This is a genomic window from Clostridium algifaecis (assembly GCF_017874415.1).
Classification (GTDB): Bacteria; Bacillota; Clostridia; order Clostridiales; family Clostridiaceae; genus Clostridium_B; species Clostridium_B algifaecis.
This window is the reverse complement of the sequence record NZ_JAGGLM010000008.1, coordinates 1-57,671: the sequence shown is the minus strand read 5'-3', so window position 1 is coordinate 57,671 and position 57,671 is coordinate 1. Positions and strand designations below refer to the sequence as shown.

Below are 57,671 nucleotides of genomic sequence, written 5' to 3'. Positions count from 1 at the left end.
GATGCCCTTCTGTAACTGATTCTGATGTAAACAGTTTACCCATTGCATTTACCCCCCAACCTAATTTAGAATATATTCAGTTTTCTAAATATCAAGCTTTAGCAAGAGCCTGATCAAGGTCTGCTATAAGGTCGTCTGCGCCTTCAATTCCAATTGAAAGTCTTATTAGATCTGGAGTGATTCCAGCTGCTTTCTGTTCTTCCTCATTTAACTCTGCATGAGTTGTGCTTGATGGATGTATTACAAGTGACTTTGCATCTGCTACATTTGCAAGCAATGAGAATAATTTAACATTATTTATAAATCTCTTTCCAGCTTCAAGTCCTCCCTTTATTCCAAATGTAAATATGGAACCTGCTCCCTTTGGAAGGTACTTCTTAGCCAAATCATGATATGGGCTGCTTTCAAGTTCAGGATAGTTTATCCATGAAACCTTTGGATGGTTGCTTAAAAATTTAACTATCTTTCTTGTATTCTCAACATGTCTTTCTACTCTAAGTGAAAGTGATTCAAGTCCCTGAAGGAAGTAAAATGCACTCTGTGGACTTAGTGTTGCTCCTGTATTTCTAAGAAGCTGTACTCTTGCCTTTGATGCAAATGCAACATTTCCAAGATCTGCATATACAAGTCCATTGTAGCTCTTATCTGGTGTTGTAAAATCAGGGAATTTTCCGTTTGCCCAGTTGAATTTACCACCATCTACTATAACTCCTCCTATTGTAGTTCCATGACCTCCTATGAATTTTGTTGCCGAGTGTACAACTACATCTGCACCATATTCTATTGGTCTTACAAGATATGGAGTTCCAAAGGTATTATCTATTATAAGTGGTATATTGTTTTCATGTGCAATGTTTGCTACTGCCTCTATATCAAGAACATTTATCTTTGGATTTCCAAGAGTTTCAGCATATACTGCCTTAGTTTTGTCTGTAATTGCTTTTCTTATATTTTCAGGATCATCCGGATCAACAAATTTAACATTTATTCCTAGTTTCTTTAAGGTTACTCCAAATAATTCATAAGTTCCACCATATAGTGTACTTGCTGAAACTATTTCATCTCCTGCACTTGCCACATTTAGTATTGCATAGAAGATTGCTGCAAGTCCTGATGATGTTGCAAGCCCTGCTGTTCCACCTTCAAGAGCTGCTATTCTCTTTTCAAAAACATCAGTAGTTGGATTCATTATTCTTGCATATACATTTCCTGGCTTTTTAAGCTGGAAAAAATCTGCTGCTTCATCTGCATCTTTAAATACAAAAGATGTTGTCTGATATATTGGAACTGCTCTTGCTCCTGTAGTTGGGTCAGGAACCTGACCTCCATGTACCTGTAATGTTTCAAATGATAATTTTCTCTCTTCGCTCATTTATATCTCTCCCTTTATTTTAATTTTCTTAATTTTTTTTATATTTATTTTCTGCTAAAATCATTGAAATTATTAACTATCTGCACATGCATCTGCAAATTTTGCATATCTTTTTCACAATAATCACATCCAATCTATATTAAATTTACTGTTTAGATACTTCCCCGAAATATTTATAAACTAAAAAACTTCCTGCAGAGAAACTGTAGGAAGTTATATCCTTAGGGTTTCTCATCTTTCAGGTTTTACCTGCTGGAATTAGCACCGTTGGAAATATTTATCCAGGTTGCCGGGCATCATAGGGCCAGTCCCTCTGCCTCTCTTGATAAGAAATTGATTTTTAATTTTTTGTTTTATTTTTAATTTATACTTACTATACAATGTTTTAATTTACTTGTCAATACAAATTTTAAAATTTTTATCTATTTATGGTTTAATATAGTTTGATTGAGTATTAATCTATACCAATCTAACTTTTTCACTTTTTTCTATTTGTACAACTTTTCCATCCTGAATAACCAAAGTTACTGAACCATATCTTATTATCTTAAGCATATCAAGTAATTTATTTAAATCCTGCTGTGAAATACTATTAACATATAGTCCTTTTTTATTCACTTCTATCCCTCCCCATAAATAAATAAATAAATAAAATTTTAAATATAAAAAGCCCTCTTGCAAGATGAATGCAAGAAGGGCTTGAAAATTCTTCTTTTTCTCATCTTTCAGGTTTTACCTGCTGGAATTAGCACCGTTGGAAATATTCATCCAGGTTGCCGGGCATCATAGGGCCAGTCCCTCTGCCTCTCTTGATAAGAAATTAATATTTAATTTTTGTTTTTATTTTTAATTTATAACTACTATACATTCTTTTTTTTTATTTGTCAATAAAGAATTTTTTATATTTCTTTTATTCGTTCCTTCAACTTTAGATTTTCGCTATAATCAACCCTACAATCTATTACACAAGGTACTTTTTGCTTAAAAGCATCTTCTAGAGTTGGAATTAATTCATCAGATTTATTAATAGTATATCCCTTAAGCCCCATACTTTCAGCAAAAGCTTTGAAGTTTGGATTAGTAAAATTAATATAAGCGGATTTTCCAAATCTCTCTTCCTGTTTCCACTTTATAAGTCCATAATTGCTGTCATTAAAAATAAGTGTAACAAAAGGTGTTCCTATTCTGAGTGCTGTTTCAAGCTCCTGGCAATTCATCATAAAACCACCATCTCCAGTTACGGCTAAAACTTTTTTATCAGGGTTAACAAGCTTTGCAGCAACTGCTCCTGGAATAGCTATACCCATAGATGCAAATCCATTTGATATTATACATGTATTAGGCTTATAACAGTGATAATTTCTTGCAACCCACATTTTATGTGCTCCTACATCCGAAATTACAATATCATCCTCACCCATAAACTTTCTAACATCATACAATATTTTCTGTGGTTTCATTGGAAATGATTTATCTTCTGCAAATAATTCATAATCCTTTTTCATGTTTTCTCTTATTTCGCATGCATAATCAGGTTTATACTGTCTGTCAGAACGCCTTACAATTTCATATATGGAATCTGATATATCCCCTACTACTTCTACCATTGGTTGGTAATTTTTATTGATTTCCGCTTTTTCTGTTCCAACATGTATAATCTTTATATCACCATTTGGATTCCACTTGTTAGGTGAATACTCTATTAAATCATATCCTACTGCTATAACCAAATCAGTTTTTTCAAATATCTTGTTTATATAATCTTTTTGAAATAAACCTATACTCCAGAGTGAATATTTGCTGGTAAAAGGTATAATTCCTTTTCCCATAAATGTATTAGCTACTGGAATATTAAGCCTATTTGACATTTCATTTATAGAATTGCTAGCCTTTGCACGTATTGCAGCATTACCTGCTAATATTATTGGATTCTTTGCTCTTGATATAGCAACAGCTGCTCTTTCTATGCTGCTGTAACTTGCGAAACTCTTCTGAGGTTCTGGTTTTCTAAGTGGTTCACCAACTACAGGCATAGCTGCAATATTTTCCGGTAAATCAATATGAACAGCTCCAGGTTTTTCACTGACAGCTCTTTGAAAAGCTTTTCTAACTATTTCGGGTGCAGTATCAGGTCTTACAATCTGCTTATTCCATTTTGTAACAGGTTTGAACATGGAAACTAAATCAAGATACTGATGTGAAGTTATGTGCATCCTATTAGTTCCAACCTGTCCTGTAATTGCAACCAATGGTGCCCCATCAAGATTTGCATCTGCAACCCCTGTCATAAGATTAGTTGCTCCTGGCCCCAAAGTTGAAAGGCAAACTCCTGGTTTTCCTGTAAGTCTTCCATAAACATCTGCCATAAAAGCAGCTCCCTGTTCATGTCTTGTTGTAATAAATTTTATAGAAGAATTATATATAGCATTTATAACATCAAGATTTTCTTCTCCAGGTATCCCAAAAATGTACTCCACCCCTTCAGCTTCAAGACATTTAACTAAAAGCTTTGCCGTAGTTAAATCAGCTTTATCACTGCTTATTTCTTTATTGTTCTCCAATTCAGCTGACACAATAAAACATCCTCCATTCAAATTTTTAATATTATCACAATATAGTTTGAATAAAATAATTCAATAAAGTCCCTATATCTGTACTGTAAGCAATAATTTTATTCACATTCCATTTTTGACATTTTGAATAATTTATCCCCTTAAAATGCAGTATTACTCTATCTTGCTTGTCCTATTATATCATATATTTTATTTTTTTCCATATCTATTTTGACAGAAAAATTTCAAAATAATAAGCACTGATTAAATATATTTATTTTTGATTTTCACCTGCAACTTTAAACTCGTTTCCTTTAATAAAAATTTTAAATACTCTTCTGGTAAGTCTTATAATTTCTGAAAATACTATTACTGAAAACGTATATGCTATAATTTTAATCCATATATCAAGAGATAATGGTGATGTTTTAAAAACTTCTCCTCCAAATTGAGTTATAACTATTTGAATCAAGAATGTAATCAATATGATAATTACCATTGGTTTATTTTTCTTAAAATTTAAAAATACACTTTCATTTCCAAGCTCCCTAGCATTAAATGAATTAAATAGTTGAAATAACACAAAAGTTGTAAATACAATACTAGTCTGTTGTGCCTCTGTTCCTCCTAAAATTTGATTATTTACAAGCATTATAATCATGAAAACTATATATAATCCATTTAATATAATATTGAATAACATATTTTTTGTTATTATACTTGCATTTCTCTCTATTGGCTTTCTTTCCATCAAGTAATCCCTAAGCGATTCAAGTCCAAGAGAAAGTGCAGGTGGACCATCCATAATTAAATTTACCCACAAAAGCTGTATTGTCGTAAATGGAGCTGAAAATCCAAGAATTTCGCATAAAAATACAGTAAGCACCGCAACCAGATTAACTGTGAGCTGAAATTGTATAAATCTTTGAAAATTCTCATAAATACCTCTTCCCCACTTTACAGCTTTCAATATAGTTGAAAAAGAGTCATCTAAAAGTACAATGTCTGCAGCTTCCTTAGAAACTTCTGTACCAGTTATACCCATAGCAATACCTACATCCGCATTTCTAAGTGCTGGAGCATCATTTATTCCATCACCTGTAACTGCAACTACATTTCCCTGTTTTTTAAGAAGTTTTACAACTCTCATCTTAGTCTCAGGATTACTTCTTGCAATTACTACTACCTTATCAAGTATATTTAATAATTCTCCGTCAGACATATTATCAATCTTTGAAGCGTCTAAAATCAAGCTGTCGCCCTCTACTATATCAAGCTGTCTTGCGATAGATTCAGCTGTTATATTATTATCTCCCGTTAATATTTTTAAACCTATCCCAGATTCTCTACTTTTTTTAACTGCTTCGTATACATCTTCTCTAAGTGGATCAGCAATAGATACAAATCCATCAAAAATCATATCCTTCTCTACTGTTTCTTGAACGCTCTGCCAATCTTTATTATCTGCCTCCATATCCTTATGAGAAAACGCAAGTATTCTCTTTCCCTGAGATTCTAAAGACATTACCCTTCTGTTTATTTCATCCTTTAATTCTTTTGTAAATTCTTTAACTTTCCCTTCAACTATAATTTTACTTGAAAAAAATACAATCTTCTCAAAACTGCCTTTTGTGTACGCCCTGTAGGAGTTATCTTCTGAAACAATAGTAGTCATAGACTTCTTTTCAGAGCTAAATGGATACTGATATACTGTATTAGAGTTATTTCTTATATACCTATAGCTTATATTCTTTTTACCATTGTCCATATATTTTTCACATTTTTTCCTACATATAAAACTATCATCTCCAAAATGTATACATTTTTCAGGATTTATGGAACAAATAGTATCTGAAAAAGCTCTTAACATAGAACATTCCGTGGGATTTCCTATAAACTTTACCCTTCCATTTTCAATACTTATATCAGCTGTACTATTAAGTATAAAATTTTCTGTTATAAACATATCATTAAGATTTTTGGCATTCATTAACTTTCCATTGCTCCAAAAATCTATAACTGTCATCTGATTTTTTGTGAGTGTCCCTGTTTTATCAGAACATATTACATTTACACATCCAACAGTTTCACAAGCAATCAACTTCCTAACAAGAGCATTACTTTTTGACATTTTTATTATATTAATAGCCAGAGTCATTGCAACTACAGTTGGAAGTCCTTCCGGAACAGATGCAACTATAAGTGCCACGCTTGTCATAAATGCATTCTGTATTGAATCAAAAGAAATCTCATTGAATCTGTATATTTCAAAAATTTCATAACAGAAAATTAAAGCTGCAGCAGCTATACCAATCGCAGTAATTGATTTTGCAAGCTTTTCGAGTTTTTCCTGGAGAGGTGTTGACTTATCCTGTATATTCTTTAAATTAGCAGCAATTTTTCCCATTTCAGTTTCATCACCAATAGAAGTTACAACTGCCTCTCCTCTTCCATAAGTCACAAAAGTTCCGGCAAAAACCATATTCATTTTATCTTGAAGCTGACTTTTTCCGTTATTTATTATTTCCTTGAAATTCTTGCCAACTGAAGTACTCTCACCTGTAAGCATGGATTCATCTATTTTAAGTTCCATTGAATATATCAACCTACAGTCTGCTGGAATTTTATCACCTGCTTCAATTTTTATAATGTCTCCTAAAGTCAATTCCTTTTTATGTATATACTGAATTTTTCCATCTCTCAAAACTTTTACTTTAGCATCTTCATTTATATCGTTTAAGGATTCAAATGCTTTTTCAGACCTGCCTTCCATAACAATCCCGATCGCAACAGATAGCATTATTGCAATCAATATTCCAAAGCTTTCTGTAAATGATGCATGAGTTCCTTGAAAATATCTGCAGACATTTATAACAATTGTTATAAGTGCCGCTACAAGAAGTATGAATATCATTGGTTCCTTTAAAGATTCTATTACCTTTTTAAAAAGAGATATTTTCTCCTTTGGTGAAAATTCATTTTTTCCATATAACTTTTGATTTTGTATAATTTGATTATTACTTAGACCTTTATTTCTATCTACTTTTAATTTCTTTAATGTTTCTTCAGCAGACTTTTGAAAAAATTCCATAATACTTCCTCCCGTTTGTTTGCAATTTAGTTTTTAATCATAAAATAAAAGACCTTTAACGCAATGAAATGTAGTACATTCCATTGTGTTAAAAGTCTTACTGTGGCAAAGCCATGATAAAGCCAGGTTTTTTTATCAAAAACCAGTATGTTGACCTTATCTCCCAATTTATGGGTAGTTACTCCCTTTTAACCTAAACACATATATCAATTAGTAAAAGTATAATAAAAAATAGTCATCATGTCAACAACATAGTTAATAATTAATAGTGTATAATTAATTCTTAACTATCTAAGTGCTTCTTTAATATCTTCTATTATGTCCTCTACATCTTCTATACCTACAGACAATCTGAGTAGATCATCATAAACACCCATTTGCCTTTTCTCATCTTCAGTATTATTAGCACATATAGTAGAAGAAGGATGAATTATTATAGATTTAGTATCGCCTATATTTGTAAGGTTCAATATAAGCTTTAAGTTGTCTAAAAATTTAAAAGCCTTTTCCTTGTTTCCAAGTCTGAAAGTCAAAATTCCACCATATCCATTTTTATAGTACTTTTTCGCCAGGTTATGATATTTAGAACTAACAAGTCCAGGATAGTTTACACTAGTTATCTTTTCACTGCTCTCTAAAAATTTGGCAACTGCAAGAGCATTTTTGCAATGCTCCTTCATTCTAAGTGACAAAGTTTCAACACCTGTAAGATTTAGAAATGCATTGGCTGGAGATAATGCAGGTCCGATATCTCTTCCTATGGTATCTTTTAATTTAGCTGTAAATGCCATTTTCCCAAATTTTTTAGTATATGGTTTAAAGTTTTCGTATTTCTCATCTGCATACTTGCTGCTGCCGCCATCTACAATAACTCCTCCTATTGCATTAGAGGTACCATTTATATATTTAGATGTAGAATGTATTACAATATCGGCACCATATTCAAATGGTTTTACAAGATATGGAGTAGTCATAGTAGAATCTATAATAAATATGATATTATTATCCCTGCAAACTTTTGATACCTCTTCTATATCAAGAACATCCAGTCTTGGATTTCCAATAGTTTCTGCGAAAACCAACTTGGTTTTCGCATTTATTGCAGTATTTAATGTAACTTCATTTATATCTTCAAGAAAATTAACCTTTATGCCAAAAGATTTCAAGTTTCTCATTAAAGTGTATGTACCACCATAGAGACCACTTGAGGCTATTATTTCATCTCCACTTTGAACTACATTCATTACAGCAAGATATATGGCACTCATTCCAGATGCTGCAGATGTAGCTACGAGGCCATTTTCTATACTTGCAATTCTTCTTTCAAAAGCAGTAACTGTAGGGTTAGATATTCTAGTATATGCATAACCCATATCCTTACCCTGAAATATATTTTCAAGCTTTTCTGCACTTGTATGTGCATAGGCATTTGAAAGGTATATAGGGGTATTTGTTGCTCCAGTTCCATCCAATTTCGAATTTCCATGTATAAGCTTAGTATTAAATTTCATAATTTCACCCCAATTAATTACAAATATTATTTTTTTTCTATAATTATAAGATTATAGCCATCATAATTTGAATCTATAGAAATTATTTTATGCCCTTCTCTTTTTACACTTTGTGGAACATTCTTTATTGGATCACCATCATCTAAATAAAATCCTCTTTTTTCTCCTGATTTTATTTTAGAAAGTTCTATCTTTACTTTGACAAAGTTTATTGGGCATTTTACTCCTCTAAAGTCAACAACCTTGTATTCACCTGAGTTCTCTGATTTTTCAACATCTTCATTCTGCTTTAAAACTTCTTTTTCCTTTGGAAGTGTTATTTCAAGCTTTCCATTTAATGATTCATACATAGCTTTTACTTTATTATATAGATATTCTATATCAGCCAATTTATCTGAAATATCCTCTATATCTCCAAGTTTATAGTCAAGAAGATTTTCAAACAGATTCTTTATTGAAGCTTTCACATATCCAGTATCTATAAAATTCTTTTCAAACTCTTTGAATATTTCTCTGTGTTTATTTGAGTCTACCCCTCTTAAAACCAGAAGTGTCCTTGCAGATGACAACGCTGATAAATATAAATCATTATCATTCTTTAATTCTTTGTACTTGTCAAGAGAAGCTTTAGCATTTGATAAATCAAGTTTTATAACATCAAGTACTCCACTGCTGCATTCTCCAGGTCCACGTCCCTTTAATGAGAATTTTTCACAAGCTTCAAAATCATAATAAATATCTTCATCATCTACAAATTTCTCTATATTTGTATATTCGGCTGCTAAACCCCTTATCTGCTGCTCATTATTATTTATGAATTCATAAAAATCTTCGTATCCCGAACTTAACTTCAACTCTGCTAATTTATGAAGAAATTCAAGTATCTTTTTAGCTGGAATATCACCGTATTCCTCGCCCATTATTGCACTGCTTCCAACTCTTCCTCCAAATGACACTGAATACATGGGTATTAATCCATTTTGAGTCCTCTTGGCTCTTCCATGAAGTCCAAGTGGGGCTTTTTCATGTTGTGCACATGAATTTGGACACCCTGATATATAAAGCCTTGGAAGTTGATCCTTCAAATCATCTGATAATGGCTCAAATTCTTTCTTTATTGCAGTCAAAAGATTTTGTGACAGACAAAGTCCAAGCTGACATGTTGAAGCACCAACACAGGTCAATGAGTTAAAAAGATTATATTTAGAAGAAAAGCTAGATATTATACCTGCTAACTTGCCTGCATCTTTCTCTTTCAAATCTCTTATAAAAAACCCCTGGGTATTTGTAGTCCTTATAGACACTTCATAATCTAAATCTTTAACAAAATTAAGTACCTTATCTAAATTATCCACCTGTAAATGTCCACTTTGCGGATGAATATAAACTGAATAATATCCTGCTTGTTTCTGAGGGAATATTACATTTTCAAGTCCTTTTGACAACTTAACTTCTTTTACAATATTTGATTTCTTGTGCAACATAAATTCATCTTTATTTACACTTATATCAAGTTTGCCCTCTGACTTTAATTTATCTACTTCATCATTAAATCTTGCCACAAATTTTTCTTTTCCAAGCCTCTTCAATATAAATCTTATTCTTGCCTTGTTTTTATTAGTTCTATCGCCCTCAGCTTCAAAAAGATTTTTCATCGCTTGAATATAGTATAAAATGTTCTTGTCCTCTATAAAATCTCTAAGTTTTATAGCTACTCTTGGACTTCCGCCAAAGCCGCCGGCACCGTATAATTCAAATCCTCTCTTGCCATCTACTATTTTAGCTATAAATCCAAGATCAGATATTGCTGCATTTCCAGTATCTGCAGGACTATTTGAAAAAGCTATCTTGTATTTTCTTGGCATATTCATAGTAGTTGGATCTTTTATTAGATAATTAGTTGCTGCCTTCATATAAGGTGTTACATCAAATACATCATCTAACGAAACTCCTGATAAAGGTGAACATTCTATATTTCTTACAGTATTTCCACCCGTACCTTTTGTAATTATCCCTACCTCAATAAGTGATTTCATTATTGGATATGCAGATTTTAAATCAACACTTTGAAACTGTATATCCTGTCTTGAAGTAAATCTAATTTTCCCATCTGCATATTTTCTTCCAAGTTCACTTATGCACTGAAATTGCTTTAAATTTATAACTCCACCCGGCACCCTTGTCCTTACCATATAGGTTTCCTTTTTTCTCTGTTCATAAAATCCCATGGAAACTCTGAATGCCTTAAATCTGACTGGATCTATAGTTCCATTTGCATACTGATCCGATTTTTCTTTAATATCTTCTATAGCCTTGTAATTACCTTCGTTAATATCTATCATAAAACATTCACCCCTTTATTTTAAACAAGTTTATATTTAAGTTTTTCTACATTTTTTTCTTTATCTACCTTAAAAATATTAAATACCGGCTCTTTGTCTTGAAGTGATAAAATTCCATACAATATTGTTGGGTCAAAAGCCAATCTTTTATCCTCTTCAGACGGCCTGGATGGAGATTCTGGATGAGAATGATAATTTCCAACCATGCTTAAATCTTCACTTCTCATACTTTTTATACAATCAAATTGTTCTTTTGGATCCATAGAAAAGTGTTCATTACTGTGATCTATATTAGTAAGAGGATATATTTTCTTTATAGATATATCTTCTCCATTTTTAACTCCACCTAAATATCCACAGCATTCATCAGGAAATTCTGCCTTTGCTTGTTTAACAATCTTTTTATATTCCAATTCATCTAAATAAATCATATTAATCACCCTTTTAATTTTCCTGTTTTAAGATCACAAGCCGCCTGCTCATAATCTATAAGATTTGTTATAGTAGGATGGTCACTGCATATTCCACAGTTTTTATTTTTAGATACCTTTATCTTTCTAAACTGCATTGTGAGTGCATTATAAGTTAAAAGATATCCAGCAAGGTTGTCTCCTATGTTCAAAATATATTTAAGAGCTTCTGAAGCTTGAAGTGAACCTATTACACCACCCATAACTCCTAAAACACCTGCTTCCCTGCAAGTTGGCACTACACCAGCTGGTGGTGGTGATTGGAATATACATCTATAGCATGGTGTTCCATTATCCGGTATGTAAGTTGTGAGCTGTCCCTGAAATCTTATTATTCCTCCGTGGGAAAATGGCTTCTTTGCAAGCACACAAGCATCATTTATCAAAAACTTAGCTGGAAAATTGTCGGTTCCATCTATTATAAAATCATAGTCCTTATCTTTTATAATGTCTAATATGTTGCTTGAATCTGCGATTTCATTGTAAGTAACTACATCTACATCTGGATTTAATTCATTTATAGTCTCTTTTCCTGATTGAACCTTTGGTTTTCCTACATCTTTAGTTTGATGTATTATCTGCCTTTGAAGATTTGAAAGATCAACTACATCTCCATCCACAAGTCCTATAGTTCCAATACCTGCGGCTGCAAGATACATTGCAGCAGGTGCTCCAAGTCCGCCAGTTCCAATTACAAGGACCTTTGAGTTTAAAAGTTTTTCCTGCCCTTCCACTCCAACTTCTGAAAGTATTATATGTCTTGAATATCTCTCAATCTGCTCCTCATTAAAGTCCAAAAGATCCGCCTCCCATGAAATATAAAAAGTCTATCTTATCATTCTGCTTTAAAATTGTAGCATCAAATTTGTCTCTATCTATAAATTCATCATTTAATTGAACTGAAACCATATCTGGCATTTCAACATTTTCGATCTTTAAAATTTCAGTTACATTTACACCATCTTTTATTTCCTTGTCTTCCCCATTTACTTTTATAATCATAATTTTCCTCCTCTTTGTATACAACAATATAAAGTAATTTATTCAAAAGTTATTATCCAGGTATTTCTCAACAACCACCGCTGCTGCCCCTGCTGAAATTGCATCTTTATTGAAAAATCCACCTGATTTAAAAATAACTTTATTTTTTTCATTAATATTTGATTTTTCTATTACAGTTTTAATGCAAGTATCATAAAATAGCTTTGAATTTTCAATCAACGAGCCGCTTAATATTACAGCCCTCAAGTCAAGCATCGTTATATAATTTGCAAGACCTAATCCCAAAATATAAGCTGCTTCTTTTATTACATTTTGCGCAATTTCATCACCACTACTGGCTGCAGTACAGACATCTTTATATCTAACTTCACTCGAATAATTATTTTTTGATGCAAATTTTTTTGTTATTGCCTTTTCTGAGCAGCAATCCTGTATAGTGCCATAATCTTTTAAAATCATGTGTCCAAGAGCATCTTCTATATCGTTTCTTGCTCCCAAAATTTTGCCATTCAAAATTATACCTGTCCTTATATTAGATCCACAATTAAAATAGCCGACATTTTTAAATTCATTCTTAAATCCATAATAACATTCTGCAACTGCTGCAGCAGTTGCACCATATTGAATAACAACCGGGCATTCCAAAACTTTTTCCATAGCAATCTTTACTTCATCATTACTCCATCCATTACAATAAAAATTTTCAAAATTTCCAGGTATGGATACCCCTATTCCAAACAACCCTACGGAACAAATCATTAGCTTTTCTACAGCTTTATTTATAATCTCCAATATTTTAAATGCTGTTTTATAAGGAGTAAATGAACTGTCCATTTTAAATTTTTCTTTATATATTATCTGAATCCTAAAATTAGTAAGTACTACTTCTGTATATTCTCTAGATATTTCAATGCCTATTATATAAAAATTACAGAGACTCACATCATACAGTACCGGTTTTCTTCCGCCACTTGATTTTCCTATAGAATACTTGATTATAATTTTATTCTCCTCAAGAGGATCCATCAAACGGTTTAATGATGTCAATTTCATTTTAAGCTTGCACAAAATATCATTTTTAGTCATGGAACCATTCTTTTGAAGTAAGTTTAATATATCTTTTTCTTCATGCCGCATACTATTAAATAAATCATAACTGCAATTCATAATTATTCTCTCAGCAACCTTTACTAATCTTTTAACTTTTTTGGTGATAAGTTTATAAATTAAATTTATTAAATCGGGATACATAAAAAGCTTCCCTAGTTATGAGTAACAAGAAAGCTTTTCTTCAAGTTTCTCATCTTTCAGGCATCTACCTGCTGGAATTGGCACCGTTGAATTAATCAGGTTGCCGGGCATCACAGGGCCAGTCCCTCCGCCTCTCTAGATAAGAATATCCATATTTAATTATTGTTATAGTATCATATTTAAATTAAACTTGTCAATAATTATGTGAAAAATTTTATGTTGACTTACTAAGATGAATATTTTAGTATCTATATAGATAAACTTTTAAAAATTATTTTTAATATTGGCATAGGAGATATTTTTTATGAATACAGAATTGTTATTGATAAGACATGGTGAAACTGAATGGAATAAACTAGGTAAATTCCAAGGTTGTTCAGATATAGCTTTAAGTGAAAATGGTATAATGCAGGCTGAAAAATTATCCAAACATCTGAATGGTAATTTTGATTATATTTATGTAAGTCCTCTAAAAAGAGCTAGAAAAACTGCAGAAATAATTGCTAAAAATACAGATAAAACTCCTGTAGTAGTTGATAATTTACGTGAAATCAATTTTGGAGAATGGGAGGGACTCACTTTATCTGAAATAAAAAGTAACTTTAAAGAAGAATATATAAAATGGGAAACCGATGATAAGGAAGGCCCTATATGTGGTGGAGATTTAAGTCTTAAAAGAGCCTGCATTAGAGCTAAGGATGCCATGCTATCTATAGTAAAAAAACATCCTCATAAAAAAACTATAATAGTAGCTCATGGTGGAATAATCAAAGCTGGTTTAACAGGTTTATTTGATTGGAAACTAACCATGTATCATAAAATTTTACTTTCAAATACTTCTATATGCAGACTTATTTTTGATGATGATTTAAACCCTATTATATTAACAATAAATGATACATCCCATTTGAACAATCAATAAAATTTTGAAGCTATTCCAAGCGCAATTTTGCCGGATATTATGCCTAAAATAATTCCTGCTAAAACATCTGTTGGATAATGTACACATAGATACATTCTTGAAAAAGCTATCAAAAAAGCCAGAATAAAAAATTCAATAGAATATTTTTTAAAATATCTGGACAATACAACTACCGCTGCAAATGCTGCAGTTGTATGCCCTGACGGGAATGAAAAAGATTTTGGTTTTGGGATCAAAAGCTTTATAGTATTCATCTCTAAAAATGGTCTTGGTCTTTGGACTATATGTTTTATTATTACCTCTCCCAACATAGCTCCAATAAATAAAGCAAGCAAAGTTACAAAACCTGCTTTTTTATGTTTTTTTGATATAATTATCAATAATATTGATATAAATATCCATATTAAGCCATTGTTTCCCAATTTAGTGGCAAAAATCATCAACTTGTCGAGAACAGGTGTATGCATATTGTTTTGTATAAATTGCAATATATAAATATCAAATTCATTTATTAATAGAAACATATTTTCTCATCCTCAAAGTAATTTAGTATAAATACTTTAACATTATAACATATATTATTTACTATAATATCACTTATTACTTCAAAGATTTTTCAATTATTTCACAAGTTTCATCAAAAGATAATCTCCTTGGATCCATGTCAAAAAGTTCTCCCATAGTATCATAAGCTGATTTGGCATACTGACCTATTTTTTCACTTTCAACTCCATAATCAGATAGTCGGATATTTGCTGTTCCACAAGAAAGTTGTAGTTTTTTAAGTGCAGAAATAAATGCATACTGCTTTTTATCATCGCTATACTCTTCTATGTCTTCACCCATAGCTTTTGCCATAATAATGTATTTGTCTTTTGAAATATCCAAAAACTTTTCATAATATGCTATACATATTGCTATAAGCCCTGCACCATGCGGCAAATCCGGATGAAATCCACTTAGTGCATGCTCAATTGAATGTTCACTCGTACAATTGGATATACTCTCTACAATTCCACTTATTGTACTTGCCACAGCCATATTACTTCTAGCTTCTCTGTCATTGCCGTCAGCCGCTGCCCTTGGAAGATATTTTGCAATAAGTTCAATAGCTTTTATAGCTAATGCATCACTTATAGGATTAGCTGCTGCTGCAATAAATCCTTCTGTAGAATGAAACAAAGCATCAAACCCTTGATATACACTCAACTTTTTTGGTACTGTCATCATTAGCTCAGGATCTACGATAGAAATACAGGGAAATGTTTTATCATTACCAAAGTCAATTTTTTCTTTGGTTCTTTCATTTGTAGTCACTGCCCATGGATCAGCTTCAGTACCTGTACCGGAAGTTGTAGGTATTGCAATTATAGGAAGCGGATTATTCTGCAACATTTTATTTTTGCCAGTTCCTGACTCAATGTAATCCCATAAGTCACCCGGGTTAACAGCCATGGCAGCTATACACTTTGCAGTATCTATAGCACTTCCTCCGCCCAGACCTATTATAATATCGCAATTATTCTCTCGAGCTATTTTTGCCCCTTCCATCACACCTTTACTTGTTGGATTTGCATTTGCTTTGTCGTATACAATAGTTTTCACTCCCTGAATTTCCAAAAAAGCCTGAACTCTATTTAAATATCCATACTTTTTTACAGATTTTCCCGAAGTTGTTACAATCAACCCCTTACTTCCCGGAATATCTATTTCACTTAATTTTTTTAAACTGCCTTCCCCGATATATAAATGTGATGGCATATAAAAACTAAACATAAACGAGCTCCCTCTTAATAAATTTAAAATATTCTTAAATTCTACCCTGTCTTTTCTCAGAATTTCTTTCAATAATTTTGTAAGTGATCATAATCAATATAGTAGCTAAAATCATAACAGTTGACAGCGCATTAACATCAGGCGATACTCCTTTTCTAACCATTCCAAAAATTTTAATTGGCAATGTCATATCATCAGGTCCTGATGTAAAAAAGCTAACTATTACATCATCAAGTGATATTGTAAGTGCAAGCATGGCACCAGATGCCACCCCAGGTGCAATAATAGGCAAAGTAACCCTCCTAAAAGTCCTCCATTGATTAGCCCCCAAATCCATGCTGGCTTCCTCAATGGACATATCATATCCAGAAAGTCTTGCACGCACTGTAATTACAACAAAAGGTACACAAAATGTGACATGTGCTATAATAAGTGTCAATAAACCCATTGGCATATTTATAGCTGTAAAAAATGCTAGAAGAGCTATACCTAACACAATTTCAGGTATAACTATAGGAATATAAAGCAGTGAATCTATAACTGATTTCCCCTTAAATTTAAATTTGAACATTCCAAAAGCAGAAATTGTTCCAATAAATACTGATAAAGCAGTACTTGCAGCTGCAACAATTACAGTTGTCTTAAATGCATTCATTAAATCTGTATTATCAAGCATTTTAACATACCATGATAGCGTAAATCCTTCAAATTTAACATTCATTTCAGAAGTATTAAAAGAGAATATTATAACTACCAATATAGGCAGATATAAAAAAGCATATATAAGGCAAGCATAAATTAGTGATACCGCATTTAATCCTTTTTTTTCTTTTTTCTTTTTCATATACTTACCCTCCTATACCATATCTTCTACTTTGCCTATCTTACCATACAGCTTCATTAAAACTATTGTAAGTAAAATAAGCAATATAGACAGTGACGCACCAAGCGGCCAGTTTCTCGCAGATAAAAATTGATTCTTTATAAGATTACCTATAAGTATGGATTTTCCACCGCCCATCATATCTGATATAAAGAAATATCCTAAAGTAGGAATAAAAACCTGTATGGAGCCTGCAAATATCCCCGGCATGGTAAGCGGTAAAATCACTCTAAAAAATGTGTGAATACGACTCGCTCCAAGATCATTTGAAGCCTCAATTAATGATTTATCCAATTTTTCTATAGAAGTATATAGAGGAAGAATCATAAATGGGAAAAGTGTGTACACCATACCAAGCAGTACAGCACCATTCGTATATAACATTGTTAAAGGATGATTTATAAGCCCAATCTTCAACAATATAGTGTTTATAACACCTTCTGTTCTAAGCAGGGTATTCCATCCATATGTCCTTATAAGCGAATTAATCCAAAATGGAAGCATTATAAGAGTTACAAGCGTGGCCTTCATACCTTTACTTGAATTACATATAATGTACGCAAAAGGGTAGCCAAGTATCAGACATATAACAGTTGTAAGGACAGCTATATAAATCGAAGTTACATAAATGTTTATATAAAGTGGATTCAGCAAATCGCTGTAATTTTTAAGTGTAAGTTTAGCCACTATGCCACCATATGTTCCTTTTTCCAAAAAGCTCATTACAAAAATGTACAGCATTGGAATAAGAATAAACAATGACATCCATAATATTATAGGTCCGATTGTAATAGTTGCCGGTAAAATGTTATTTCTTTTTTTCATAATCCCACCTCCTTAATTTGTGGGACATTTTCTATTATATTGTATATTTTTTCTTCTTTAGTACGCATGATGACTGCATCATTTTTGTTCCAATAAACATATACTAATTGATCAATGTCAAGAAGTTTTGTACCGGACATGGAATTCATTTTTAGCCTATATCCATTTGGCAATTCAATAACAGTTTTTATAATAGAACCTACATATATATGTTCTTTGACATAACCTTTTAGGGTAAATCCGTCTACAGGAGTAATAGAACATTTAAGCTTTTCAGGCCTTACAGATATATACACCATCTCTTCAATAGCCATATTTTTTCCATAAACTGTAATTGTCCCTGATTCTACAATTGCTGTTAGCTTGTCCCTGTCAATCTTCTCAATGTTTGCCTCAAGAATGTTTGATTCACCAATAAAGCTGGCAACAAATTTAGATTTAGGGTGCTCATATATTTCATCCGGTTTTCCAACCTGTTCAATATTTCCATTATTCATAATTACTATTCTGTCACTCATGGTAAGAGCTTCTTCCTGGTCGTGAGTAACATATATAAACGTAATCCCCAATTTTCTTTGCAAATGTTTCAATTCTACTTGCATCTGTTTTCTTAATTTTAAATCCAACGCACCTAATGGTTCATCAAGGAGTAATACTTTTGGACGATTAATTAAAGCACGAGCAATAGCTACACGCTGTTTTTGACCACCCGACATCTGGGAAGGCATTCTTTTTTCAAATCCGCTAAGTTGTACTAAAGTAAGCATTTCATTGACTCTCTCTTTAATTTCTGATTTCTTAACTTTTTTCTCTACAAGTCCAAAAGCAATATTATCATATACATTCATATGTGGAAATAATGCATAATTTTGAAAAACTGTATTTACATTTCTCTGATATGGTTTCATATTTTCTACATTTTCCCCAGCAATTAAAATAGTTCCTCTTGTAACATTTTCAAAACCTGCAATCATTCTAAGTGTAGTAGTTTTTCCACAGCCAGACGGACCTAGAAAAGTTAAAAATTCCCCTTCTCTAACATTAAGATTAATCTTTTTAATTACTGCATTATCTCCAAATATTTTTTCTACATCTTTGATTTCAATTACATTGTTCATTGAATCGTCCAAAATAAACCACTCCTTTTAGTTAGCATTTTTAATTTACAGAATTGATTCTCCTCTTTCGCCTGTACGAATTCTCATTACATCGCTAATATCAGATATAAAAACTTTTCCGTCTCCAACAGTACCTGTAGATAAAGTTTCCTTTATATCTCTTAAAATTTCTTCAACATCCTCATCTAAAACAACAGTCATGATCTGTACTTTTGGAAGCAGGTTGATTTCAAAATCCATACCTTTGAATTCAGGAATAACTCCTTTTTGGTGGCCGCAGCCCATAACTGCAGTCACCGTCATACCTATATACTCATTTTTTGCTAATACTTTTTTTACATCATTTAACTTTTCTGTACGGGTAATTATCTCTATCTTTTTCATTACAATACTCCCCCTAATTTTTAAACTTAGTCCAAACGCTATCGTAATATTTAACTGAAGTTCCTATATCTTGAAGGAATTCTCCTTTCTTTATCTCACTTTCTGGTAAATTACTTGCAGGATTATTTATATAATCTTTGCCAAGCAAAGATTTAGCTGCCTTATTAGGATTTGCATATGGATACACATCTGAAATCATTTTGCTTATCTTAGGCTGTAATACAAAATTTATAAATAACTCTGCTTCCTTTTTATGTTTTGAACCGGCTGGTATAACAAAACTATCAAGAGACATAGATGAAGGCTCTTTAGGAAATATAACCTGTATATCTTTATTTTGCTTCATAGCAAGAGCTGCTTCAGCATTCCATACAAGACCAACAGATACTTCATTTGAAATAAGTAATGTTTTAGGACTATCACTATCATATGCTTTAATGTTTGGCTTCAATTTATTAAGCCACTGCATTGCTTGATCAATCTTAGCTTGATCTGTTTCATTTTCTGTATACCCTAGTGCTTTAAGAGCTATACCTATACATTCACGCTGATCATCTGGAAGTACAATACTTTCTTTTAATTTAGGGTTTAACAAATCATTGTAACTATTAATTGTAATGCCAAGCTGACTTAACTTTTTCTTATTTACTGCAAGTACAGACATACTCATCATATATGGAACTGTATACTTATTTCCCTTGTCAAAACTTTGATTTAAAAAATCTCCATTAATATTTGAAAGATTTTTGATACTGCTTTTATCAATTGGCTGTATTAGTTTTTTGTCATTTAAAGCTTTTATAATATAGTTACTTGGAACAGCAACATCATACTGTGATGTACCACCTGCTATAAGTTTTGCCATCATTTCTTCATTTGATGAATAGGTTGATTGAATTACTTTTATGCCATATTCTTTTTCAAATTCTTTAAAAACTGAGTCTGGCATATATTCTGTCCAGTTATACAAATGTATTTCTTTAGCATATCCATTTTTAGTTGCCTTGTCTTGACTTCCACAACCTGTGAAAGCAGTTAAAAGTAATGTTATTATAGAAGAAAATATTATCATATTTCTAATTTTTTTCATTCTAATACCTCCAATTCAAATTATTATAGTAAATGCATGTCAAACACAACATTTTTATAGTTATTCAATAGCAGCAGCAGCAAAATCAGCTAATTTAAATTCTATTTCAGTTTCCTGAAGTACTCCTTTAAGAGTGTTTAAAAGAATGCCGATTGATTCATATGAAATACAAGCAGGCGGTTCTATACGAATTACCTTTGCATTAATTTCAGTTCCTGCAGTCAATATCTTATTTTCAAATAATTTTTTAGCAACATAGTATCCTATTTTACTATCATCAAATTCCATAGCTATAAGAAGACCTGCTCCTCGAACATCTTTTAAAACCTTTGGAAAATCTAGTTTTAATTTTTTAAGTTCCTTCAATATAGTTTCTCCTTTTTTCTTGCACATACCCGGTATATCATTTTCAAGTGTATACTTTATAGTTGCAAGTGCTGCTGAACATGCAACAGGATTTCCTCCAAATGTAGGAGATCCAAGCAAATTAGGATTTTCAATCAAAGGTTGAGTCCATAATTTCGGTTTTGCCACAATACCTGTCATAGGAATTATGCCTCCACCTATTGCCTTACCAAAGGCCAGTATATCTGGAACAACCCCTTCAGCTTCACATCTCCATAAAGTACCTGTACGTCCCATTCCAGTTTGTATTTCATCAAATATAAGTAATGCACCATATTCATCACATATTTCACGAAGTTCTTTCAAATATCCTTTAGGTGGTATTATAACTCCACCTTCACCCTGTATAGGTTCTACAATCACTGCAGCTACTTCTTCTCCTACATGTGTCAAATTTCTAATAGCAGTACGTGTCTCTTCTGCATTTCCATATTCAACATGAAATGTTTGCTGTACCATTGGTAAAAATGCTTTTCTTGTAAATCCCTTACCTGTAGCAGAAAGAGCTCCATTTGATTTTCCGTGAAATGCATTTAAAGTTGATATATACCACTTTTTGCCTGTATATAATCTTGCAAGTTTAAGCGACATTTCAATAGCCTCTGCACCACCATTTGTAAAAAACGCATATTGTAAATCTCCAGGTGTTATTAATTCAAACGTCTTAGCAAGATATGCCCTCAGTGGTTCAAGCAATTCTTGAGAATGTAACCCAAGACGCGATAACTGCAATTTTACATACTTCGTAATTTCCGGATTTCTATGCCCTGGAGTAAATACTCCATATCCACCCAGACAGTCAATATATCTTTCACCATTTAAGTCATAAAAATATTCTCCGCCATCACTCCATTCAATTACAGGTTCTGCTTCTTCTCTACCGTCTTCAGAATCTGTTGACTTTCTAATATCAATCCATCCTTTATTTAAATAATTTCTGATATTATCTACAGTTTCTGATGTAATAAGTTCTCTATCTTTCTTGTCCAACTCACCGGTACTTTCAATATAACCTATAATTCTATCTAAATCTTTGATAATTTCTGTTTTATTATACATAATTTCATCCTTTCTAAATTTTATACGATATAGCTCACGATTTCAATTATTAATATAAATTAAATTTATCAACAGCTAAAGAAAATACTTCGTCTAAAGTTTTTCCTAATTTATCTATAGATTCATAACTTACAACAGCTGGAGGTTCAATACGAATGACTTTAGAATTATTTAAAGTACCCGCTGTAAGAAAGTGCCTGTCAAAAAGATTCTTTGCAATAAAATATCCTATCTCTGTTTCAGGAAATTCCATAGATATCAAAAGTCCTGCGCCTCTTACCTCTTTAAGTAATTTAGGATACTTTTCCTGCAATAATTTCAAAATTCCAATAATTTTTTCTCCTTTTTTCTTGCACATTCCTGGTATATCATTTTTAATAATATATCTTATAGTTGCTAATGCCGCTGCACTGGACAATGGATTTCCTCCAAATGTAGGTGATCCCAATAAATTAGGATCTTCCACTAATTCATCAATCCATAATTTTGGTCTGGCTATAATACCTGTCGCTGGAACAAGTCCTCCTCCAAAAGATTTTCCAAAAGTCATAATATCAGGTACTATTTCCTCTGCATCACAACGCCACATAGTTCCTGTACGTCCAAGTCCTGTCTGTATCTCATCTATTATAAGAAATACATCATATTCATCACATATGGATCTAACTTCTTTAAGATATCCTTTAGGAGGAAGTACCACTCCAGCCTCACCCTGAATTGGTTCAAGTATAACTGCTGCCACGCTCTCACCAACAGCTTGTAAATTTTTTATAGCTTTTCTTATATCTTCTGCCACACCATACTCAACATGCTGCACATCCGGCAATAATGGCAGGTATGGCTTTCTAAATATATTTTTACCTGTAACAGAAAGTGCTCCAAATGACTTACCATGAAATGCATTTACAGCAGATATAAACCATTTTTTGCCTGATGAAATTCTAGCAAGTTTAAGTGCCATTTCTACCGCTTCTGCACCACCACTTGTAAAGAAACAATGGTTCAGATCACCAGGAGTAATTTCTGCCATGATCTTTGCAAGGTATCCTCTAAGCGGTTCCAAAAGTTCCTGGCTGTTCATAGGTTGTCTATCTATTTGCGCAAGTACTGATTTCAAAATTTCCGGATTTCTGTGTCCCGGCGTAAATATTCCGTAGCCACCTAAGAAATCAGCATATGCATTACCATTTAAATCATAGAAAAATTCCCCTCCATCTGACCATTCTACGATTGTATAATCATCTGAGACAGACTTTCTATAACTAAGCCACCCCGGATTAAGGTTATCTCGTGTATACTCTACAGTTTCTTTAGTTATCCTATCCTTATCCTCCTCAGTTAAATTTTTCCCTTTTTCTATATAACCAAGTACTCTTTTAAGATCTTCCACTACTGTGTCTTTTATCAAAAACATCATTCCTCTCTTTAATTATTATTTTTTAATCATACATAAAAGCTTATAAATATATTGCTTAATATTGCCTATCATCAAGATTCTACAAATTAAAGCATATATATTTAAAATTTATCAAAATATTGCATAAATTAAATTTAAATTTAGTTATTAGTTTATAATCAGAAAATTTCAGAAAATTATATTTAACATAAAGGAAAATTAGATAACATAATGAACTATGTTTTAGATTTTGATGTGATCTATAAATGATCAAAAAATTACTATAAATAAATCTACTAAATATTCATTTATAAAATTGTTTGTACATAGTTTATAGATCGGTTTTCACCCCTTCCACTCTTTGTGAAAAAAATTTATTTGACTTATAGATTTGAATAACATTAATCAACTTTAATGTTATATTTATTATAATCAATTTATCATTAAATGTCAATAAAATTTAACTATTTAATTCTAAAATCAGTATATTATTGATATATTGTTAATAATCTAATCAAACCATCCTGTTGGTTTAATATCAAGATTAATATTTATTTGTTTAACTTCTGTATACTCTTCATATCCAAATGTTCCAAGTTCTCTTCCTATTCCGCTTTGCTTATATCCACCCCATGGTGCTTCATTGTATGTTGGATTATAAGTATTTATCCATGTTATACCTGCCCTTAACTTTCTTATAACTCTATGAGCCTTAGCGATATCATTTGTGAATACTCCTCCTGCAAGTCCATAGCATGTATCATTTGCAAGTGCTATAGCCTCTTTTTCATCTTTAAACTTCTGTACTGCCAGAACAGGTCCAAATATCTCTTCCTTTACAATTCTCATGTCAGGAGTAGTGTCTGCAAAGATAGTTGGCTCTACAAAATATCCATTTTTAAGTTTTTCCGTAGTTATTCTATGTCCTCCACAGACCAATTTTGCACCTTCAGTTTTTCCTATTTCAATATACTTTAATACTTTATTCATATGATTCTCTGAAATCAAAGGCCCCATTTCTATTTCATCATCTGTTCCATACCCAACACGTATCTTATTTGCTTTTTCTACTAATTTTTCAATGAATTTATCGTATATGCTGTCCTGAAGTAAAAGTCTTGAACCAGCTGAACAAACTTGTCCTTGGTTGCAGAATATGCCAAATAATGCATAGTCTACTGCTGTATCAAAATCAGCATCTTCGAAAACAATATTTGGAGATTTTCCACCTAGTTCCAAAGATATATTTTTTATGTTAGAAGTAGCAGCCTGCATAATTGATCTTCCTGTGACTGTCCCCCCCGTAAATGCAATTTTATCTACATCTTTATTTTTAGCTAATTCATCTCCTACAACAGGTCCTGCTCCAAGTACAAGATTTATAACTCCTTTTGGGAAACCTATTTCATCAATAATTTCAAATAATTTTATTGCAGTTAATGGTGTAACCTCAGAAGGCTTAAATACTACAGTGTTTCCAGCTGCTATTGCAGGTGCAATCTTCCAAATAGCCATAAGAAGTGGATAGTTCCATGGAATTATCATTCCGCAAACGCCAATAGGCTCTCTGACTACCATGGATTGCATATTGTCAGGCACATCATAAGTCATACCATGAGGTTTTGTAGTAAGTCCTGCATAATATCTCAAGCAAGCTACTGCATCACTTACATCTACTATTGTCTCTCTAATAGGCTTACCATTATCTAAAGTTTCCAGTTTGTAAAATTCTTCTGATCTCTCCTCTAAAATATCTGCAAGTTTAAATAAAAGTCTAGATCTTTCAAGTCCATTAACATCCATCCATCCGTCTTCATAAAAAGCTCTTTTTGCAGCTGCAATTGCACATACTACATCTTCTCTTGACCCTTCAGTAACTGTTGCTATAACCTCTCCATTTGCAGGATTTAAGGAATCCCTCGTATCACCACTTTTAGACAATTTCCATTCACCATCAATATACATTTTTAAAACTTCACTCATGCTATTCCTCCTCACTAATATATAATTGTAACATCTGATTAATTAAATGTTATTATAATTATATTAATATGTCAATGCGTAAATTAATAATTTAATATAAAAATATTGATTTTTTTATCAAACTATTATAAACATAATATTTCAAATGCACATTAAAAACTTTCTAATTTTAAAAGCTAAATTTAAATTAAACAGTATATCTAAATTTTTAAGATCACAATTCAATATATTTTCCATTCTTTTAATTCTATATTTCAATGTGTTTTTGTGTATAAATAATGTATCTGAAGCTTGTACTAAATTACAATTCTTATCTATATAAATTTCTAAAGTTTGAACTAATTTTGTAGAATTTTTATTATCATAATCAATTAAAGCTCCCAAAATATGTGTATAAATCTTTTTCATTTTATCCTTTTTGTCTATTTCAAATAATAGTTTATATATTCCTATTTGTTCATAGTTGCAAAATTTATTTTTATTTTCATCAATACTGATAATTTTTATTGCCTTTCTTGCCTCTTCCACACTATTTTTAAAGTTTTCTATTTTATTCCATTTGCTTCCAATGCCAATGCTTATTTCAATTTTCTTTATTTTAATTTGAACCTTATTATATATTTCTTCAGCAATTAAATTAATTTCATTTGTACCCTCTTTTTGCTCCATTGGAACCATAAGTATAATAAAGTTGCTTTCCATTATGCTGATAATTTTCTTATTATACTTATGCATTACATCAACTATAACCTGCTGAAGTTTCTGCTTTAATCTAAATTCTATATCCTCATCCCATATTTCATTGTGTTTAACAAGTTTCACAAAATTATCAATAGATATAACTATAGAATAATAGTCACTATCAGGATTATATCCATAAAACATAGCTCTATTTATTATTTCATCGTCGTAATTTATTTCTCCAGAAATAAGATTTTTCATGAAACTGTTCATGGACTCCTGTTCTATTTTGCTCATAAAAATTGCTTTACATATACTTTGAGTTATATCAATTAATCTAACTTCAAACGGCAATTCAAATATAGGAAATGCAACGGAATCCGCAAACTTTATAGCTTCATCTGGTGTTTTATCAATATATGGTCCTACATTTATAACTATGCCAGCTGCATTTTTTGAATTTAAATCTCTAATTAACTTTAAAAGAGATTTTGTATCATCTTTTATTAGGACACCTGTTATAAAGATCAGTTCTCCTCCCTTTAACCAATCTATATATTCTGGATTTTCCATAAGATGTGCCCACTTTATAAGTCTGTCTATTCCACTTTTGCCAGCTACAATCTTTAATTTATCTCCATATGGTAAAGTTTTTAAGTTCTCACAATTAATTATCATATATAACACCCCCGAATATTATTAATAATCTTGACTAAATTTATATACACATTCATAAAAATGTTTATATAATAGAAAGCCGAATACCTCTAAGTATCCAGCCTTTTACACAACATTTATAAATATCTCTAATTTATCAAAAGTTCATTGTTTTAGTAAATAGTATTATAAATTAATCATTATGTCAATTAATTATTAATAATATAATACAATATTTGTTCTATATTTATTATATTATCAGTAATTATTTCATAAAGCCAGTCATTTACTTTTTGAGAATATAAAAAAGTTGTTACAAAACTTTTATTTTGCAACAACTTCTATATTTAAGCTATTTATTTATGTTTTATGCTTATAAATTTAGTTAAAAATCATTTAATAGAGATTCCCTATATGATTTTCATCTTAATTACTCCCATTGGTTAAAGAATTTACAATAGTATCTGCTTTTGATTCATCTATAATCGAAATTATATCTTGTGGGCAGTTTATTTTTTTATATCTAAATTTTCTATATGTTTTATTGACAAGTATGCAGACAGTATTCCTAAAGCTGCAAGTGACAGAGGAATTGCTATTATAGAATTTAATGAAAATCCATTGTTGTCAGAACAGACAATAGAAACTAAAACTATAGATGATAAGATTGTTACAAAAGTTGATTTCATAATTATCCCAAAATACATAGGTATTAAATTCATAAGAGAAGATGTAATTGCATACATAAGTATAGTTAGGGTGCTTATTGTTATTATATTTAAATTTAACTTAGTAGGTACTAGATTATAAACTTTATTTAAGAAATAAAAACTAATTCCCAAAAAAATATTTGACAATACTATTGTTAAGAAAGTGAACATAATAACAATAATAATTTTAGATGTAATTGATTTTTTCCTATCTATTGGATCTGAAAATAATGTAATCATTTTTCTATTCTTTAATTCTTTAATAATAATATTCGAAATAAGTACACTAGAAAAAATCATAAACGTTGCTCTAACCAAACTATCTATCATAGTAAAAATAATTGAATAGTCTGTTATTACATCTATCTTTAAATATTTTATTGGATAGGTAATAAAAATTAAACCACCTAAAATGATAATGTTTGCTATAATTGCATTTTTTATATATTTCTTAAGATTGCATTTTTCTAGCTCAATTTTAATTAATTTAATCATTTCATAACCCCCTCATATAATTTAATCTAGTACTCAATTTAACGTTGAATACTATTTTGTACTCTAAATTAAATATAGATGTTAGTAACCATATAAGCTTTATCTATCTTATTTTTCATTATTTCTATTTTTAATAACTGATCGCACATAAAGTATAAAAGCAATTAAAATCAAAAATAATTGTATTACATTTAAGATACCTATAAAATTAGAATTTAGTACTTTTTCTAAAAAAGCTATTCTACAAAGCTCTATTAATGAATAAATTACTAATAATAATGCTACTATATTTTTTTTGTTTTGATACCACCAACAAAAAAACAGAAAAAATATAATACCTCCCAATAAATTTGACAATATATCAAATATCTTGAATTTTCGTTTAAAAATCTACCAATTGTCCAATCTGAATCACATCCTGAATTTCTAGAAAAATATCTGCCATGGGATTCATAGTTTCAATCTTCATGTAAAAAGAATAAATAATAAACTGTGTGGCTATCGCACTAATTTTTTATATATCCATCTTCTATCTTTATAATCCTGTTACATTGGCTAGCTATTTTATAATCATGAGTTACTATAATAACAGTTTTACCTTCTTTATTTAAATCCTTAAAAATATTCATTACATCTTGTCCTGTTTTTTGATCTAATGCTCCAGTTGGTTCATCTGCAAGTATTATTTCAGGATTATTAACTATAGCTCTTGCTATGGCAACTCTTTGACATTGACCACCAGAAAGTTCTTTAATATTTTTGTTTATTTTATCATCTAAATTTAATTTAACAACTACTTCATTTATTAATAATTTTCTATCATTACGTTTAATTTTCGCATATTCTAGTGGTATTTCTATATTTTCAAATACTGTATAATCACTAATTAATGCAAAGTGCTGTACTACAAATCCAAAAGTTTTATTTCTTATTCTAGAAACTTCAGAAGCACTTAAGGTATCAACTTTTCTATTTTCTAATATATATTCTCCATATGTAATTTTATCTAATGTTCCTATTACATTAAGTAAAGTAGATTTTCCAGAACCAGATGGACCTGTTATTGCAATTAACTCACCTTTATTTACTGTTAAATTTATATTATTTAATGCATTTACTTTATTATTTTTTGAATGATAAACTTTAGTTACATCCTTTAATTTTATAACTTCCAATATCTATTCATCTCCTTTAACTAAGTCACTAATATTTAAATTAAATATTCTTGTGACAGGAATTATTGCTGAAATTATAGATATAACTAACATTGCAATCAATAGAATAAGTAAGCTATTAATATTTATTAATTTTCCATCTATATAATATATAACTGATACTGTAATCATATACGCTATAAAAAAAGTACTAAATATTTCTAAATACATAATTCCAGCAATATCAAATAATTTTCCACCACTCATAATATGTATACCATATTCCTTTTTTCTTTTATTTATAGAATCTAATATCGATATAATAACTGTTATACATACAAATATAATGACACTTATAGATGTTATAAAAATTATTTCATATTGTTCTTTAAGCATATCTGAATCTTGAGTTATATACTTAGTCAAATCCCTTACACCTGCATCTTTTATAGCAGGTATATCATTGAACATTTTTTTGATTTTTGTAAGCTCTTTGTATATTTCAGATTGATCTTCAGAACTATCAAATAGAATGTAATTTGCATTATATAATGTCAAATCACATAACTCAAATTTATCTTCATAAATTGCATCTGTAGATATAATATAATTATTTAGATTTACATATCTATTACCAATCTGGCTTATATCTCCAATACCATACTCATTTTCTTTAAGTATTCCTATTATTTTGCCCATACGTTTAGATTTACGCGAATCTATTGGAATTTCATCTCCTACTTTAAAATATTTACCATAATTTGATCCAACAACAATAGGAAATACAAAATTATCTTTACCAATAAAATTAAAATCATTACTAGTAAATAATCTTCCTTTTTCAACCCTCAACGGATAGGTTTTAAGATATGATTTATTTATGACAATATTTTTAATTTGAAAATATGTTTTACCATTAATATTAGATTTAAAATCGCTTGCTGCAAATTGGTAATAATTATTGAAAGCAGGAATCATCTCTCCTGTCATTGAAGTTTTTACAAAAGTATACTTGGAATTACCTTCTATTTTTTTTAAAGCAGCCATTATTTTATCCATGTTATTACTACTATTAAGTATGCTTCCAACTTCTAAAGCATAAACTTTTTTATCTTTAAAAAAGTTTTCTGCTTTGTTTGTCTCTAAATTCATTCTTTTATATAAATTTATGGTTTCATACATAGAATAAAATCCGAAAATTAATTGGGCAATAATTAAAAATGAATAAAAGAATCTACGTGATAGTCCTCTAATAGCATATTTAAATTTCATAATTATACCTTTCCTTTTATAAGATAACTTATTTGAGTTTTATTTATATTAAATATACTTATGCCAATTACTATACTCCCTATAATTAATATAAAAATAAAACTGGCAATTATATTAAATTTATTTAAACTACTGTTTTGTATTTGAAGTACATTACCTAATATCAATAAATTTTGAAATACAATTGCTATAACTAGCGAAACTACTGATATACTTAAATATCTTTTAGCTATATGCAAAATAATATTTTTATTTGAGCACCCGTACATTCTTCTTATTCCTAATTCTAAAGATATTTTATCTATCCATTGAATTGTAGCTCTTACAAGAGTTATAATAATACACAATATTATCAATGAAAAATTAAACAATAAAGTTCTAGAATTTTGTATAGCACTTACTAATGGACTGTTACTCTTATCTTGATAAATTATTTTTATAAGAGTACTATTATTTTTTCTATTAATTCTATTAATAATATTTTTTAAACTGCTTTCACTTCTTACTGTACTATCTAAAATAAACCCCTGCTGCAAGTAATTCGTATCTTTGTCTTCAAGCTCGATATTTAAATTATACAAAATACGAGAATCGTATTGTGTATCACTATTTTTCTTTCCTATTACTCCTATAACCAAAAATTTATCGTTTCCTCTGTATATATATCTTCTTCCATTCTCTATTTGGATGCTTTCACTATTTATAAGATTTTTTCCAACAACTACTACCTTTTTATTTTCTTTAAAATCTTGTAAATTAAAAAATCTTCCTTCCAACAAATTGTATCCATTTTCATATATTCCATTAAAATAAATTCCGAATTGAGATGCACCTCGGATAAGAACTCTCCCTGCTTCATGAATTATTATTATATTTTTTTGTGATTCCATTTCTTTTAAAGATTTTATTATATTATCTGTACTTAAATTCTTTTCATTAAAATTAAAAGCAACGCTATTAATTGTTTTAAAATTATTTGCCTCTAATATCATTCGGTATACTTTTTCAACATGCCCCACAATTATTGATGTGAATATTAATATAAAAGTTAAAGACAATATTAAGAATTGTGTTTTTCTAAGATACTTTTTCAAAATTCTCATAGAATGCCTCCAAATTATTTAATGCTAAATAAATACATGATCTAATAATCTACTCTGTGTATTTCAGAGGCTGTTAGAGTTCCAGGTGCACATAAGCTTGTAGTTTGTACATAATTTTTGGAATGGCGCTCTTGTTCATTTCCACTAAGTATAACTTTAGTACCAACACCATGTCCATAACAGCCACAAGATGCTAATGCATAAGTCTGGTTTGCACTTCTATTATGTGTTATTCCAAGCTTTACACTATGTTCTGGGCCATAATTTCCACACATTCCTTGTTTAGTGTTATATTCATTAGTGTAAATACCATGACCTTGATAAGCAAATACTGGAGTAGCAACCATTGTAGCTATTAATCCAGTGAATAGTAGTGTTTTTAATTTCATTTTAATTCCCCCTATTTATATAATTTATTATAATGCTTGCTAAAACCTGAGTCCGTTAGAATTCAAGGCTTCTCAAGCTATATCAAAAGGATTTTTCCCACTTAATATCAAATATATATTGTGAGGTATCCTTTATGAACGAATTAAGAAAACTATGCAAATCATGAAATAAAGCTTTTATAATTAAAAATTATCTTTCTTTAAAATATTCTTCATAAAGAAATAAATTATATGTTAAAATTATCATATAATTTATCTTTTTACAATAAATGTTACCTGATATTAATATTATGTACCCTAAATAAGTATTTTGATTAAATAATATACTTTTGGGATTAATTTATGAATTTTTAGGTATATATATTACAATTTGTAAATTTATATAGTAAAATATAAATGTATGCAGTAAAAAATTAGCTTAGTGTTTAACACTAAGCTAATGTATAATTTATTTATAGCTATATCTTGGGAGGCGTAAATATGAAATTATTAAATATAAAAAAACATACTGCTAGTACTCTATCTACAATAGCTTTATCACTTGCAAAAACTTCATCTTCAATCGTTTATTTCTCGTAGCGAAAGAACCTAAAATGCCAAAAACTCTGTATAAAAAAGATTAAATCAGCTTAAATTTTTAATAACTAACTCTTGTGTAAATATGCAGTTTTTAACTTTAGTATTCAGAAATACATTTGAATACTTTTTATCTATAATTTTTCTAATTGTATTCAAACCTATTCCCCGTCCTTCACCTTTAGTTGAAAATTTATTTTCATAGATCTTATATATAGGCGGAATATTTTTAGAGCATGTATTACAAATAATAAAAGATATGTAATTTTGTTTCTTAACTATTACTATACGGATAATCTTTTTAGTACATAAGACAGCTGCTTCTATTGCATTATCAAATAAAATGCCTATAATTCTACATATATCTATTTCATCTATATCCAATTTATCTATTTTATCAGTAATTTCTATATATGTATTAACATCATTTGAATTTGAAATATGTATTTTAGATGATATCAACCCTTTTAAGGAGTTTATTTCTATATTTTTAAGCAAATATAAACTTCTATTTTTATTAATTATTTTATTATTTTCAGGTTGTAATTCATTTTTATAAAATGATTTTAATCCATCCATATCTGAATACCTTATATAACTATCTATAACTTCCATTATATTAATATAATCATGTTTAAATCTTCTTAGATCATCTGACATAGTTTCAATTGTATTCATATATTCTGTAAGCTGTCTAAATTCTTTGTCTTTATATTCTTTTTGTAACTTATTTATAATATTTTTATTATTTAAATATATTAATGACAATACTATAGCAAAACAACTAAGTGTACTAATAACATTTATTATAAAAAATTTATTTAATGTATTATTTAAATATTTATATTGAAATATATTCAAGTATATTGCAATTAATATAATTCCAGTATAAAAAATTAAATATATATTGGTAAATGAATTTTTTTTAATTTCATAACTATATATACTCGTATTGCTTAATAATTTATTTAATATCTTACTTATAATAAAAGATATAAGAGTTATAACTAGTGCTATTTGAAAATATTCTAAAGAGTCTTTAGGAATAGTTTTAAAATCTACATTAAAAAACATAGATGCGATAAATCCAACAATGGCATCACTAACTGCAAAAATAATATCTGTAAAAATTACTATAAATATAGAATACAATAATTTTTTAGAACTAGTAAAGCTAAAATAAATTAACAGTATAGATGATATTATAAGTAATAAATACTCGTTTTTACTTTCAAAAATAATTAAATCTAACGCAGTATTTATTAATATAAATCCTACAATAAATTTTTTCTTAATATCAATATAACTAACATTATAAAATATAAGTAAAAAATTTATCGATAATATAAAAAAATATAAGCAATAATAAATTATATGAGACATCCTTTTAATAGTCCTTTCATATATCTCTTTGATATATAGCACTTATCATCATTATTCATATATATAATAAGATTATTTTTATCAATTGATTTTATATTTCTAACATTTACAATATAGGATCTATGACATTTATAAAAATATTCTGGTAACAATAATTGTATTTTATTTAATGAGCAATAAAACTCTATACTTTCATTAAACATATGAAGTCTAATTTTATGATCTTTATAAGTTTCAAAAAAAAGAATTTCATCAGGATTAAAATTTACAATTTCACTTCCAATATCTAAAGTGATATATTCTTTTTCAATAATATTAATTTTTTTAAAATTATTATATGCTAATCTTAAACAGTCAATAATTCTAGTTTCTAACTCTTTTTTATTAAATTTGAGTATATAATCCATTGCTTGTACCTTATACTTAAATGTTAAAAGAGTTAATTCTGGATGAGATGTAACAAATATAATATAGCCCTTAAGATCGTATTTTCTAATAATAGTGGCAAGTTCTATTCCGTTAATATCAACATCCAGTTCCACATCCAAAAAATAAATAAAATTTTTATCTTTAGAAGTTATTATGTATTTTAATACCTCATCAGAACTAGATGTGCTTAAAGCTATACGTAAGCTAATCTCAGAATTATTTATTTCTTTCATAATAATAGTCTCAATCTGTTTTCTTTGAATGTTATTATCTTCACAAATTATAATATTTATCATTTGATTAATCATCCTAACTTTAGCATTCATTATATTATTTCTATATATATTATAACAATAATGTCAATTAGTTGCAATTTGTAATCAATTTATATATAATTATTATATTATAGTATATATTATTTTGTTAAAATTTTAATTTTGTATTATAATATTAATTAATTTACACTTATTATAAGAGGTATTTTATGGATATATATAAAAAATTAAATGTTATAATATGGTATTCAATATTAAGTTTCAACTTGCCAAAACAAAGGATTTAGCACTGAAATTAGTTTTATTTTCAGTGCTAAATCCTATTTCTACATATATTATTAAAACATTTATACAAACTTATACTTGTTTAAGCAAAAATTTCTTATTTAATTCCATTCTTAATTGCATCTTCAAGTGTATCAAGTCCATATTTTAATTGTTCATCAGTCATTACAAGTGGTGGCAAAAATCTAACTACATTTCCAAAAAGTCCTGCATTCAAGAATATTACACCATGTTTAAAACAATAATCCGTGATTTTTTTAACAAGTTCTGCATAAGGCTCTTTTGTTGCTCTATCCTTAACAAATTCAAGTCCTATCATTGCTCCAAGACCTCTTACATCACCTATTACATCATATTTTTCTTTCATTTCATTAAGTCTTGTCATTATATAAGTTCCCATTTTATTAGACTTGTCACAGAGCTTAGCCTTATCTATTTTTTCTAGAACCTTAAGTGCTGCAACACATCCAAGAGGGTTTCCTCCATATGTTCCTCCAATACCACCAACGCAGGCAGCATCCATAATTTCAGCTTTACCTACAACTGCACTTAATGGAACTCCATTTGCAATAGATTTTGACATTGTTATAATGTCTGCATCTACATCAAAGTACTCATGAGCAAATAATTTTCCTGTCCTAGCAAATCCAGCTTGTACTTCATCTACAATAAATACAATATCATTCTCATTACATATTTCCTGAAGAGCTTTAAAATATTCTTTTGGAGGTACTACGAATCCGCCTTCGCCCTGTACTGGCTCTGCAATTAAGCAAGCTATCATATCTTTTGAAATTACAGTTTTAAGCATTGTTCTAAGCTTTTCTGCACAAGCTATGCCGCATTCAGGATATTTACATCCAAGTGGACATCTATAACAATAAGCTTCTTCTGTTTTATAAGTCTCAGTTGCAAAAGGTCCAAATCCATTTTTGTAAGGCTTGTACTTACTTGTTATTGACATTGTTAAATTAGTTCTGCCATGGAAAGAACCTTGAAGTGAAATTATACCATCTTTTTTTGTATAGGCTCTTGCTATTTTTATAGCATTTTCTACTGCCTCAGCTCCACTGTTAAGAAATAAAGCTTTCTTTGCATAGTTTCCTGGCGTAGCTTCTACAAGTTTTTCTGCTAAATCAACATATGGTTCATACATATTTACATGAAATCCTGGATGAATGTATTTATCAAGCTGAGCCTTTATTGCTTCAACTACTCCTTCATCTCTATGTCCAACATTTTGAACTCCTATACCTCCTGCAAAATCAACAAATACATTTCCATCTATATCTTTTATAAGTGCTCCCTTTGCCTCATCTACAAATATAGGAAAAGAACAACTAACTCCTTTAGCTACAAACTTTTCTCTTTTTTTAACAAGTTCCTTTGACTTAGGTCCGGGTACCTCTGTTACAATTTTTGCATTCTTCTCTTCAATCATTTTTTATTCCTCCAAATTATTATATATTTTGTATTACAAATTTAAAATTTCGTATTATTACGTTGCTTTAATTATTATTTTATTAAAATTTATACATATAATTTAACACAATATCATTATCATTGATATATACATATAGGACAATTATTAAGTGCCTAACTTGTCATTTGAATACATATAGCATTGTTCCTTCATATTATATATTTATTAAATTTCATATTTATAATATATCAGATTAATAAAATATGTATGTCTTTTTTGAACAATTTAATTTATTTAATTTGTATAAAATAGACATATATATTTTATTGATAATATTATATAATAATACCAATAAAATTATTAATTTAATAATTTAGTTAAAATATTTTTGACAAATAATTAAAGAACTTATTTGAATAAAAAGTATAAAAATAAATCAGTTCTAAGGAGGAATTTATTATGGAAAAGTCCGGTTTAAAAAAGAACAACTTAAGTGTTATCGAAACTATAGCTTTATCAGTTGCAATTATAGCGCCTACTGCAGCAATGTCATTAAATATATCACTAATGGCAAAAACAGCATCTTTTTCTTCGCCACTTATTTTCTTTATTTCAATGATTATAGTAGGTCTTGTTTCTTTCTCAATAATAAAATTTAATCACTATTTTTCAGATTCAGGCTCCCTATATACTTTTACTCAAAAGTCTTTAGGCAGAAAAATGGGATTTACTGCTGGATGGTCTCTTTTACTTGCATATATAATGTTAGCTGCTGGTTGTACAGCTGAATTAGGAGCATTCTTTGGAAAATTTCTAGATGTATTTGGTATTCATATTGGATGGCTTCCTATAGCATTAATTTTTTCAGTTCTTATTGTATATATAGGAATAAAAGATGCTAAGGTAAGTACTAGAATAATGCTGACTATGGAGGGAATATCAATTTTCATGATATTGATATTATCTTTAGTTATTATATTTAAAGTAGGAAAATCTACTGGACTAAGTGCTGTTCCATTTAAAACTAATGGAAATAATATATCTACTTTAGCAAGTACATCTGTTTTTGCATTTTTATCATTTATAGGTTTTGAAAGTGCTTCAAGTCTTGGAGAAGAAACAAAAAACCCTAAAAAATATATTCCTTTAGCAATTGGAAGTGCAGTTTTTGTAACAGGCCTGTTTTATCTATTGTCAAGCTACGCTCAAGTTATAGGTTTTGGAATTAATGCAAGCGGTCTTAAGGCATTAACAAATTCAGAATTACCACTTTCAGATTTATCTGCAAAATATATGTCAAATACTTACGGAACTCTTTTAATTTTTTCAGCATCTCTTTCTTGTTTTTCCTGTGCACTTGGTGCTGTCTGCGCTGGTGCAAGAATGTTATTTTCAATGAGTAGAGATGGATTATTACACAAGAGTATGATGAAAATCAGTAAACACAATACTCCTTACTTAGGAATTATACTTACAGTAATTATTTCAGTAATACTACAAATTGCTTTATTTAAAAAAGGTGGACTTGATGTATTTGGATATTATGCAACTATTGGATCTTTAGCAATAATCGTGTCTTATCTATTTACAAGTATAGCCGCTATAGTTTATTTTAGAAAAAAGAAAATTAGCAATCCTATAAACCTAACAATACAAATAGCAGCAATTTTGTCTTTATCTTATATACTATATGCAAATGTTTATCCTATTCCTGAATTTCCATCAAACTTGTTCCCTTATATCGTTCTCGGTTGGATAGCTGTAGGATTTGTATTAAGCTATAAATTTACTAAAAATAATAGCAAAGCTAATGATGTTATTGCTTCAAGTACCAAAGAAGAAATAAGAGAAAATATAGGCTAATTTAACCATTATTTAAGAAGGTGATTTCATGAAGATCAATGTATCCTGTATTCAAATACAGCCCGAAAGATGTAATACTATTGTCAACTTAAAAAAGATGTGTACCTTTATAGACAAATGCATGAAAAAAAATAAAGATACAAATTTAATAGTTTTTCCAGAATTAATAACATCCGGTTATGAGTGTTATGAAGAGTTCTATAGCTTAGCTGAAATTGCTTCAGAATCTTATAGCATTAAAAAAATAAGCGAGTTAGCAAAAAAATACAAAACAAATATTGTATTTGGTTTTCCTGAAAAAGATCCTAAAGATAATAAATTATTATACAATTCTACAGCATTTATAGATGATAATGGGAGATTATTAGGCACATATCGAAAAGTTCATCTTTTTGATACTGAGAAAAAATTTTTTACACCAGGATGCGAGTATCCAGTTTTTAATACTTCTATAGGTAAAATTGGAGTTATGATTTGCTGGGATACTGCATTTCCAGAAGTTGCACGCACCTATGCTTTAAAAGGGGCTGATCTACTGGTTGTCAGTACAAATTGGGAAAAGCCTTATTCTGATGATTGGGATTTAGTTACCAGGGCAAGAGCTTTTGACAATTGTATATATCTTGCTGCTGCTAATAGAATTGGAGATGATGATACATTAGGTTTTTTCGGACATAGCAAAATAGTCAGTCCATTAGGTAAACCTATAGTTGAATTAAACGATGAAGTTGAAGGTATTATTTCTGCTGAACTAGATTTATCCATACCATTAAAGTTAAGAGATTCATATTATACATTTTTTAAAGATAGAAAGCCTAAAACTTACGAAATGCTTGTAAAATAATATTTCTTATCGCACATTAAAATTATAAATTTTAATGTGTGATAAGAATTTTTTTATTTTAATAAATCCTATTCCTTTTGATTAGAATTGATACAATTAAACTTATTAAAAAAGTTACTGTTGAAAGAATAACGGCTATAATCAAAAATCCTGTTATTAACATATTATATTTTAATATATTAAAAGCCATGAAATACTTTGATAATCCAAATATATTAATAAGTAACAATACTGAAAATAATGTAACAAGTCCTCTATAAGCACCTTTTATATCTGCACTACTCAAAGATATGTGGGAAGATATACTTATTGAAACAAATAAAAATATATAAAAATATGGATTTTGAAAGTTCTTAAATGAAAAAATAGTTTTTATTAATCCTTTATAGGAAATTATCATTCCCTTAATTACAGACTTATCCAAAGTTACAGCATGAAAATTATTTACCAATATATTTATAAATTGATTATAAGATTCAGGTATTATAAAATACATCAAGGTAATTATGCAAATAACCCCACCTAAAATAGGTGCTATGCCTATGAAAAAATTGCCAATCTGCTGATAAATACTAAATTCATTATATGAATGATTCACATAACCCATAGTTCCATTTTCATCAGGCTTCTGAAGTAATTTTATATCCGTAACCCTATGCCCAAATAATATAGCAAAAATAGCATGACTAAGTTCATGTACAGGCACTCCTATAAATCCTGTTACCATTACCGCAGTATCGCCAAAACTCCTCTGAAAGTTTCTCATTGAGTAAGTTCTGAGTATTCCAAGAATCACTCCTATAAATATAATGACGCCTACCAGATAAAATGTCTCGATAAAAGTTCTAATAAATACTTCAATTAAAAAATTCACATACATCATAACCTCTCTTGAAAATATAAATCATCCATTTATTTTAACATATATGACTTTCTTAGATAGAGATCTGACAATTTTTAATAAAATTTCAATATTATAATATATCAAAAGGTGAACTATATTTTGTCTTTTATTCTATTGCTTGTCCTTTTCTAGAAAAATGAAGTAAAAGTCCAATTACTAATCCAATAAGTGCTGGTGTTAACCAACCCATACCATCATTGTAGAAAGGTAAATGATTAGAAGCTATTTGAATCATTCCACCTAAGTGTAAAAATTTTATAGTAGCTTTAGGTAAAGCCCCTGCGAAATCAAATATGGCTGCAAATATTGTTAAACCAGTAACCCATTGATAAACACAGTGGTCTCCGTGAAATAATCGTTCGAATAGGCTTAACAAAATTAAAGTGATTGCTAATGGATAAAGGAACATTAATACCGGTACAGAAAAAGAAATAATGTTATTTAAGCCAACATTTGCAATAGCGAAAGATACAACACAAAAAAGGATAGCATATTTTTTATAACTCAATAAATTTGGAAATATACTTACGAATGTTTCACTGCAAGAAGTAATTAATCCAACTGCTGTCTTTAAACATGCTAATGTAATGGTAATTGCCAGAAGAACCGCTCCAATTTTACCAAAATAATGAGCCGAAATTAATGTCAAAGCTTGTCCGCCATTTGCGGAAACCGGAAAAATACCTCTGCTTTGAGTTCCCATAATAGTAAGTGAAGCATAAATGATTGCCATGAAAGACATACTAAATACCCCTGATTTTACAGTACTAAATGCTACTTTATTTGGATCTTCAACGCCTAAATTATGAACAACATTTATAACTATTATTCCAAATGCCAATGAAGCTAAAGCATCCATTGTATTATATCCTTCTAAAAAGCCTTTAAAAAAGCTGCCATTTTGATAGCTTTGTGCGACTGGAATTTGTGTCACACTACCCATTGGATTTAAAAAAGCAGTAATAATTAAAATAGCTAAGAAAAATAAAAAAAGTGGATTTAATATCTTTCCAACCCAAGTTAAAATATTAGATGGCCTTAATGAGAACCATAAAACGGTCAGGAAAAAAATCAGAGAAAAAATTGTAAGCCATAAACTGATTTGGCTCTTAGCGAGTAAAGGAACTAAACCTACTTCAAAAGATACCGTTGCTGTTCTCGGAATCGCAAAAAAAGGTCCAATTGTTAAATATAATGCACATGTAAAGAACAAGCTATAGTATGGATGAACACGGCTTGCCAGCTCATACAGCCCGCTGCTTCGTGAAATGCCCATTGCCACAATTCCCAAGAGTGGTAAACCAACACCAGTAATCAAAAAGCCTATAATTGCCGGCCATACATTACTTCCAGCCATCTGGCCCATAGAAACAGGAAAAATCAAATTTCCCGCACCAAAAAATAAACCAAATAACATGGAAGCAATATAAATATACTCTTTTGTTTTTAATTTTTTTTGCATGTTTTCAAAACCTCCAATAATAAAAATATATATTGTAATTATATAAGTAAGAAGGTAAATTTACAATATCAGTGGGATATATGAATAAATTTAAAACACTATTTATAGTTGAGCATAAAAACTAATTTTGAGGAAAACTTATATTAGAAAGGGGCGATAATATGCAAAATAAAATCAAGCATACTACTAATACTGATAAAAAGGAAGATGGTAAATTTAAAAAAAAGCATATAAATCATGACCCACAAGCTGAAAGTTCAAGGTCAAAGTTTAATGCTCCATCAGAAAAACATTTAGATTAATTTTTAAAAGTTAACGTTCTATATAATTATATCTATAAATGAGAAAAAGCGAAAATATAAAAATAGCTTTTTATGATATTTTAATTTTATCATAAAAGCTATTTTATAGACTTTTCTTTACAAGCTCTATTATTAATTTAATCTTAGTTATTTTTAGACCATCTTGTAGCCAACATATTAATCAGCAAATCTTTGTATTCCCATCCCATAGCTTTTGAAGCTATCATTGTTAGGCTGTCTTGGTTTTCTCGATGTTTTCTTCCTGCTCCAGTCATATTAGGTTTCATATTAAGATCAAATATATAATACTCTCCATATATTTACTAATGTCAGAAGGTTGTTGTCCAACAATATAATATCCTTTTTCAATAAACTCTTCTATTGAATGTCCATCATATAACACAGTATTTAACCAAAATATATTAGCTCCTTTATCGATAGCTTTTTGTATAACACTGCTAAATTTATATATATTTTTTTACTCCACTAATTCTTTTGGATTTTCACCAAAATTTTTCTCATACTGTGGACAGCCAAATCGTTTTGCAAACCGCTGTACAATAAATGGGCAGAAAATTGCTGATAAAATAGCTGCTCCTGCTATTTGTACAGTTGCCATCCCTCCATATCCTGGTCTTTTTAACAAAACTCTATCCACAATAAACGCAACAGATCCAGTTACAACTATTACAATAATAAAAAGAATAACCCCTCCAAATCCTCCTTCTACAATTTTATAAAAATCAATATTCGCACCTAAAACAAACCCCATTATTGGCAAAACTAAAGCAATTCCTCTTTTTGCTGCTATTCTAATATCTTCATCTATGTTGGATAATAAAATGCCTACACATAATGGCAATAAAACAGTTATATACTCTTGATAGCCTATACTGCCTCCAGAAGCTCCAATAGTAACCAACGTTAGTATTGGTCCTGAGTTCAAGTTAAACATTGGTCTTGCAACAAAATCAGCATGATCACCATAGCTTTCCATAAGTCCCATATACAAACTGCCATTATTATTAGTTAATGCACATAATATTGCTAAACTGCCCACACCAAATATTCCTTTATACCCAAAAAAATGAAATATAAAAATATAACTTGCAGCTCCTGCTAAATATTTAAACGCCACGTGACTTCCCCCACGTTTTAAAGCCTCAGGTATATCACTAAGTCGCATTTGCGTTCCTGTAAATAATAACGTTAAAAGCATTAAAACAGTTATTCCATCGTTAGAAACTAAAGCTTTACTATAACTACCTATTCTCAAAATCCACGGACAAAAGGTATTTAAATAAGTTAACTAGTATAGGAGAAGAATATATTAAAACAGCTCAAAAAATATTAGATTTAGAAGCAGAATTAAACAATAAAATATCTGATATTTTAGAATTGAAACAAGGATTATTATCCATTGGAATTACACCTATACGAGGGTCATTTCTGATTACTGATGCCATTATTGAGTTTAATCAAAAATATCCTGGTATTAAAATAAATATGGTTGAATATGAAATGTCAACATTGACGGATTTAGTATTAAATGGTAGTATTGACTTTTTTATTGGTAATTCCCCCATTCAAAATAACCTGTTAACTATGAAAACTATCGGAATAGAACATCTCTTTTGGGCAGTACCACAAAATAATCCCAATAATAAAGGCTTAGAGCAATATCAAGTTCCTTTACAAGAAATTATAGAAAACAATTATAGTGAAAACAATTCTGTTGATTTTTCTATTTTTTCTAATGACCCATTTATTTTATTACAACCAAATCAGCATATTCATACTCTATTATTAGATTTGTGCAATAATGCAGGATTTAAACCTAATGTTGTTTTACAAATCAACAAACTAGAAACTGCCTATTCACTTGTACAAAAAGGATTAGGTGTTACCATTGTTTCTGATACTTTGATTCGCCATGCAAATTTAGAAGATCATCCTATCTACTATGCTTTGCCAGAAAAATCATCTGTTAGAAATATTATTGTAGTGTATAAAAAAAATAGATATATTTCTCACATGGCAGAAAAATTTATTTCCATTTTAAAGAATAATTTACTTTAAGACAGATTTGATTATACAAGGGAAAAGCATTATGAATGGGAACGTACCTGAATTTGTGCAAATCAAATCTAGGTACGGGGTGCATTTAATTTAAGTGAAGAATAATATTCATTATTTATTAAAGCACAATAACATATTTATTCGTAATGTTCTAACATATCTAATAATTCATCAAATCTCCTTATAGTATCCTCTAAAGGCTTAGGCGCAGTCATATCTACTCCTGCTTTTCTAAGTACATTTATTGGGTAATCACTGGACCCGCTCTTCAAAAATCCCTTATAAGATTCTACGGCATTTTTTCCGTCTTTCAATATTGCATTAGCAAAAGAATGTGCTGCTGCATAACCTGTAGCATACTGATATACATAAAAATCCCAATAGAAATGAGGAATTCTTGACCACTCCATATCTATTTCTTCATCTACAACCATATCTGGTCCAAAATATTTTTTATTTAAATTTCTCCAAATCTTACATAAATCTTCTCCTGTAAGTGGTATTCCATTTTCTATTTTTTCATGAGTTACTTTTTCAAATTCAGCAAACATAACCTGTCTGAATACAGTAGTCCTAATTTGCTCTAATTCTTGATTTATAAGATAGCGCTTTCTTTTTTCATCTTTTTCATTGTCAATTAAATAATGCATCAACAAGCTTTCATTAGTAGTTGAGGCCACCTCTGCACAGAAAAGAGAATAATTTGAATATATATAAGGTTGATTTTTTCTCGAATAATAGGAATGTATTGAATGGCCCATTTCATGTGCCAAGGTAGAAACATCTGTAAGCTTATAGTCATAATTTAAAAGTACATAAGGCATAGTATCATAATCCCCTGTAGAATAAGCTCCTCCTCTTTTGCCTTTATTTGGATATATATCTACCCATCCATCCTTTATTCCTTCATCAAATATATTTAAATATTCTTCTCCTAAAGGTTTTAATGCTTGCTTTACTATTTTTACCGCTTCATCAAATTCTATATGTTCTTCTACAGTATCTATTAGAGGAACATATAAATCATACATATGCATTTCATTAAGCCCTAAAAGTTTCTTTTTAATGCGCACATATCTGTGCAGTGATTTTAAATTTTTATTTATAGTATCAACAGTATTATTGTAAACATCTATAGGAATATCATTAGGCTTTAATGAACATTCCATTGAACTTTTATACTTTCTAGTCTTCGATATAAAAACAAAATTTTTTATATTTGAAGTAAGGGACGCAGCTAAAGTATTTTTATACTTTTTATAAGTATTAAATAAAGCTTTAAATGCTTCTTCTCTAACAGTTCTCTTTTTAGATCTTATAAAACCTGAATAATTCACATCAGTAAGCTCGACACTTTTTCCACCCTCATCCTTTATGTTAGGAAAAGTCATATCAGCATTAGATAGCATGCTATAAACTTTCTCCGGTGCATTCAAGCAATCCGATACTGAAGCCATAAGCTCTTCTTGCTCCACACTTAAAACATGAGGCTTCTTTTTCAAAATTTTTTCTAATAAAAACTTATACATGTTTAATTCCGGAACATTCTCTATAAATTTATCTATAGTTCCTTCTTTTAAACTCAATATTTCAGGAATAAAGAATGCTTCCATACTTTTTATTTCAGCAATATATGCATATATTTTATCTCTTAAAACTTGAAAAGTAGGGTTAGCAGTATCTTCATCATTTTTCATATGTGCAAAAATAACTAGTTTTCCTGCCAATCTCGAAACTTCTTCATTTAGCTTAAAGTATTCTAAAAGCTTCTTACCTTCAGATAATTTACCAGCGTATTCACTTAATTTTGGTGCCATAGATTTTAACTTTTCAAAATCCTTTTCCCAGCTTTCTATACTTTTATATATTTTCTCTACATTCCATTTATCTTCTCTTAATATTTCATCTCTTCTTTTTGTCTGTGCCATATAAAATTCTGCTCCTTTTCTATAATCATAATATTTAGGAAATTTTGCAATTACTTTTCCTACATTTTACTTTAATTATAAAGATTTTTACTCCATATTACTACATTATTGCCTTTATAATATTTTTTAAGTTATGTTGAATAAAATTATAAATTATACAACAGAATAATAATTAATCTAAAATAATAATAGGGAGAGGATATTATGAAATTTGCAGAATATATTAAAGCTATTTTAAATGGTCTGTACTTAAGCCTTAAGAGATTTCCTTTAACAATAATGTTCTCAGCTTCTGTTTTCTTAACACTTATAGTAATATCTGAGACTAATCCTAAAGAAAATACCCTAGCTAGAATTGCTATGATATTAGCACTAGGAATTCCTATTTCACTTTGCATAAAACTTTTCTTTGAGAAAATAAATGAAAAAAGCATATTTAAGCTTTTATCAGTTCAGTTATGTGGAATTTTATTCTTGATTGTTTATTACTTTTTATTTTTAAATACCGTAGGCATGGTTCCTATTACAAGATATGTTGCTGTAAGCACTGCATTATATTTAGCTTTTTTATTTATTCCCTATTTTCTAAAAAAAGAACAATTTGAAATGTACGTTATAAATATATTTACAGGACTTTTTATCACTATAATCTACTCCATTGTAATATACTCAGGACTTTCTGCCATTTTATTTACAATAGATAAATTGCTTGGAATAAAAATCTTAGGAAAAATTTATTATTATACATGGTTGTTTGTAGTCTTTATATTTTCACTATTATACTTTCTTTCTGGACTACCAATTAGTCATAAAGAACTATCAGTAAAATCTTATCCAAAGCTTTTAAGAATACTGCTTTTATATATTGTAATGCCTCTTTTAACTGCGTACACAATAATATTATACATATACTTTGGAAAAATAATAATAACAAAACAATGGCCTGTTGGTTTAGTTTCACATCTGGTTTTATGGTATTCAGTCATTGTTACAATAGTGTTGTTTTTTATTACTCCTATAAAAAATCATAATACATGGCAAAATAATTTTTTTAAAATTTTCCCTAAGATAATTCTACCCCTTATTGTAATGATGTTTGTTTCTATAGGCATACGTATAAATGCTTATGGAGTAACGGAAAAAAGATACTTTCTACTTATATTAGGTATCTGGTTATTTTTTATAATGATATATTTATCATTTATTAAAAGAATTAGAAATATATTAATTCCTTTTACTCTTTCTATAGTTGTTTTAATTTCAGTATTTGGTCCTTTAAGTAGTTACTCTATTTCAAAAATGAGTCAAAATAGTAGATTTGAAAATATTCTTATAAAAAACAAGATGATTAAGAACGGGAAAATACAAAGTTCTTCTGATATTTCTAAAGAAGATAAGTCTGAAATTAGCAGTATACTCGATTACTTTAATAAAAATCACAATCTTCAGGATGTTAAATATGTTCCTAAAGGCTTTAAGTTAAATGATATGAATAATGTATTGGGATTTTCTTTTGTGCCTCAAAACTATGGTTCCTACATGGGATACTTTAATTTCATAACAAATCAATCAGAAAAACCCATTGATATAACTGGATATGATTATCTTTTTGATATGAGAAACCTGGAAAATGCTGCAGCAAATACTTCAATTTCACCTTTAAGTGCTTCTTACAACCATGAAACATTTGTTATAAAAATAAATTATAAAGGCAATCAAATTTACACTAAAAATTTGAATTCTTTTGTAAAAAATCTCATTGATAAATATGGTATGCTTTCAAAAGAAAATGCATTATCACCTGAGGAAATGACTCTAACTGAAGAAAATGAAAAAATAAAAGTTAAATTTATATTTTTAAATATATCTGGTAACAGAAATGACCTCAATAATGGTATCAATGCCAAAGAAATCAACTTTTATATGCTTGTTAAAATTAAATAAATATTATATAACTATCGTTATTTGTAGTAGGTTACTTTAATTCTTTAAGTTTTTCTTTATACTCTTGTTCATTTTTAACAACACATACACCTTGACTTCCTCTGCCTCTTATCGGTTTTAATACAACAAGATAAGTTAAACTCAGAAGTTATCTATTATAATATCAATAATTTGTGCAACAGTTTAATGAATAGAATTATGCTGCTTATTGATTTGGCAAGAAAAAAATGATAGTATGATAGATAAATGTGAAGTAGAATGTTATTAAAGTTTATTAGAGAGGTAATGAATAGATGAAGAAATATGATACAATAATATTTGATTTGGATGGAACATTGTTAAATACTCTTGATGATTTAGCTGATAGTGTTAATTATGCATTAAAGCTTAATAATTTTCCATGTAGAAAAATAGATGAAGTAAGATGCTTTGTAGGTAATGGAGTCGGAAGGTTAATGAAACTTTCTGTTCCTGATGAATGCAGTAATGAGCAGTATGAAAAATGCCTTTTGGACTTTAGAACCCATTATTCAGCAAATATGCAAAACAAGACCTGTGCTTATGATGGAATTATGGAACTATTAAAAAAGCTATACAATAAAAATTATAAGATGGCAATTGTATCAAATAAATTTGATGAAGCAGTAAAGGCACTTAATAAGGTTTATTTTCAAGAATATGTAAAGGTTGCAATTGGAGAATCAGAAAATATTTCTAAAAAGCCGGCACCCGATACTGTTTTTAAGGCGCTTAAAGAACTTGGCTCAAAAGCAGAAAGTGCATTATATGTTGGTGATTCTGAAGTAGATATTATGACGGCAAAAAATTCAAGTGTTAAATGCATTAGTGTAACATGGGGTTTTAGGGACATGGATACTTTAAAGCAGTATGGTGCAGATTTGATTATTTATGCTCCAAATGAACTGTTAAGTATAGTTGAATAATTTACATTTATTGGAACCATATATTCAAAATCTATTATGCAAAAGCTTATTATGTATTGGATTTGAAATATACTTTTCTTACCTAAAAAATAAAGGCTATACACTTTCTTGTATAAGAATGTATAGCCTTTGTTGCTAATTTTTACCATTTGCTGTATTATTCTACAGTTACAGATTTTGCCAAATTTCTTGGTTTGTCTACGTCACAGCCCTTTTTGATTGCCATATAATATGCCAAAAGCTGAAGTGGTATTACAGAAAGTACCGGTGCAAACACATCTATTACTTTTGGTACATATATTACACTATCAACCACATCTTTTACCTCTTTGCTGCCTTCAAGTGCAAAAGCTAAAACTTTAGCTCCCCTTGTAGTTACTTCCTTTATATTACTTATCATCTTTTCAACTAATTTCTGCTGGGTAGCTCCTGCAATTACTACAGTTCCTTTTTCGATTAAAGCAATAGGTCCATGCTTTAACTCTCCACCTGCATAAGCTTCTGAATGAATATAAGATACCTCTTTTAGCTTTAGTGAGCCTTCCATTGCAACAGCATAGTCAAGTCCTCTTCCTATATAGAACATATCACTTTCAGCATAGTTCTTTGAAGCAAAATCTTTAACTACATCTTCATTCTCCAAAACCTGTTCTGCTTTTTCTGGAAGAGTTAGCATTTCTGCTTTTAAATTCTCAATTTCAGAATCACTTAAAGTTCCCTTATTCTGTGCAAAGAAAAGTGCAAGTGTATACATTACGATAAGCTGTGTTACATAAGCTTTCGTAGAAGCTACTGCAATCTCAGGTCCTGCCCATGTATATAATACATCATCAGTTTCCCTGGATACCGTGCTGCCAACTACATTTGTAACAGCTATTACTCTTGCTCCCTTTGCTTTAGCCTCCCTAAGTGCTGCTAAAGTATCTGCTGTCTCTCCAGACTGGCTTATTATTATCATTAAAGTTTTCTTGTTTATTATAGGCTCTCTATACCTGAACTCAGATGCTACATCCACCTCTACTGGTATTCTTGCAAGCTTTTCTATTGCATATTTTCCAACCACTCCTGCATGATATGCAGTTCCACAAGCCACAATATATATTTTATCTATATTATCAATCTGCTCTTTAGTTAAACTTATATTATCTAAAGTAACAGGTTTGCCTTTCATAATTCTTGATGTCATAGTATCTTTTATTGCCTTTGGCTGTTCGTGTATTTCCTTTGCCATGAAATGATCATATCCACCTTTTTCAGCAGCATTTGCATTCCAGGTAACATGGTATATATCTCTCTTTATTTCTTTTTTATTTTCATCTAATATCTTTACACCACTATTGTCCATTACTACAAATTCATTATCATTTAAGAAATATACATCTCTTGTATGATTTAATAATGCTGGTATATCTGATGCTATAAAATATTCACCTTTTCCAACTCCAACTACAAGTGGACTATCTTTTCTAGCTGCAACCAATTTTCCTGGCTCTTTAGAGCATATTACTCCTATAGCATAGCTTCCCTGAAGTTTAGAAGCTGCTTTCATAACAGCATCAACTAAATCTCCATCATAAAAATAATCTATAAGCTGTGGAATAACTTCAGTATCTGTTTCTGAAACAAATTTATATCCCTTTGCCTTAAGTTCATTTCTTAATTCAACATAATTTTCTATTATTCCATTGTGAACTACACTTATGGTTCCATCTGCATTGCTATGAGGATGTGCATTTATATCAGAAGGTTCTCCATGAGTTGCCCACCTAGTATGTCCAATTCCTACACATCCATTTAAAGGATGACTTTCTAACTTCTTTTCAAGGTTTGCAAGTCTCCCTTTGCATTTAATTACATTTATATGATCTTTATCAATTACAGCAACACCCGCTGAATCATATCCTCTGTATTCAAGTTTACTCAATCCTTCAAGTAAAACAGATGATGCCTTATCTATTCCAACAAAACCAACTATTCCGCACATAATAATCTTCCTTTCAATAATAAATTTGAATTATCCCGATATATTTTAATTTTATTGTATACAAACAAAAAACTTTTACTGCCAAAACTTAAAAAAGTGTAAAAGAAATAAGCCTACTAATTTTATTTTTAAAATTAAAACAGGATAAAACTGACATTTAGAGATATAGATATGATATCCCTATACCCAATTAAGGTTTTAACACCAGACTGATGTTGTTGCAGAAATTACTTTCTGATTTTATCAGCCGTTAACGGTAGTGCGATACCGTGGGGCACCCGCCGAAGATTCGATACTCCCCATCCTCGTCAACTTAAGCAAAACCTACAGTTTATTTTTATTATAACCTGTAAATTAGAATCATACGCTTAAGTTCTGGCGCTTTAAATTAATTTAACTTTTTAAATACCACCTGCTTTTAACAATTAATTTAAAGATATTAAATATATCATCAATACATTATATTCTTTAAAATGATTTTTTGTCAACTATTACATATATAAAAAATATTAATTTTATATGAAGCATAAAAGGTTCAGCTGGAGAAAGCCATCCTTATAAGAAAACTCCAGCTGAACCTGAGAAGCAATTTATTTATATTAGGTTAAATTTAGATACAATATTTCATTATTTCATCTATTACAAGCTTATTAACCTTATTATGTTTTCAATGGTTTTTTCTATATTTTCTTTGCCTTTCTTAATAGCACAATCAAGGGTTGTAACTCCCCTTACTATGCTAAAAATTGAATCTATGCCATTTTCGTATAATATATCTATATCTTTTCCTACACTTCCTGCAAGTGCTATCACTGGTTTATTGTATTTCTTCGCTACCATTGCCACACCCATTGGCGTCTTTCCGTATTGTGTCTGGAAATCGATACTCCCCTCTCCTGTGAAAACTATATCCGCTTTTTTTACTTTTTCTTCTAAGTCTGAATACTTTATAACTATATCAATACCATTTTTAAGTTTACCATCCAAAAAAACCATAAGTCCTGCCCCAAGTCCACCAGCTGCACCGGATCCTGGTACATTTATTACATCAACACTAATCTGCTTTTTTATAACATCTGCATAATGTCTTAAATTATCATCCAATGTTTTTATCATTTCACGCGTTGCACCTTTTTGTGGTCCAAAAACATTCGAGGCACCTTTCTCACCGCAAAGTGGATTTGTAACATCACAGGCTACTTCTACTTCAACATCCTTCAATCGTTTATCAAAGTCTGTTAAATCAATTCTAGCAAGCTTATCTAGTTCTCCGCCGCCAAAACCAATTTCTTTTCCTTCTTTGTCTGTCAATTTTCCACCAAGTGCCTGAATTGCACCTGCCCCTCCGTCATTAGTAGAGCTGCCACCAATGCCTATTAATAACTTTTTCACTTTATGGTTCAAACAATCCTTTATTAACTGTCCTGTACCATAAGTTGTAGTCACAAGAGGATTCCTCTTTTCTGCCGGAACAAGTGCCATACCGCTTGCACTGGCCATTTCTATAATTCCTGTTTCTTTATCTCCCAAAATTCCATATTCTGATTCTACTTCATTCCCCAGTGGTCCAACCACTCTCAATTTGTATATCTTTCCACCTGTTGCATCCACAAGTGACTGCATTGTTCCCTCACCCCCGTCAGCCATAGGAACCTGTATACAATTAATATCTTTATTTACTTTCTTAATCCCTTTTTCCATAGCTTCACAAGCTTCTTTCGCAGTCATACTCTCTTTAAAAGAATCAGGCGCCAGCAAAATATTAAAATCTTTTTTCATGTTTATTCCCCCTTACTGACTACAATGTATTTAAAATTTTATTTTTTATTATTTGTATACGTTTTTACAAGATTCATAAACCATCATACAATAATTTCTATTTTATTATTATACTTTTTGATATACGAAACAATATTCACTTGCACAAATTTTAATCGTTATCAAAGGCATTTTTTTATGTATATGCATAAACATTTTGAGGATAAAAAAGATTTCGTATTGAAATAAAACTAACTTCATCATCATTTTCAAGCCTTCCTATATTCCCAATCAAACTTGTTATTTCAAGATTTTCTACAATATCTTTACTATCATATACTTTTGTAACAGGATCAAAGTATCCCAGTTTAACCTTGGACGCTGCACCAATTGCAGTAAAATATGCAGCTCTTATATTCTTATTTTCACAAAACTTTGTCAATTCTGTTATTACTTCATCACCCTTATCCAATTTTACAATATAATTACAACCTGACTTTCTAAATTTCATACAGCTTCACCTCTTAATCAATAATTTATATACAATTATCACTTTTTTTAATAGATAAAGCAATATCAAGTTAAACAAATATTAGTTAATAATAATACTTAATTTCGTTTAATTGCATAATGAAATTAATGCTAATTAGTTCTAAAATTAATAATAGTACAATAAAGCCAGAATAAATCAATATATTTTTTAGGATTCATATTTGTAAGTTTATATATTTTTTTTAGCCTGTAATTAAGAGTATTTCTGTGTATAAATAATCTATTGGATACTTTATTTAATTCACCATTTTCTTCTATGAAAACTTTTAGTGTTTCTCTTAATTCGCCATTTTTATCATTTAAAATAATTAAATCATAAGAATCTTTTAATTCATTAATTTTCCACTTAGCATTGTCTAGAAAAAATAACATTTCATATTTTAGCGAATCAAAAATATAAACGTTAGTATCTGGATGATTTTTCCTACCAAACGAAAGTGTCTCTTTTGCTATTTCATATGATTTATATACATCACATAACTTATTGTATACTTTTCCCACCGATATTTTCACATCAGTATCTGTCTGTTTTTGTATCTTTTCATGAATTTTCTGTATTCTATCTTTGCAATCTATAGATTTGTATTTACTATTTGGACATTTGTATAATAAAACAATTGTTTTTGAATCAATAACTGCTACCAATGATTCTTTTAATGTTCCCTCTAAAATTGATACTACATTGTTCAATATATCCAAATCTTTTCTTCTGGAAATCTCTTTAAAATTAGCCTGAATAATAAAAATAGCCATGGGATGGTTTTCAGATATTTTAAATTTTTTTGTATATTTTTCAAGTAAATTAAATGATCCTTGGTTATTACTTATAAGTGAAACTATCATATCTTCTTTAATTCTGTTACTCCATTCAAGTTCCTTCATAACATAGGCTTGTTCTATCATCATTTCTGCAGTCATCTTAATTAGTTTGCCATAGCCTATAACCTCGTCTCTTTTTCCAGTAATACCAATTACTCCAACAACATTATCCTTAAATTCTATAACTACATTAGTTCCCTGCTGAACTCCATTCAATTCTCTACACTGCTTTTCATCAATGCTAAACTCTGATTTTCTCTGAAGTGCCAGAACTGCACCTTCGTGAATAGTTCCAATCCTTTCCTTATTACCTGATGCTATTATAATTCCCTGTTCATTCATTATATTTACATTTTTATTAACTGCCCTCATTGTCCTATCTACTATTCTTTCTGCTAATTTACTACTTATAATCCCCATTATAATTTCCTCCTTATTATAAATGATACCGTCAAGTTTTGTTCTACTACAATGTGCATATAAATAAAAACAATATATTGATAACGATTAATATTTGTGCAATTGAACATTGATATATGTCCGCATAAGTTTGATTGAATCAAGCAATAAAATTTAATTGTTAAGTTGCATATTTATAAATATATTATATAATTAGTAAATATTTTTTGCTTCATAATTTTATAAAATGCATTACATTTAAATTTGTCTAATATTTTAAAAATGACACATTACAAAATTAATTGTAATGTGTCAAATATGAAATAAAGATTAGTAATTATTATTTGTTATTTCTATTATAATTGATTAAACATCCTGATAATATAATCTTTAATTCAGTATCTGTTAATTTATCAACTTTTAATTTGAAGTTTTCAAGTTTATCTCTTACTATATAAGCATCTATTTCAGATGGGTGTTCAGAAATAGCCTCTCTTATATTAGGAATAAATATATAATCGTTACATTCAAACTTCGGTTCATCTTTTATAACGAAAGGAACTAAACCCCAGTTTATTAAATTTGAACGATATCTTTTTGTAGCATATTCTTTTGCAATATTTGCATATCCGCCTAAAACTTTTTGACAACTAGCCGCCTGTTCCCTAGCTGATCCGTCTCCAGGTTTTATAGCATATATTACACTTCCTATAGCTGTATTTTTAAAGTCTACACTATCAAAATCTTTCTTAACTGTATTAAATACCTTTTCTAAATCATTGTTTGCATCAAAAGGAGATTTTCCAGAAATTCTATCCTTTTCTGATTTTTGAATCTGTTTTGCTCTTCCTACATATTCAGGATCTTTACGTGATAAAGTAAATTCTGAAAGCTTTAATGGGTTAGATCTATAAGAAGATGTATCACCAGAAGGTATCAATTCATCTGTTGTAGTTACAGGATCCTTAATTAAAGAAGATACTTTTAGAACTAGATTGTCTGAAAGTTCTTCCATAGTTGGCCAATCTTTAATATTAGGTCCAAATCTTAAATTCTCATCTTTTTTCGCCTTATTAAATCCATCATAAACACGATTATCATAAATTGTTTTATTAAAATAATATTTAGGTATATTAAAGTTTGTATCTAAATCTGTAGCTGCTGTTATAAATCCTTTATTTACAGCTGTTGCCGCTATTGAACGTGCATCCATTAATGCTACATAAGAAAGTTGTCCATCATTAGGTTTTGATCCTTCACGATTTGGAAAGTTTCTTGTTGTATGTCTTATACTTAATGAATTATTTGCAGGAGTATCTCCTCCACCAAAACATGGCCCACAGAAAGCAGTTTTAAGTATTGCTCCTGTTGGCATTAATTCAGCTGCAACTCCATTTTTAACTAAGTCATAATAAACAGGCTGACTTGATGGATAAATGCTTAATGTGAATTCATCATTTCCTATAGAATTTCCTTGTAATATGTTAGAAGCTTCACAGATATTTTCATAGTTACCTCCAGCACATCCAGCTATACATCCCTGCTCAACATACAATCTATTATTTCTTACTTTATCTTTTAAAGATATTTTGATACTCTTATTTGATATTCGTCCTTGTGCATCTTTTTCTACCTTATCTAATATATCATAAAGATTTGCATTAAGTTCATCAATAGTATATACATTACTTGGATGGAAAGGCATTGCAATCATGGATTTTACTTCTGATAGATCTACACATATCATTTTATCGTAATATGCAATTTCTCCAGGATTTAATTCTTTATAAGCATCTTTTCTTCCATGCAATTCTAAGTAATCCTCAACCTTGCTATCAGTTCTCCATATAGAACTTAAACATGTAGTCTCTGTTGTCATTACATCAATACCATTTCTGTATTCTACAGATAAGTTTCCTACTCCAGGTCCAACAAACTCCATAACTTTATTTTTAACAAAACCACTTTTAAATACCTGTCCAATTATTGAAAGAGCAACATCCTGTGGTCCTATGCCTTTTTGTGGTTTTCCAGTTAAGTAAACTCCAACAACTTCTGGATATGATATATCATAAGTTTTTGATAGTAATTGCTTAACTAGTTCTCCACCACCTTCACCTATTGCCATTGTACCTAACGCTCCATAACGTGTATGGCTATCTGAACCTAAAATCATCTTTCCGCATCCTGCCATCATTTCACGCATATATTGATGAATAACTGCTAAATGAGGCGGTACATATATTCCACCATATTTTTTTGCAGCAGATAATCCAAATAAATGATCATCTTCATTAATTGTCCCTCCAACAGCACAAAGACTATTATGACAATTAGTAAGAACATATGGTATTGGGAATTTTGTAAGACCACTAGCACGAGCTGTCTGTACGATTCCTACAAATGTAATATCATGAGAAGCCATTGCATCAAATTTAATATTTAAATCTTCATCATTATCTGATTTATTATGATTTTTTAAAATTGAATATGCAATTGTATTTTTTTTAGCATCTTCTTTATTAAAAAATCTATTTCCCAATTTAGCTTTAAGTTTTTCATTTGATTCTTTGTTATCAATATATATCTCATTTCCGTTTAATAAATATGCACCTTCATCATGTAATTTAATCATAACTTCCTCCTTATATAATGTAATAAAATTTCATTTATTGCTTAATCAAGGCCTAACATTTTTGCCGGATATTTTTTTGTCATATTATTAATAGCCTCTTCAGATAATCCGGAATTCTTTAGGAATGATACGTACTCATATAATTCTTCACTCCAAACAGGATTCTCAACTTGTCCTCCATCAGTAGATATTATTGTAGATTCGTATCCTAAACTTTCAATTGCTTTCAAATTTGTTGAAAAATTTTTCTCATATTTACCATTGACACGGTGTGCATAACATCTTTCAAAATACACATCATATTTTATCAATGCTCTTTGGTCATCCAAAGACATATTTACAGTAGGCCATTCAGGATGATTTATTAAAATTTTTTTCACACCAATTTCTTTTGCTTTTTCAACAACAACTCTAATTTCATATGGTGATAGATGACCTGTGGCAAGAACAACATTATGCTGTGCGATTAGTTTTAAAATCTCTAGAAGTTCAGGAACAATTTGTCCATTATTCATTACTTCAACGCCATCTAACATTCCTTTTTGTTTACGTTCATTAGCAGCAAATGAAGTTGGTAACCAAATAATTTTTGCATTCATTTTAATAGCATTTTGTACTGCTGCAATATTTAGTCCTCCTATTTGAGGGTTTAAAACAATTCCACCAAATACATGAATTCCTTTAACTAATTGTTGTGCTATCCATGCTCTATCCATTGTAGGTACTACATGAGATTTTAAAACAACAGCACGTGCGCCAACTCTTTTTGCTTCTTTTACTAATTCAATGTCATTTAATCTTCTTTCCCTAATATCAGGTGCAGTATGGATATGTAAATCAATAATACCTTCTAAGCCATTATCTTCGCACTTCATTTTTTCCTCCTGTTTTAACTAAAGTATATTCGGAAACCCTTAGGCCTCCATTTATCTTAATCCCGAAGGGTGCTTTTTGATTATTCCCCCCAGAATTTCAAACAAAAACTAAAAT

Annotated in this window: 47 protein-coding genes and 3 riboswitches (1 of these 50 running past the window's edge); of the genes, 7 read left to right on the top strand and 40 right to left on the bottom strand. The window is 29.6% G+C overall.

Annotated features, from left to right (window positions below):
• From metK to J2Z42_RS07670, 11 genes are all read right to left on the bottom strand, one after another.
• Positions 1–43, bottom strand: partial view of a methionine adenosyltransferase gene (gene metK / locus J2Z42_RS07720; protein ID WP_209702071.1) — the beginning only. 1,151 nt of this gene lie to the left of the window's left edge; the window shows 43 of its 1,194 coding nt (coding positions 1–43); the start codon lies at positions 41–43; the stop codon falls past the left edge of the window.
• 48 nt (positions 44–91) lie between these two features.
• Entirely contained in the window at positions 92–1,372 is a 1,281-nt protein-coding gene (locus tag J2Z42_RS07715; RefSeq protein WP_209702070.1) for an O-acetylhomoserine aminocarboxypropyltransferase/cysteine synthase family protein, read from the bottom strand.
• Between the two features lie 228 nt (positions 1,373–1,600).
• Positions 1,601–1,704, bottom strand: a riboswitch (SAM riboswitch).
• Positions 1,705–1,831: 127 nt separating this feature from the next.
• Entirely contained in the window at positions 1,832–1,990 is a 159-nt protein-coding gene (locus tag J2Z42_RS07710) for a DUF2292 domain-containing protein (protein ID WP_209702069.1), read from the bottom strand.
• Between the two features lie 97 nt (positions 1,991–2,087).
• Positions 2,088–2,191, bottom strand: a riboswitch (SAM riboswitch).
• Positions 2,192–2,271: 80 nt separating this feature from the next.
• Entirely contained in the window at positions 2,272–3,945 is a 1,674-nt protein-coding gene (locus J2Z42_RS07705) for an acetolactate synthase large subunit (RefSeq protein WP_209702068.1), read from the bottom strand.
• Between the two features lie 253 nt (positions 3,946–4,198).
• Entirely contained in the window at positions 4,199–7,015 is a 2,817-nt protein-coding gene (locus tag J2Z42_RS07700) for a cation-translocating P-type ATPase (RefSeq protein WP_209702067.1), read from the bottom strand.
• A gap of 287 nt (positions 7,016–7,302) precedes the next feature.
• The gene (locus J2Z42_RS07695) at positions 7,303–8,526 is read right to left on the bottom strand and encodes an O-acetylhomoserine aminocarboxypropyltransferase/cysteine synthase family protein (RefSeq protein WP_209702066.1); all 1,224 of its coding nucleotides are present in this window, start codon (positions 8,524–8,526) and stop codon (positions 7,303–7,305) included.
• Positions 8,527–8,552: 26 nt separating this feature from the next.
• Positions 8,553–10,868 (bottom strand): ferredoxin-like domain-containing protein, encoded by a 2,316-nt coding sequence (locus J2Z42_RS07690; protein WP_209702065.1) that lies wholly within the window; start codon positions 10,866–10,868, stop codon positions 8,553–8,555.
• A 20-nt stretch (positions 10,869–10,888) separates the two neighbouring features.
• On the bottom strand, positions 10,889–11,299 hold the full coding sequence (locus J2Z42_RS07685) for a M67 family metallopeptidase (protein WP_209702064.1): 411 nt from the start codon (positions 11,297–11,299) through the stop codon (positions 10,889–10,891).
• Positions 11,300–11,304: 5 nt separating this feature from the next.
• Positions 11,305–12,135, bottom strand: a complete 831-nt coding sequence (locus J2Z42_RS07680) for a HesA/MoeB/ThiF family protein (RefSeq protein WP_209702063.1) — start codon at positions 12,133–12,135, stop codon at positions 11,305–11,307.
• A complete protein-coding gene (gene thiS / locus J2Z42_RS07675; protein WP_209702062.1) occupies positions 12,125–12,340 on the bottom strand; it encodes a sulfur carrier protein ThiS in 216 nt (71 codons plus the stop codon). The genes J2Z42_RS07680 and thiS overlap by 11 nt, the downstream gene beginning before the upstream one ends.
• A gap of 42 nt (positions 12,341–12,382) precedes the next feature.
• Positions 12,383–13,591, bottom strand: a complete 1,209-nt coding sequence (locus J2Z42_RS07670; protein ID WP_209702061.1) for an ROK family transcriptional regulator — start codon at positions 13,589–13,591, stop codon at positions 12,383–12,385.
• Positions 13,592–13,637: 46 nt separating this feature from the next.
• Positions 13,638–13,737, bottom strand: a riboswitch (SAM riboswitch).
• 158 nt (positions 13,738–13,895) lie between these two features.
• On the opposite strand from J2Z42_RS07670, the gene J2Z42_RS07665 reads away from it, so the two are divergent.
• Positions 13,896–14,513 carry a histidine phosphatase family protein gene (locus tag J2Z42_RS07665; protein WP_209702060.1) on the top strand — a complete coding sequence of 206 codons (618 nt, stop codon included), beginning with the start codon at positions 13,896–13,898 and terminating at the stop codon, positions 14,511–14,513.
• Here J2Z42_RS07665 and J2Z42_RS07660 read toward each other — a convergent pair.
• The 19 genes from J2Z42_RS07660 to gabT form a co-directional block, all read right to left on the bottom strand.
• Positions 14,507–15,037: a phosphatase PAP2 family protein gene (locus tag J2Z42_RS07660; protein WP_209702059.1), complete on the bottom strand. Its 531-nt coding sequence runs from the start codon at positions 15,035–15,037 to the stop codon at positions 14,507–14,509. The genes J2Z42_RS07665 and J2Z42_RS07660 overlap by 7 nt on opposite strands.
• A 76-nt stretch (positions 15,038–15,113) precedes the next feature.
• Positions 15,114–16,289, bottom strand: coding sequence for an iron-containing alcohol dehydrogenase (locus tag J2Z42_RS07655; protein ID WP_209702058.1), 1,176 nt, complete (start codon positions 16,287–16,289; stop codon positions 15,114–15,116).
• Between the two features lie 34 nt (positions 16,290–16,323).
• The gene (locus J2Z42_RS07650) at positions 16,324–17,133 is read right to left on the bottom strand and encodes an ABC transporter permease (RefSeq protein WP_209702057.1); all 810 of its coding nucleotides are present in this window, start codon (positions 17,131–17,133) and stop codon (positions 16,324–16,326) included.
• A 12-nt stretch (positions 17,134–17,145) separates the two neighbouring features.
• Positions 17,146–17,997, bottom strand: a complete 852-nt coding sequence (locus tag J2Z42_RS07645; RefSeq protein ID WP_209702056.1) for an ABC transporter permease — start codon at positions 17,995–17,997, stop codon at positions 17,146–17,148.
• Positions 17,994–19,115, bottom strand: coding sequence for an ABC transporter ATP-binding protein (locus tag J2Z42_RS07640; protein WP_209702117.1), 1,122 nt, complete (start codon positions 19,113–19,115; stop codon positions 17,994–17,996). The genes J2Z42_RS07645 and J2Z42_RS07640 overlap by 4 nt, the downstream gene beginning before the upstream one ends.
• A gap of 45 nt (positions 19,116–19,160) precedes the next feature.
• Positions 19,161–19,499 (bottom strand): P-II family nitrogen regulator, encoded by a 339-nt coding sequence (locus J2Z42_RS07635; protein ID WP_209702055.1) that lies wholly within the window; start codon positions 19,497–19,499, stop codon positions 19,161–19,163.
• A 13-nt stretch (positions 19,500–19,512) separates the two neighbouring features.
• On the bottom strand, positions 19,513–20,589 hold the full coding sequence (locus J2Z42_RS07630; RefSeq protein WP_209702054.1) for an ABC transporter substrate-binding protein: 1,077 nt from the start codon (positions 20,587–20,589) through the stop codon (positions 19,513–19,515).
• A gap of 60 nt (positions 20,590–20,649) precedes the next feature.
• Positions 20,650–22,053, bottom strand: a complete 1,404-nt coding sequence (locus tag J2Z42_RS07625) for an aminotransferase class III-fold pyridoxal phosphate-dependent enzyme (protein ID WP_209702053.1) — start codon at positions 22,051–22,053, stop codon at positions 20,650–20,652.
• Between the two features lie 49 nt (positions 22,054–22,102).
• A complete protein-coding gene (locus J2Z42_RS07620) occupies positions 22,103–23,470 on the bottom strand; it encodes an aminotransferase class III-fold pyridoxal phosphate-dependent enzyme (protein ID WP_209702052.1) in 1,368 nt (455 codons plus the stop codon).
• Between the two features lie 489 nt (positions 23,471–23,959).
• Positions 23,960–25,432, bottom strand: a complete 1,473-nt coding sequence (locus J2Z42_RS07615; protein WP_209702051.1) for an aldehyde dehydrogenase family protein — start codon at positions 25,430–25,432, stop codon at positions 23,960–23,962.
• 141 nt (positions 25,433–25,573) lie between these two features.
• Positions 25,574–26,791 carry a PucR family transcriptional regulator gene (locus tag J2Z42_RS07610; RefSeq protein WP_209702050.1) on the bottom strand — a complete coding sequence of 406 codons (1,218 nt, stop codon included), beginning with the start codon at positions 26,789–26,791 and terminating at the stop codon, positions 25,574–25,576.
• A gap of 488 nt (positions 26,792–27,279) precedes the next feature.
• Positions 27,280–27,975 carry an ABC transporter permease gene (locus J2Z42_RS07605; protein WP_209702049.1) on the bottom strand — a complete coding sequence of 232 codons (696 nt, stop codon included), beginning with the start codon at positions 27,973–27,975 and terminating at the stop codon, positions 27,280–27,282.
• A gap of 506 nt (positions 27,976–28,481) precedes the next feature.
• Positions 28,482–29,150, bottom strand: coding sequence for an ABC transporter ATP-binding protein (locus tag J2Z42_RS07600; protein ID WP_209702048.1), 669 nt, complete (start codon positions 29,148–29,150; stop codon positions 28,482–28,484).
• Positions 29,151–29,153: 3 nt separating this feature from the next.
• Positions 29,154–30,401, bottom strand: coding sequence for an ABC transporter permease family protein (locus J2Z42_RS07595; RefSeq protein WP_209702047.1), 1,248 nt, complete (start codon positions 30,399–30,401; stop codon positions 29,154–29,156).
• 2 nt (positions 30,402–30,403) lie between these two features.
• Positions 30,404–31,504, bottom strand: coding sequence for an FtsX-like permease family protein (locus J2Z42_RS07590; RefSeq protein ID WP_209702046.1), 1,101 nt, complete (start codon positions 31,502–31,504; stop codon positions 30,404–30,406).
• Between the two features lie 41 nt (positions 31,505–31,545).
• Positions 31,546–31,893, bottom strand: coding sequence for a hypothetical protein (locus J2Z42_RS07585; RefSeq protein WP_209702045.1), 348 nt, complete (start codon positions 31,891–31,893; stop codon positions 31,546–31,548).
• Between the two features lie 624 nt (positions 31,894–32,517).
• Positions 32,518–33,852, bottom strand: a complete 1,335-nt coding sequence (locus J2Z42_RS07580) for a sensor histidine kinase (protein WP_209702044.1) — start codon at positions 33,850–33,852, stop codon at positions 32,518–32,520.
• Positions 33,840–34,577, bottom strand: coding sequence for a LytR/AlgR family response regulator transcription factor (locus J2Z42_RS07575; protein ID WP_209702043.1), 738 nt, complete (start codon positions 34,575–34,577; stop codon positions 33,840–33,842). The genes J2Z42_RS07580 and J2Z42_RS07575 overlap by 13 nt, the downstream gene beginning before the upstream one ends.
• A 361-nt stretch (positions 34,578–34,938) precedes the next feature.
• The gene (gabT, locus tag J2Z42_RS07570) at positions 34,939–36,282 is read right to left on the bottom strand and encodes a 4-aminobutyrate--2-oxoglutarate transaminase (protein WP_209702042.1); all 1,344 of its coding nucleotides are present in this window, start codon (positions 36,280–36,282) and stop codon (positions 34,939–34,941) included.
• Positions 36,283–36,723: 441 nt separating this feature from the next.
• Between gabT and J2Z42_RS07565 the strand changes: the two genes are divergently transcribed.
• Together J2Z42_RS07565 and J2Z42_RS07560 are read left to right on the top strand one after the other, a co-directional pair.
• Positions 36,724–38,127: an APC family permease gene (locus J2Z42_RS07565; RefSeq protein ID WP_209702041.1), complete on the top strand. Its 1,404-nt coding sequence runs from the start codon at positions 36,724–36,726 to the stop codon at positions 38,125–38,127.
• Positions 38,128–38,155: 28 nt separating this feature from the next.
• Complete coding sequence (locus J2Z42_RS07560) at positions 38,156–38,971, top strand: carbon-nitrogen hydrolase family protein (protein WP_209702040.1); 816 nt, start codon at positions 38,156–38,158, stop codon at positions 38,969–38,971.
• A gap of 58 nt (positions 38,972–39,029) precedes the next feature.
• Here the strand turns inward: J2Z42_RS07560 and J2Z42_RS07555 are convergent, their stop codons facing one another.
• Together J2Z42_RS07555 and brnQ are read right to left on the bottom strand one after the other, a co-directional pair.
• Positions 39,030–39,845 carry a hypothetical protein gene (locus J2Z42_RS07555; RefSeq protein ID WP_209702039.1) on the bottom strand — a complete coding sequence of 272 codons (816 nt, stop codon included), beginning with the start codon at positions 39,843–39,845 and terminating at the stop codon, positions 39,030–39,032.
• A 136-nt stretch (positions 39,846–39,981) separates the two neighbouring features.
• Positions 39,982–41,337 (bottom strand): branched-chain amino acid transport system II carrier protein, encoded by a 1,356-nt coding sequence (gene brnQ, locus J2Z42_RS07550; RefSeq protein WP_209702038.1) that lies wholly within the window; start codon positions 41,335–41,337, stop codon positions 39,982–39,984.
• A gap of 161 nt (positions 41,338–41,498) precedes the next feature.
• On the opposite strand from brnQ, the gene J2Z42_RS07545 reads away from it, so the two are divergent.
• Entirely contained in the window at positions 41,499–41,639 is a 141-nt protein-coding gene (locus J2Z42_RS07545) for a CPC_1213 family protein (protein WP_209702037.1), read from the top strand.
• Between the two features lie 478 nt (positions 41,640–42,117).
• Here J2Z42_RS07545 and J2Z42_RS07540 read toward each other — a convergent pair whose 3' ends face one another.
• Positions 42,118–42,915, bottom strand: coding sequence for a 2-keto-3-deoxygluconate permease (locus J2Z42_RS07540; RefSeq protein ID WP_245331537.1), 798 nt, complete (start codon positions 42,913–42,915; stop codon positions 42,118–42,120).
• A gap of 122 nt (positions 42,916–43,037) precedes the next feature.
• Between J2Z42_RS07540 and J2Z42_RS07535 the strand changes: the two genes are divergently transcribed.
• Complete coding sequence (locus tag J2Z42_RS07535; RefSeq protein ID WP_245331536.1) at positions 43,038–43,718, top strand: LysR family transcriptional regulator substrate-binding protein; 681 nt, start codon at positions 43,038–43,040, stop codon at positions 43,716–43,718.
• A gap of 137 nt (positions 43,719–43,855) precedes the next feature.
• On the opposite strand, the gene pepF is transcribed toward J2Z42_RS07535, so the two are convergent.
• Positions 43,856–45,646, bottom strand: coding sequence for an oligoendopeptidase F (gene pepF, locus J2Z42_RS07530; RefSeq protein ID WP_209702036.1), 1,791 nt, complete (start codon positions 45,644–45,646; stop codon positions 43,856–43,858).
• Between the two features lie 204 nt (positions 45,647–45,850).
• On the opposite strand from pepF, the gene J2Z42_RS07525 reads away from it, so the two are divergent.
• Positions 45,851–47,590, top strand: a complete 1,740-nt coding sequence (locus J2Z42_RS07525; RefSeq protein WP_245331535.1) for a DUF4153 domain-containing protein — start codon at positions 45,851–45,853, stop codon at positions 47,588–47,590.
• Between the two features lie 293 nt (positions 47,591–47,883).
• A complete protein-coding gene (locus tag J2Z42_RS07520) occupies positions 47,884–48,534 on the top strand; it encodes an HAD family hydrolase (RefSeq protein ID WP_209702035.1) in 651 nt (216 codons plus the stop codon).
• 157 nt (positions 48,535–48,691) lie between these two features.
• Here the strand turns inward: J2Z42_RS07520 and glmS are convergent, their stop codons facing one another.
• The 6 genes from glmS to J2Z42_RS07490 form a co-directional block, all read right to left on the bottom strand.
• Entirely contained in the window at positions 48,692–50,518 is a 1,827-nt protein-coding gene (gene glmS / locus J2Z42_RS07515; RefSeq protein WP_209702034.1) for a glutamine--fructose-6-phosphate transaminase (isomerizing), read from the bottom strand.
• A gap of 639 nt (positions 50,519–51,157) precedes the next feature.
• Positions 51,158–52,297, bottom strand: a complete 1,140-nt coding sequence (locus tag J2Z42_RS07510; RefSeq protein WP_209702033.1) for a glycerate kinase family protein — start codon at positions 52,295–52,297, stop codon at positions 51,158–51,160.
• Between the two features lie 175 nt (positions 52,298–52,472).
• Positions 52,473–52,787 carry a PPC domain-containing DNA-binding protein gene (locus J2Z42_RS07505; protein ID WP_209702032.1) on the bottom strand — a complete coding sequence of 105 codons (315 nt, stop codon included), beginning with the start codon at positions 52,785–52,787 and terminating at the stop codon, positions 52,473–52,475.
• 131 nt (positions 52,788–52,918) lie between these two features.
• Positions 52,919–54,067 (bottom strand): sugar diacid recognition domain-containing protein, encoded by a 1,149-nt coding sequence (locus J2Z42_RS07500; protein ID WP_209702031.1) that lies wholly within the window; start codon positions 54,065–54,067, stop codon positions 52,919–52,921.
• Positions 54,068–54,386: 319 nt separating this feature from the next.
• On the bottom strand, positions 54,387–56,681 hold the full coding sequence (locus J2Z42_RS07495) for a hydratase (RefSeq protein ID WP_209702030.1): 2,295 nt from the start codon (positions 56,679–56,681) through the stop codon (positions 54,387–54,389).
• Between the two features lie 41 nt (positions 56,682–56,722).
• Entirely contained in the window at positions 56,723–57,556 is an 834-nt protein-coding gene (locus tag J2Z42_RS07490) for a DUF6282 family protein (RefSeq protein WP_209702029.1), read from the bottom strand.
• Between the last annotated feature and the right edge of the window lie 115 nt (positions 57,557–57,671).

Coding starts and splice junctions, on each gene's coding strand:
- J2Z42_RS07620 (WP_209702052.1), bottom strand. CDS start 23,470: ATGATGTTTTTGATAAAAGACACAGTAGTGGAAGATCTTAAAAGAGTA.
- J2Z42_RS07655 (WP_209702058.1), bottom strand. CDS start 16,289: ATGTTTAGTTTTTATATGCCATCACATTTATATATCGGGGAAGGCAGT.
- J2Z42_RS07490 (WP_209702029.1), bottom strand. CDS start 57,556: ATGAAGTGCGAAGATAATGGCTTAGAAGGTATTATTGATTTACATATC.
- J2Z42_RS07690 (WP_209702065.1), bottom strand. CDS start 10,868: ATGATAGATATTAACGAAGGTAATTACAAGGCTATAGAAGATATTAAA.
- J2Z42_RS07605 (WP_209702049.1), bottom strand. CDS start 27,975: ATGATTAAATTAATTAAAATTGAGCTAGAAAAATGCAATCTTAAGAAA.
- J2Z42_RS07520 (WP_209702035.1), top strand. CDS start 47,884: ATGAAGAAATATGATACAATAATATTTGATTTGGATGGAACATTGTTA.
- J2Z42_RS07590 (WP_209702046.1), bottom strand. CDS start 31,504: ATGAGAATTTTGAAAAAGTATCTTAGAAAAACACAATTCTTAATATTG.
- thiS (WP_209702062.1), bottom strand. CDS start 12,340: ATGATTATAAAAGTAAATGGGGAAGACAAGGAAATAAAAGATGGTGTA.
- J2Z42_RS07595 (WP_209702047.1), bottom strand. CDS start 30,401: ATGAAATTTAAATATGCTATTAGAGGACTATCACGTAGATTCTTTTAT.
- J2Z42_RS07610 (WP_209702050.1), bottom strand. CDS start 26,791: ATGATAATTAATTGTGAGAACTTAAAAACTTTACCATATGGAGATAAA.
- J2Z42_RS07585 (WP_209702045.1), bottom strand. CDS start 31,893: ATGAAATTAAAAACACTACTATTCACTGGATTAATAGCTACAATGGTT.
- J2Z42_RS07715 (WP_209702070.1), bottom strand. CDS start 1,372: ATGAGCGAAGAGAGAAAATTATCATTTGAAACATTACAGGTACATGGA.
- J2Z42_RS07615 (WP_209702051.1), bottom strand. CDS start 25,432: ATGAGTGAAGTTTTAAAAATGTATATTGATGGTGAATGGAAATTGTCT.
- J2Z42_RS07660 (WP_209702059.1), bottom strand. CDS start 15,037: ATGTTTCTATTAATAAATGAATTTGATATTTATATATTGCAATTTATA.
- J2Z42_RS07525 (WP_245331535.1), top strand. CDS start 45,851: ATGAAATTTGCAGAATATATTAAAGCTATTTTAAATGGTCTGTACTTA.
- J2Z42_RS07560 (WP_209702040.1), top strand. CDS start 38,156: ATGAAGATCAATGTATCCTGTATTCAAATACAGCCCGAAAGATGTAAT.
- J2Z42_RS07575 (WP_209702043.1), bottom strand. CDS start 34,577: ATGATAAATATTATAATTTGTGAAGATAATAACATTCAAAGAAAACAG.
- brnQ (WP_209702038.1), bottom strand. CDS start 41,337: ATGCAAAAAAAATTAAAAACAAAAGAGTATATTTATATTGCTTCCATG.
- J2Z42_RS07545 (WP_209702037.1), top strand. CDS start 41,499: ATGCAAAATAAAATCAAGCATACTACTAATACTGATAAAAAGGAAGAT.
- J2Z42_RS07695 (WP_209702066.1), bottom strand. CDS start 8,526: ATGAAATTTAATACTAAGCTTATACATGGAAATTCGAAATTGGATGGA.
- gabT (WP_209702042.1), bottom strand. CDS start 36,282: ATGATTGAAGAGAAGAATGCAAAAATTGTAACAGAGGTACCCGGACCT.
- glmS (WP_209702034.1), bottom strand. CDS start 50,518: ATGTGCGGAATAGTTGGTTTTGTTGGAATAGATAAGGCATCATCTGTT.
- J2Z42_RS07640 (WP_209702117.1), bottom strand. CDS start 19,115: ATGAACAATGTAATTGAAATCAAAGATGTAGAAAAAATATTTGGAGAT.
- J2Z42_RS07630 (WP_209702054.1), bottom strand. CDS start 20,589: ATGAAAAAAATTAGAAATATGATAATATTTTCTTCTATAATAACATTA.
- J2Z42_RS07580 (WP_209702044.1), bottom strand. CDS start 33,852: ATGTCTCATATAATTTATTATTGCTTATATTTTTTTATATTATCGATA.
- J2Z42_RS07650 (WP_209702057.1), bottom strand. CDS start 17,133: ATGAAAAAGAAAAAAGAAAAAAAAGGATTAAATGCGGTATCACTAATT.
- J2Z42_RS07510 (WP_209702033.1), bottom strand. CDS start 52,297: ATGAAAAAAGATTTTAATATTTTGCTGGCGCCTGATTCTTTTAAAGAG.
- J2Z42_RS07670 (WP_209702061.1), bottom strand. CDS start 13,591: ATGTATCCCGATTTAATAAATTTAATTTATAAACTTATCACCAAAAAA.
- J2Z42_RS07505 (WP_209702032.1), bottom strand. CDS start 52,787: ATGAAATTTAGAAAGTCAGGTTGTAATTATATTGTAAAATTGGATAAG.
- J2Z42_RS07565 (WP_209702041.1), top strand. CDS start 36,724: ATGGAAAAGTCCGGTTTAAAAAAGAACAACTTAAGTGTTATCGAAACT.
- J2Z42_RS07635 (WP_209702055.1), bottom strand. CDS start 19,499: ATGAAAAAGATAGAGATAATTACCCGTACAGAAAAGTTAAATGATGTA.
- J2Z42_RS07665 (WP_209702060.1), top strand. CDS start 13,896: ATGAATACAGAATTGTTATTGATAAGACATGGTGAAACTGAATGGAAT.
- J2Z42_RS07625 (WP_209702053.1), bottom strand. CDS start 22,053: ATGTATAATAAAACAGAAATTATCAAAGATTTAGATAGAATTATAGGT.
- J2Z42_RS07645 (WP_209702056.1), bottom strand. CDS start 17,997: ATGAAAAAAAGAAATAACATTTTACCGGCAACTATTACAATCGGACCT.
- J2Z42_RS07495 (WP_209702030.1), bottom strand. CDS start 56,681: ATGATTAAATTACATGATGAAGGTGCATATTTATTAAACGGAAATGAG.
- pepF (WP_209702036.1), bottom strand. CDS start 45,646: ATGGCACAGACAAAAAGAAGAGATGAAATATTAAGAGAAGATAAATGG.
- J2Z42_RS07500 (WP_209702031.1), bottom strand. CDS start 54,067: ATGGGGATTATAAGTAGTAAATTAGCAGAAAGAATAGTAGATAGGACA.
- J2Z42_RS07685 (WP_209702064.1), bottom strand. CDS start 11,299: ATGATTTATTTAGATGAATTGGAATATAAAAAGATTGTTAAACAAGCA.
- J2Z42_RS07700 (WP_209702067.1), bottom strand. CDS start 7,015: ATGGAATTTTTTCAAAAGTCTGCTGAAGAAACATTAAAGAAATTAAAA.